The following is a 57,671-nucleotide window of genomic DNA, read 5'->3' on the forward strand; positions in this document are numbered from 1 at the left end:
TAATCTTTTTTTGATGTTTTTTTGTGTGTTTTTCTTAACTCTCTGATAACAAGGATTTAATATAGGAAAGTTTTTTTAGGGGTTGCCGTAAGGAACGCGAAGCAAGCGCGAAGGTCGCGAAGTGGATTGTTTGAATGTTGAATAACGATTAACGAATTTTGAATAGTGAAGTTTTCAAATATTGTGGTTACATCCCCTAGCCCCATTCGAAGGAGGAAATCTTATACATATATAATAGTGGATTCCGTTTTCAGTTGTGGGCTTAACTGCGTTAAGCAAAAGCCTGCTCGCAGGAGATTCCTACTTCGGCGGAATGACACGCTTTGCGGGATTTCTCTTCTACGGAATGACAATTGCTCGCATGGCGAGGAAGGATTGCTCGCAGTCGCGAGGGATTAGTGCTCGCTTTGGGAGCCAGTGGAATAGTTATCTGGAATGCAAAACGTCTTGTTTAGCCCCGATGGGAACGGCATCCCACGCCTTAGCGTGGATATAGTGGACAGCGGGACTAGGAGTTTTATGGAATACTGAAGTGTGCTTCTGAAAATTATTTTGATTCTTCCTTAGTAGCAGCTTTGGCTTTGTTTATCCAAAAAATGTTTAACTTATCATAATCGATAGGTTTTGCCGCTTCTTGTTTAGTGAGTTGTCTTAAATCGAATGCAGCGGTTAGAATACCTTCTATATGGTAGTCTTCTTTGACTTCATAAGGACGGTATTCTGTTTTTAGGTTGATGCTAAATAATCTTGCAGTTGAATTTGCCCAGAAGGCTTTCCAACCGCTTTTGTATTCTTTAATTAGGTTATAGGTTGAAACTCCGGTTTGTCTGTTGATTAATTTGACCAAGATTTGACCGTCTTTGCGAGACAATTTTTTAAGTTTTGGTTCAAACTCTTCTTCTAAATATTTTTCAACTATTTTAAAATATTTCTTTTTCTCTCTATCGGTTTTTAATTTAGCCATTGTTGCATCCATTTGTGTTAACTTATCTGCAGTAAGTTTTGCATACGGATACACTCTAAAAATTCTACGCTTTAAAATTAGTTTTGCTTTTCGGTCTTCGTCATTGATTGAAGTAACTCCATCGGGCGAAACCACAATTTCTCTTAATTCCATAGAATAAATGATTGACGAGTCTTGAGCGGTCATGACTAATGTATCTTTTTCGGTTTGTGAAAAAGTGTTAAGACTAAAGAATAGTATTAAAAAGCCGGCGATTTTTATTTTACACATATTAAAATTACTTGTTTGAAAAATGTAATATCAAAAAGTAAACCAAAATTATTGAATTTATATGAAACTAATTAGACTTATTTATATTTTAGCAAAAAATTATAGTTACTATGAGTACAAAATCGATATTAAAGAAGTCGTCGATGACTTTTTTGGAAAATTATTTGAATAATGCTTCTCCAACAGGATACGAATCGGAAGGGCAAAAACTTTGGATGGACTATTTAAAACCATATGTTGATACCTTTATTACCGATACCTACGGAAGTGCTGTTGGAGTTATTAATCCCGACGCACCTTATAAAGTAATTATTGAAGGTCATGCCGATGAAATTTCGTGGTATGTGAATTACATTACCGATGACGGATTAATTTACGTGATTAGAAACGGAGGTTCGGATCATCAGATTGCGCCATCGAAGCGTGTGAACATTCATACGAAGAAAGGAATTGTGCGTGGTGTTTTTGGTTGGCCAGCGATTCATACTAGAGGAAGAAGCGGAAAAGCAGAAGAAACAGCAAAAATTGAAAACATATTTATCGATTGTGGTTGCTCCACGAAAGCTGAAGTAGAAGCTTTAGGCGTTCATGTGGGTTGTGTGATTACGTATCCAGACAATTTTGAGATTTTGAACCACGATAAATTTGTGTGTAGAGCCATTGATAACCGCATGGGTGGTTTTATGATTGCCGAAGTAGCGCGTTTATTAAAGGAGAACAAAAAGAAATTGCCTTTTGGATTGTACATCGTAAACTCGGTGCAGGAGGAAATTGGTTTGCGTGGTGCCGAAATGATTACCCAACGCATTAAACCGAACGTTGCCATAGTTACCGATGTTTGCCACGACACCACGACTCCAATGATTGACAAAAAAATTGAAGGTGATTTAAAAATGGGACGCGGACCGGTTATTGCGTACGCTCCTGCAACACAAAACGTGTTACGTGAAATGATTGTGGACACAGCGGTAGAAAACAAAATACCTTTCCAACGCCATGCGACTTCTAGAGTTACGGGAACCGATACCGATGCTTTTGCGTATAGCAATGGCGGAGTTGCCTCGGCTTTGATTTCGTTACCGTTGCGTTATATGCACACAACCGTAGAAATGGTACACCGCGACGACGTAGAAAATGTAATTAAATTGATTTACGAAACATTATTGAAAATTGAAAATAACGAAACGTTTAGTTATTTTAAATAATAGTTTTTTCTCATAAAATTTAAAAGTCCTCATTTTGGGGACTTTTTTTTGTAATTTAGCAATCAAAATCCGACAAATTAATTGCAATGGCAAATAAATACGTAGACTTTATTTCAGACGAACATCTTTTAAATTGTGTAGCGAATTTACACAAATCTTATTTGAAAGCCAAAAACAATGTGTCCAAAAAAAGTTTTTATTCAAATAAAGTAGATACAATAAAGTTAACTTTTGACTCCAAATTCAACAATATAGATGAAGAAGATTTAATACAATCAGAAATTCTTAGACAAATAGATAAGTCAATAAATAATTCTATTGGAACTTTCCATGAACAAGTTCTTGGCGGAATTAAAGGTTTTGAAGTAGGTAAACTAAGTGGCTTTGATATTAAAGCTAATGACAATACTCTTTTTGCCGATATTAAAAATAAACACAATACGATGAACAGTAGTTCTTCTGAAGCTTTATTTCAAAAATTAGCTCGTTATGCAGATGACTATAAAAAAGCTAAATGTTATTGGGTACAAATTTTAGCAAAGAATAGTTTCAATGAACATTGGAAAGGTGAAATCAACGGGAAAGAATATAGTCATTCAAGAGTTTTTAAAATTTCTGGCGATCAATTTTATGCATTACTTTCTGGTCAAGAAGATGCTCTTTTCAAGTTATATAAAGCTTTACCAAAAGCTATTGATGACTATTTAAAGTCATCAAAATCAGAAAATATTGAAAAAGAAAATTCTGCTTTAGAAGAAATTAATGCCGAAACGAAAAAATCAAAACGAACTATATTAAATCAAATAACTTTTGAAAATTATAGTTATTATCTTGGATTCAATAAATTGTAATATTCATTTAAAAACTTTATAATAGAATATCCCACTTCTCTTCCCAGATTTACAGGAACAGCATTTCCAATTTGCTTATATTGATGAGCTATTGAACCAGAGAATTCCCAATCATCTGGAAAAGTTTGAATTCTTGCATATTCACGAACTGTAAAGGGACGAGTTTCATCAGGGTGACAGCGTTCTGTTTGTTTTTGTGCTGGACTACAAGTTAATGTCAAACACGGTTCATCCCAACCAATTCGTCTTGCCATTCCTGTTTTTCCACCACCTAAATAAAAACTTGCTCCCATAAAATCTTTTTGAATTTCTAAAGGTAAATCTCTCCAGTAACCTTTCGGAGGAACTAAATCTAATACACTTTTTTTACTTTCAGGGTATTTAGCACCTGCTGATTTAGGAACATTTGAACTAAACAATTCTCCTTTTTTTAAAGCATCAGAAAGGTTATATATTTTCTTGTATGGTTTTGGATATTCATATTTCTGATTAATATCTTTTCTAATTCCTACCAATATTAATCTTTCCCTTTTTTGAGGTACTTTAAAATTAATAGCTTTTAAAACTTTTACAGGCATTACATTATATCCTATTTCATCTAAAATAGAAATCATTCCTTTTAAAGTTTTACCATTATCGTGATTTAAAAGACCTTTTACATTCTCTCCTATACATATTGGAGGGTTGACTTCCTTAACTACACGAGCAAATTCATAAAACAATGTTCCTCTTGCATCTTCAAAACCCAACCTTTTTCCAGCATAACTAAAAGCTTGACAAGGAAAACCACCAGTTACAACATCTACTTGATTGTGATATTCTGTAAAATTGAAATTTTTTATATCACCTTCAAGAACATTCCAATTAGGACGATTTTTTCTCAAAGTTTCACATGCATGCTTATCTATTTCATTTAATGCTACGCATTTCAACCCAGCTTTTTCCATACCAACTGCCAATCCTCCTGCTCCAGCAAAAAGTTCTAAAACATTATACTCGTAATTAGGAATAACAAAATTTGAAACTGTTTCCTTTATATCTGTTTGAAGAAATTCAGCGAATAAAGTTTCAACATCATTTCTGCGATAAACTCTATAATTACTCATAGGTTCTCGAACAGCAGTAAGTTTTCCTTCTTCATCCCATCGACGAAGTGTTTTAGTACTCTTGTTTAGCAATTTTGCTGTTTCTGAAATAGTTAAATATTCACTCATAACCAAATTATACAACATTAGACATTGGTTACAAATATAATGTAAAATATTTTAAATTTCAAAAATTAAAATTGAAAATTAAAACACAAAAAATCCCGCTTTCGCGGGATTTTCTATATCTTATCTATTCTGTAAATAACTCAAAACGTTTTTCTCAATTCGCTCGTTGATATTGGAAATATCCGCTTTTACGAATTTTTCTCCAATGATGTTTTCGAATAACTCAATGTAACGTTCTGAAACCGTTTCAATGTATTCGTCTGACATAAACGGAATTTGTTGTCCTTCTTTTCCTTGGAACCCGTTTTCAATTAACCAACGACGCACGAACTCTTTTGATAATTGTTTTTGTTCTTCGTTGTTGTTTTGTCTTTCTTGGTAGCCTTCTGCGTAGAAATAACGAGAAGAATCAGGTGTGTGGATTTCGTCGATTAATACGATTTGTCCGTCCTTTGTTTTCCCGAATTCGTATTTCGTATCTACTAAGATTAAACCACGAGATGCTGCAATTTCAGTTCCTCTTTGGTATAATGCTCTGGTGTATTTTTCTAAAATTAGGTAATCTTCTTCGGTTACAATTCCGTTGACTAAAATGGCTTCACGAGAAATGTCTTCGTCATGCGAACCGTTATCCGCTTTGGTTGTTGGCGTGATGATTGGTGTTGGGAATTTATCGTTTTCTTTTAAACCTTCTGGCATTTCTACACCGCAAAGGATTCTTCTTCCTGCTGCATATTCACGCGCTGCATGTCCTGATAAATAACCACGAATTACCATTTCTACTTTGAACGGCTCACATAAATGTCCTACCGCCACGTTTGGATCTGGAGTTGCAACTAACCAATTTGGTACAATATCAGACGTTAATTCCATGAACTTGGTAGCAATTTGATTCAGGATTTGTCCTTTGTAAGGAATTCCTTTTGGTAAAACCACATCAAATGCCGAAAGACGGTCGGTAGCAACCATCACTAATAAGTCATCATTGATATTGTAAACTTCTCTAACTTTTCCACGGTAAACCGATTTTTGACCTGGAAAATTGAAATTGGTAGTCGTAATTGTGTTCATTATGTTGTGTTGTTGTTTTATTCCGCTACGCTCCATACAGTTCGGCTCGCCTCGGGTGTGTTGAAGTGCAAAAGTAATTTGTTATGAAGAGATATACAAGAAAATTAGAAAATATAAAACCCATTGATTCAAACTAGTAATCAATGGGTTTTACGTTAAAATGTTTTCCTGTTATTATTTTTGGGCAACTATATTTTTTTCATTGCTTTTGATTGCTAATTGTGTTTCTTTTGCAGGAACTGGACCATAAGGCAAACGCAATCCAACATGTTCAGATGTGATGTTGCCTTGTGCATCTTTGTCGTCTGCTCTGTTGGCAACAATGTGCCAAGAGAATTTTGTGTTGCTTGTTCCGTTGGCTAATTCTTTTACTTTGAAGCCATTTTTAGATTTTTCGGTAACAAAAACGCCGTTGCAATCACCTTCTAATTGGATAAATACTTTCAACGGATGTTTGTCATCAATATATAAAGCTTCTTTTAAAATTTCATCAATTGGAACATAAACTTCCCCATTTACTAATTCGGCTGTTCCATAATCTTCAAATAAAATTTCGGGAGCTTCTGGCGAAAATAGTACACGTGGTTTATTTTCTTTATCCATAATCATGGTAGAATTGGTTCCGTTTCCAATGATTTTATAATTGGTTCCACCTGTACCCGTATTTGTAGCATTGTATTTTATTCCAACATAAGCATACGATTGACCTGCTCCAACACCACCATTAAAATAACCGCCATACAAACTTCTTCTATTGGCCAAAACGCCATTAGGAGAAATATTATCAATTCCAGCTATTTTAGCAAAAGCACTTGAATTTAAAGTCGCTACGTTATTATCGGAATCCAATCCAAAACCACCGGCACAATTGGTATAATAAGTTGCATTATTTGGATCACCAAAACCATTTGAACCATAAACACCCACAAAAGGTCCAGAACCTGCAACTCCAGCACCTGTGCTAGGAAAAATACTTGCCCCAGGACCAGCTCCACCTAAAATAGCCGTTCCGCCATTATTAACATTGGTTCCCCAAAAAGCGTTACCAATATTATCGTTATTAGCGCCATGAACCGCATCGTTTCCGGCTCCAGTAGTTGAAACATATAGTTTTGTAAATGCGTCGCCTGCAGAATTTATGGCAACATTTCCATCTGAGCGAACAACAGCTCGTTGAAGATTATTTGTTCTAAAAATTAAATTTTGATTGTCTGAAGTTCCAAGAAAATTTGTAGCAGGATTAGTTCCTGAATTTCCTAAAAGTGACCAATCTCTTCCACCAGTTCCGTCTAATGCTACCCATTGTGTTCCATCCCAAAAGTAAAAGCCTGGTGCAACATGTAATGGAGCTACTCCATTTGTAGCGGTATTGTAAACAAGTGTTCCATTTGCAAGCGCACCTCCTTGCGGGTTAACAACTGGTAGTGCAACATTTCGAGCAGTTAAAGCTACTCTGGAAACTAAGACACCTTGTGTATTTGAATTAATATCTAAAAATGCTTGTGGGGTTACGGTGCCAATACCCACTTGAGCGTTAATCGTACAGTAGCATAGTAACGCGATTAAGGTTAAGTAATTTTTTTTCATAAAATTGGGGAATTAAGTTCATTTTTTGTTTTTTAAGGTTTAATGAATCAAATTTAACATTTATTTACATTTTATATCGATAAAATAAACATTTTTTATTAATTAGTTTTAATTTTTAAATATTAAAAAATATTTTAACATAATTAATAATTTATTATCAAATCAAAAACAAATAACAACTTAACTTTTACGAAATTGTCATAAAAACAAAAAAAGAGATGATAAATCACCTCTTTTTTACAAAAATATTAACTATTAAATTAAAATCTAATATTGTAAGTAGCGCCAATTCCTACTGTTTGAATATCAAGATCATTTTCTGCAAATGTATTTTGATAAAAAGCAAAAATATTCCAATCGTTGTTATGGTATCCAATTTGAGGATTTACATATAATCCTCCATCATTGTTTTCTACTTTAGTTAAGAATCCGTAACCTAAATCAGCACCAAAAAACAAACCAGTTGGTGTAAAATAGTAACGTAAAAAAACCGCTGCTGGAATAAGTCCAAAATCATCCAACTCATCTTTTGCAAAAAAGTGATTGTACCCAGTAGCTAAACCTACTCCGAAATTAGGATTAATTAAATATTGTCCTCTTAAATCAACACCTAAAGTAAATGATGCAGCATCTCCAGCATCACCAACAGGAATACCTGCAGTTAAGCCTGCTTTTAACCATGAATTGTCTGTAGTAAATTCAACTTCTGTTTCTTGACTAAAAGCAAAGTTTAGTCCCAATAATCCGATAAATAAAAATAATTTTTTCATTTTTTTCTTTTGTTATTAAAATGCAAATTTGAGTCAATTCCTTGCAAAAAGGATTACAGAATTTCAGCAAAGTTTTACATATTTAAAAGAAAAAAGCTTTTCTTGGTAGAAAAGCTTCAATCAAATTATGGGTTAATCGTTATTCTCAATACTCTTATATGCATCGATTGTTTTAAATGTTAATCTAAAAATTGAAATAGATCTTACTTTAGAAATTTTCTACCTTCAACATTTTCCAAAATGCTCATTTGCTGAATTGCAATACGATTAAGTTTGATTAATCGTTCTTTCTGCAGAATATTTTCATCAATCAAAACGGCGTTTAAATTTTCCATATTACTCAAACAAATCAATTCATTAATAGTTGCATAATCACGCATATTCCCTTTTAAATCTGGATTTTGTTCACGCCATTCTTTAGCAGTTATACCAAAAAGTGCCACGTTCAACACATCGGCTTCATTAGCATAAACTAATGCAGTTTGTTGCATTGTTAATTCTTGTGGAATTAAATTTTGTTTAATGGCATCGGTATGAATGCGATAATTAATTTTTGCTAATTCTCTTTTTGCAGACCAACCAATTTGCTTTTGTTCTTCTTCTTTTAGGCGTTGAAACTCTTTAACTAAATAAAGTTCAAATTCAACAGAAATCCAACTTGCAAATTTAAAAGCGATATCTCTTTGTGCGTAAGTTCCGCCATACCTGCCTGATTTTGAAATAAATCCAACTGCATTGGTTGATGTTATCCATTTTTGAGGTGACATTGTAAAAGCGTTTAATCCAGCTTCTTTTTTAAACCCCTCGAATTCGAGGGGTTTAAAATTTGGATTGTGTATAACTTCCCAAAGACCTAAAAATTCAATGGTATTTCTATTTCGCATCCAATTACCGATAGCGGCACTAGGATCATCAGTTTTATATTTTGCAATGTCAGTGATTGAAATATAATCATTTTCACTACTCTTGATGATTGCTACCTGGGTTTCTTTTACGTTTATTTTAGCCATGTCCTTATGGATAAGAGATAATTTTAATCGTTTTGTTTCCTTGGTTTAAATAGCTGAATTATTCTAAAAAATTATTACTAACTATCCCATATTTAATTCCACATGCTTTCATAAAGTCTTTTATCAAATCTAACATTTTCTTTGCTTCTGGTAAGCTAGAAATTGTATTGATATTTATAATTGTTTTATCCATGGGCAATTGAGAAAAATGATGACATTCAAAACAGATCTCAAAATAAGAAACAACTTTATCCTCAGCATCCAAAAATAAAATTGCGTTTCTAGGTTCATAACAACCATATGCATAAAGAGTATAAGTTTCTGGCAACTTATCATATTTTAATTTATAATTAATCAAAATATGACTTAAGCTATCTATTTGATTTTGATTTAATTCAATCTTTTCAATTGCTATATACTTGTACTCTTGCTTAGGTAATTTATATGTTTTCACCACATTCAAACCCCAGCCAACTAAATCAACACTATCCTTTTTAAGCATATCATCTTCTTCATCTTCAAACACCGCATATGGACTAGGAAATGCAACTAAAACAACTTTTTTTGCTTCACTAAATGGAAATGTAGCTCTACGTTCTTCAACAGTTTTTTTTCCATACAAACCCCATTTTATTTTAGAGCTTTGAGAATAACTACTCAATCCTAGAAAAAGAAAAAACAATAATAAATATCGATTTCTAATCATTATTCTCAATACTCTTATATGCATCAATAATTTTCTTCACTAATCTGTGACGCACGATATCTTTATCATCTAAATAGATAATTCCTACGCCTTCTACATCTTTTAAAATCAGAATCGCTTCTTTTAAACCAGAAATCGTTCTTCGGGGTAAATCCACCTGACCTGGGTCGCCTGTAATCATAAATTTGGCATTTTTTCCCATACGCGTTAAGAACATTTTCATTTGGGAATGCGTGGTATTTTGTGCTTCATCCAAAATAACAAAGGCATTATCTAAGGTACGACCACGCATAAAAGCCAAGGGTGCTATTTGAATAATTCCTTTTAAAATATAATCTTCCAAGGTCTGTGGCGGTAACATATCGCGTAATGCATCATATAAAGGTTGCATGTAGGGATCTAGCTTTTCCTTCATATCTCCTGGAAGAAATCCTAAATTTTCACCTGCTTCTACCGCAGGACGCGTTAAAATAATTCGTTTGACTTGTTTCTCTTTCAAAGCTTTCACCGCCATAGCCACACCCGTGTAGGTTTTTCCTGTTCCGGCTGGACCGATAGCAAACACCATATCGTTTTTGTGAATGGTATCCACTAATTTTTGTTGATTAGGCGTCATCGCTTTAATTAGCTTACCTCCTATTCCATGCACTAAAATTTTATCTCTGTCGTGCATGTGTTCGGCGTCATGTTGATGACTTGTTTCTAAAACCCTCAAAATAACATTATCATCAATACTGTTGTAACGCGTAAAGTGATTCATTAATCTTCTGAAGCGATTTTCAAACTCATCCAAGATTTCAGGCTCACCATACGCTTTAAGAGTAGTTCCTCGTGCTACGATTTTAAGTTTTGGATAATACTTCTTAATGGATTCAAGATGAGCATCTTGTGCACCCCAAAACTCTTTTGGAGCGATGTCGGTTAATTCAATTACTCTTTCGTTCAAAGGCTTTCTTTTTTTAATTATTTTTGAAACGCTAAAATTATAGTAGCTTTGCAATCAAATTTAGTAAAAACTACTGTTGGATTTCAAATAAGTTATAAACAAAAAAATGTCAATAATTACGCTAATTACCGATTTTGGACACAAAGACTACTTCGTAGGTGCTTTGAAAGGCAAAATTCTGTCGGAACAAAAAGAGGCTGTTATTGTTGATATTTCGCACGAAATTGACTTATTCAACACATTAGAAGCAAGTTACTGTATTGAAGCCGCTTATTCTAATTTCCCAAAAGGAACTATTCATATTATAGGTGTCGATAGCGAACGCGTGGGCGATACCCAACATATTGCGATGCAATGGGACGACCATTACTTTATTTGTGCCGATAATGGCATCTTGAATACCTTAATTCAGAAAAAAATCCCACAGAAAATTGTTGCTATTACTATTCACGACCGATTGAATACCGATGTAAGTGATATGGATGTTTTTGCAGCCGTGGCTTGTCATATTTCGAGAGGTGGTTTGCTGAATGTAATTGGAAAGGAAATTCAATCCTTGAAATCAGTTAGTGTATTGACTTCATCTGTTTCCGATGATTTAGCCGAAATAAAAGGACAAATCGTGTATATCGATTCGTTTGGAAATTGCGTTACTAATATTTCGCAAAAGCAATTTAACGATACGGTTAGAGGTAGAAAATTTGAAATCATCATTAAAAATAAAAAGATAACCCGTTTACACAAAAGCTATTCCGATTTTCTAGTTTCTGATACGAAGCAACTGAAAGATTTAGAAGGCGACTTCTTGGCTTTGTTCAACGAAAATGGTTATTTAGAAATTGCTATTTACAAGAGTAATCCTAAAACAGTGGGTTCTGCAGCTACGTTATTAGGATTGCATTTTAGAGATAGTATTTCGGTAAAATTTAAATAAAACAAGACTATGTTCATAAGAATTGTAAAAATGCGTTTTCAAGAAGATAAAATCGAAGCTTTTTTAAATAATTTTGAAGAAGTGAAACACCACATACGAAACTTCGATGGAAACCGTTTCTTAGAATTGTATCAAGACAAAAACGACAAACGCATTTTCTTTACCTATAGTTATTGGGAAAACGAAGAAGCTTTAGAAAAGTATAGAAAATCGGCTTTGTTTGATGGCGTTTGGACTTATACCAAAACTTTATTTAGCGACAAACCTGAAGCTTGGAGTGTTGATAGATTAGTTACTTTGAGTTAGGAGTTAGGAGATGGAAGTTGGGAGAAAAACCTGAAACTTGAAACCTGAAACAAAAATAAAAAACAAATGAAAGCATTATTATTACGAGAAATAAAATCCTTTTTTGGTTCGCCGATTGGATATTTAGTCATCGGGATTTTTCTTTTACTCAACGGATTATTTCTTTGGGTTTTTGAAGGCGAATTCAACATATTAAACTCGGGTTTTGCCGATATGAGTCCGTTTTTCAAACTTGCTCCATGGATTTTAATTTTCTTAATTCCTGCCGTAACCATGCGCAGTTTTTCGGATGAGAAAAAACAAGGAACAATTGAGTTGTTGTTTACCAAACCGCTTTCTAATTGGGATATCGTAAATGGAAAATTCTTAGGCGCCTTAGTTTTAATCATTTTAGCGATTGTTCCTACTATTATTTATGTGTTGACAATTTCGCATTTTGGAAATCCGCAAGGCAATATTGACATGGGAAGTACACTTGGTTCGTATTTCGGATTGTTGTTCTTAATTGCAGCTTACACGGCGATTGGAATTTTTGCTTCTACTTTATCAGACAATCAAATTGTGGCATTCATTATTGCGGTTTTTTGTTGTTTCTTTTTCTATTTCGGATTTGATGGAATTGCTTCTTTCCTTGGAAATTACAGTTCAATGTTTGCTGCTTTAGGAATGGATTATCACTTTAAAAGTATGAGTCGCGGTGTATTAGACACGCGCGATATTGTGTACTTTGTGAGTGTGACGTTTTTATTTTTATCGGCAACGGTTTATCAACTTAAATCTTTGAAATGGTAATGAAGGAGAACAAATCAAAAGCTTTAAAGCAATTAGGAATTGTATTTTTAGCAATCATCGTTATCAATTTAATCAGCAACTTCTTTTTCAAGCGTTTCGACTTAACACAAGATAAACGTTATACCTTATCGGAGACCACTTTAAATATTATTGAAAGTGTGGATAGTCCGTTATATATTGAAGTGTATTTGGAAGGGAATTTTCCACCAGAATTCAAACGTTTACAAAACGAAACGAAACAACTTTTAGAAGAATTCACAGCTTATAATTCAAACATCATTTTCAACTTCAAAAATCCGATTGAAAAAGAGGAAACGCGAGTAGAAAAAATGAAAGAATTCTACGCGAAAGGTATGCAACCGTTAAGCATCACGGTAGAAGACAAAGGAAAACAATCGCAAGAAGTAGTTTTCCCTTGGGCACAAGCAACATATGGTGATAGATTCACGAAAGTGGCGTTATTGAAAAACTTAATGGGAGCTTCAACCGAGCAAAAAGTGATTAGTTCGGTGCAGCATTTGGAATTTGGTTTTGCGGAAGCTATCAATAAAATTTCGAAAGAAAAACAAAAGAAAATCGCCGTAATCAAAGGTAACGGAGAAGTGTTAGAACCTTTCATGGCCGATTTCTTAAGAACGGTTAAAGAAAGTTATTACATCGGACCTTTTACATTAGATTCAGTAGCAAAACAACCTACTCAAACTTTAGAAGCGCTTAAAAAATACGATTTAGCCGTAATTGCAAAACCAACAGAAACGTTCACTGAAGAAGAAAAACAAGTGTTAGACCAATTCATCATGAATGGTGGAAAAACCTTGTGGTTAGTTGATGCCGTTTCAGCTGATATGGACAGTTTGTACAACGAAACCGGTACGATTTTAGCATCGCAACGCGAATTGAATTTGACTGATATGTTCTTTAAATATGGTATCAGAATCAATCCGTTATTGGTAAAAGATGAATATGCAACGCCTATTAAATTAGCATCAGGAAATCAAGGAAGCGAAACCCAAATGCAAGAGTATACTTGGAAATTTGCTCCGTTTATCTATCCAACTTCTACCAACCCGATTGTGAAAAACATGGAAGGGATTAAGTTTGAATTTGCTTCTCCAATTGAAATCCTGAAAAACGATATCAAGAAAACGGTTTTATTGAGTTCGTCTGAATATTCGAAAACCATTGGAACACCTACACCTATTTCTTTAGAAATGGTAACTGAAGAAACCACGCCTGAAGAATACGAAGGTAAAGGCTTACTTCCAGTAGCTGTTTTAATGGAAGGAAAATTCAAATCGATGTATCAAAATCGCGTACTTCCTTTCAAAGATAATTCGTTCCAAGCGACTGGAAAAGACAATAAAATGATTGTGATTTCGGATGGAGATGTAATTAAAAACCAGTTAGACAAAGGCGTACCATTAGAATTAGGTTTCGACAAGTGGACGAATCAATTATATGGTAACAAAGAGTTCTTAATGAACTGCGTAAATTACCTTTTAGACGACAACGGACTTATTAACATCCGAAGCAAAGATGTTGATTTACCACTTTTAAACAAGGAAGAAGTGTATAAAAATTATACCATGGCACAAATGGTAACTGTCGGATTACCAATAGTTATTTTAGCTATCTTTGGGTTTTTATTCACTTTCTTACGCAAAAGAAAATACAGCCGTTAGTTGTTGATAATTTGTTTTTGCGTTTGAGTAGAATTAGAATATATTTGTGAAATATAAAATCTAACTAACGATTTTAAAATACAAGATGATGAAGTTTATAGTATCGAGTTCGTATTTATTAAAACAATTACAAGTTTTAGGTAGTGTTATCAACAGTAGCAATACTTTACCAATTCTTGACAATTTCCTTTTTGAATTAGACAATAATTTATTAAAAGTTTCTGCTTCAGATTTAGAAACCACCATGACTGCTACGTTAGAAATTGATTCTACAAGTCAAGGAAGTGTTGCTATTCCAGCTAAACTTTTGTTAGATATCTTAAAAACATTTCCAGAACAACCATTAACTTTTACCGTTGAAGACAATTCGACTGTAGAAATTAGTTCTAACTCTGGAAAATATGCAATTGCTTACGCACCAGGAGAAGAATTCCCTAAAGCCGTAGTTTTAGATGATCCTTCAAAAACATTAGTTCCTGCGGAAGTATTAGCAACTGCAGTAAGCAAAACAATCTTCGCTGCTGGAAACGATGATTTACGCCCTGTAATGAGTGGTGTTTTCTTCCAATTTTCACCAGAAGGATTAATTTTCGTAGCAACAGACGCTCACAAATTAGTAAAATATGCACGCACCGATGTAAAAGCATCTCAAGTAGCAGATTTTATTATGCCAAAGAAACCTTTAAACATTTTAAAAGGAATTTTAGGTGCATCTGATTCAGAAGTTTCAATCGAATATAACGATTCAAACGCGACGTTCTCTTTTGAGAATTATGTATTGACTTGTCGTTTAATCGATGGGAAATATCCAAACTACGAAGCGGTTATTCCAAAAGAAAATCCAAACAAGTTATTAATCAACAGAGTTCAGTTTTTAAACTCGGTTCGTCGTGTGGCTATCTTTGCTAACAAAACTACGCACCAAATTCGTTTAAAAATTGCAGGAACTGAATTGAATATATCAGCAGAAGATATCGATTATTCAAACAAAGCAGACGAGCGTTTAACTTGTGATTACCAAGGAGACGATATGCAAATCGGTTTCAACTCACGTTTCTTAACAGAAATGTTGAATAATTTATCAAGTGATGAAATCCAATTAGAAATGTCGATGCCAAACAGAGCTGGAATTTTAACTCCAGTAGACGGCTTAGATGAAGGCGAAACTGTTACTATGCTAGTAATGCCAGTAATGTTGAGCAACTAATTTACAATATTTGATTTTACAGTATTAAATCTGAAAATCTTATAACCAACCCTAACTAACTTTAAAAACCACTTAGCTTCGGCTTTAGTGGTTTTTTAATTTTTATTTAAACTCAAGGATTAAATTTAAACGCAAAGAGGCAAAGTTTTTTCGCAAAGAACGCAAAAGAAAACTCGGTGTAACTTAGCGCTAAACTTTGTGTGACTTTGTGCTACTAAAAAAACTTCCAACTTCTAACTTCTAACTTCTGACTTTAAATTATCTTTGCAGGATTAAATTTAGAATATGATTCCACAAGAAACCATAGTTGCGTTAGCTACACCGTCTGGAGCGGGTGCGATTGCTATTATTCGATTATCTGGTAGCGAGGCTATTACTATAGCGGCTGACGTGTTTCAATCGGTTTCTGGGAAGGATATTACGAAACAGAAGACGCATACGATTCATTTGGGACATATTGTCGAACCTTCGACTAGCTCAGGTCAGGCTGGAAAAGTGTATGACCAAGTGTTGCTTTCTATTTTCAAAGGGCCGAATTCGTATACGGGTGAACATGTGATTGAAATTTCGTGTCACGGTTCTACTTTTATTCAACAACAAATTATTCAATTATTGCTTCGTAGAGGCGCTAAAATGGCTCAGGCAGGTGAATTTACCTTGCGTGCTTTTTTAAACGGGAAATTGGACTTATCACAAGCTGAAGCGGTTGCTGATTTGATTGCTTCGGATAATGAAGCGAGTCACCAAATTGCGATGCAACAAATGCGTGGTGGTTTTAGTAACGAGATTGCCAAATTGCGTGAAGAATTACTGAATTTCGCTTCTTTAATCGAACTCGAATTAGACTTTGCGGAAGAAGATGTGGAATTTGCCGATAGAACCCAATTTCATGAATTGTTAGAACGTATCGAGTTTGTATTGAAACGCTTGATTGATTCGTTTGCGGTGGGTAACGTAATCAAAAACGGTATTCCTGTTGCGATTGTGGGTGAACCGAATGTTGGGAAATCGACCTTATTGAATGCTTTATTGAATGAAGAACGTGCTATTGTTTCTGACATTGCGGGAACCACTCGAGATACAATTGAAGACGAATTGGTTATCAATGGGATGAGTTTTCGATTTATTGATACGGCAGGGATTCGTGAAACGAAGGATGTGGTGGAAAGTATCGGGATTCAGAAGACGTTTGAAAAGATTGAGCAAGCGCAAGTAGTTCTATTTATTTTGGATGGAAGATGGATGATGGAAGCTGGAAGTTTAGAAGCGGTAAAAATTGAATTTGAAAAAATTAAAAACAAGTTTCCATTAAAACCTATAGTAGTCATTGCTAATAAATCTGATTTGCTTTCAGAGGAACAAAAAAACAATATTCAAGCTACCATTGACGATATACTTTTCCTAAGTGCCAAACAGAAAGTTGGTATTGACGAACTTAAAAATACGTTACTTTCTTTTGTAAATACGGGTGCACTGAGAAATAACGAAACGATTGTGACCAACACGCGCCATTATGACTCTTTATTAAAAGCTTTGGAAGAAATTCAGAAAGTGAAATGGGGATTAAATTCGGGGCTTTCTTCTGATTTGATGGCGATTGATATTCGCTCTGCCCTACACTATTTTGGGGAAATTACGGGGGAAGTTACCAATGATGAATTGCTCGGGAATATTTTTGCGAACTTCTGTATCGGGAAGTAAACACTAATGGATTCTCTCACACAAATCGTCCTAGGAATTGCCACAGCCGAATTGGTTGCTGGTAAAAAACTACAAAACAAAACCTTTTTGTATGGCGCAGTTTTGGGTACGATTCCCGATTTAGACATTTTAGTGGGAAAATTTTTAAGTGATGTTGAAGGAGTTGCCATTCACAGAGGTTTAAGTCATTCTCTACTATTTTTTATGTTTTTATCGCCAGTTTTGGGCTGGTTAATTTCCAAAATAGAAAAAGAAAAAATTAGTTTTAAAAGCGCTTCTTTATTGGCATTTTGGTGTTTGGTTACCCATGTGATTTTAGATTTATTTACCTCTTGGGGAACACAAATCCTTTGGCCTTTAGATTACCGATTTGCCTTAAAAACGATCTTTGTTATTGACCCATTGTACACAATTCCACTTTTGATTAGTTTGATTTTTGTTTGGAGAGACAAAGAGTTTTTAGTCAGAAGAAAATATCTTATTCGAGGTTTAGTGATGAGCTCCTCTTATTTACTTCTAACTTGTCTCTTGAAACTTTTTGCGATGCATCAATTCGAAAACGCCTTAGAAAATCAAAAATTGAATTATCAGGAATTAATTGTAAAACCAACGGCTTTCAATTGTATTCTTTGGAATGCGAATATTGCAACTTCAAAAGGCTATTATCTTGCTGATTATTCCCTATTTGATTCGCAACCTATTCGCTTTACTTTTTATTCAAAAAATAGGAAATTGGAAGAAAAATTGGTAAATTCATATGATTTTCAAAGTCTTAAGAAAATTAGCGAAGGTTGGTATTTAGTCACAGAAAAAAACCATCGCTTGTATTTTAATGATTTACGTTTTGGTTTATTGAATGATTCACCTGAAAATCCGCAATTTGCTTTTAGTTACCGAATGATTCCAATGTCTGATGGAATATATTGGGCTGAGGAAGTTCCAAAAGCCAAAAGAGATGGAAAAGCATTGCTAGAAAAGATTTTTACACGATTAAAAGGAAATTAATATATGGCAAAATATTCGGTAGTTTTTCATCCTTCTGAAACCGTTATTGAAGCGGTTAAAGAGCTCAAGGAACAATTGAGTGCTAAAATTGGATGGTATCCGAGTAAGAATTCTTTAGCGCACGTGACTATTTGTGAATTTGAATACGAACTAGCTACGTACGAAAATATAAAATCCCGAATCACAACGTTTTGTAGTTATCAAAATCCTTTTGATGTTACTTTTAACGCATTTGAAAACTTTACTAACGGTGCCTTTTTTATTGCTCCCGATACCGAAAGTAAAAACAAAATGGCTGAAATAATGAAAGAAATTCCCAAACAAATTCAATTTCCCGTGAGTCATAAAAGTACTGAACCACATATTTCAATTGGAAGACAACTTAGTGCTCAACAGCTTAAAGAAGCATACAATTTGTTTCAAAAAATTAACTTAAATTTTACTTGCGAAGGTATAACGATTCGTGTTTTTAATCCCGAAAGAAAACAATATGATGTGTTAGAAACGATTCCTTTTCTAAGTGAAATGGAACCTGAAAAAGAACAATTGACTCTGTTTTAAACTACTCTTTTGTACTCATTTTTATCTGCAAATGATTCAGTAATACTTGATATTTACTGATTTCTCTCAAAACTACTTCATCTTCAGTAGCATCTATCATATAGTCTAAATCATCACTCACTTCAATTAATTTAATACTGGCTTCCGAAAAATTCTTAATCGCCATGTTATCAATAATCAATTGAATATCTTTTTTTATTTCTGAAAATCTATCTTCCATTTCTATTTTATTTTCCTCTTAACAGATTAATACTTACCGTTGCATAATCGGTTTCGGGATATTTTTTAAAGTAGTTGACATCCGAATGCAATCCTGCTTCAGCAGCTATTTTTTGTAACACCTTAATTTCTAAAATAAATTGATCCGAAAATCCATGCGTTGCATCATAAGCTGTTGCTGCTGTTTTTCCGATATTTTGAGAGGTTAATTCGGTTGCTACCGTATGCAATTCAATAATTAAGAGTCCAAATTTACGAACATACGGACTCCATTTCATAAAATGCTCCAACAAATTATCTTCCACATCATTATTTGAGATTCGAACGCCTCGATGAGCAAAAGCTCCTGTAGAAGTACTTACTCTATTTTTTGTTTTATTTTTCGGGTCTTCCCAAATGCGATTGTGGTCTAAAAATGTTCTCACATTCAACAAATCTTTCAAATCGATGTTGTAATTCTCTTGCAAATCGCTATTCAATAAATCCGGATTTCCGATGTCGCCCCAAATGACTTTTGCCCAAATATCCGCTTTAATCAAATTCGCTCTAGTGACTTTCAAGGCCGCTTGATTGTAATCGGCTCCAACCAAAAACAATGGGTAATCATCTAACATTTTACCTCGCAAAGTTTGACGTTCGATGACCTCAAAAATATGTTGCAAAAAGGCGCCATTTCCGCAACCCATATCTAAAATCCCTTTTGGTTGTTCGGCAATGGGTTTATTAAAAAGTTCGATGATAATGTCGTCAATTACTTTGAAATACGTTGCATGCGCACCACCACTTCCCCAAACGTTCATTTCGCGATTAACGTGAATTTCATCTTCGTTTTTAGCGATATTTCTTAACTCACTCGCATTTCCAAACAACAAACTGTCAATATGTTTGAACATCGGAAGATAGGAAACCGTTACACCATAAGCCGAAGCCCGTTTGGCAAAGAAAAAACCATCTTCGGTAAATTGATAATTGTCGTTCTTTTTGGAAAACCATCCCAAATGCACAAAGAAATCCAGAATTTTAGCAAATGCTTCGGGATGTTTGTGAAATTCATCCGCACGAAACGAACTTTCCATGAAATATTTGTGAAACATGCCCGTCATTCCTAAATTGACAACAATTGGTCCTACCAAATAGCCTTCAATATGAGTTAGCATTTGCTCTTGAATTGCTCTTAAATGTTCGGATTCTTCAAAATGTATGTGATAATTTTCGGTAAATTTCTTTAAAATTGGTTCCAATAACGCAATTGAATCCGAATCCATTTTGTTCGCTGTAAATACCGAAGTTTGAGTCAAAAGTTGGAACGTATCTTCGTAAATAGAAACAAGCGAAAAAGCAAATTCGCTGATTGGCAAAGTTGAAATCGTAACGCTTCCCGATGTATTATCTACTTCGTATTTTAAAAAACCCTGCGATGCCAAAACGCGTAATGCGACATTTAAATAGCCTTCGTTTGCTTTAAATTCTTTTGATAATTGAGAGAAAATCGTGTTTTTTTCTTTTAAAAGATGGGCTAAAATTCCTTTTTTGAGTAAAGAATAAGCGACAGGAACAACAACTAATCCGTCTAAATGTCTGAAAATGGCTTCGCGTAATTGGTTTCGTTTCATCATAAATCGAGTGGTTTATTCTCAAATTTATGAAAATTCTGATTCAATTTACAATAAACTTCTTTTTATCTCGGCAAAAGAAGTGGAAGTTTGGATAAGTTTTAAAATAATTTCTTTTCGAAGTACTTCCAAATCATCAAAATCTAAATATTTCGCCCAAGTATCCGATTCCAAAATTTCTTTTATTTGTCGGATGACTTTTGCGGTTTCGGAAGCATTTCGTAAAACAGCTTTTCCGTCGTAGTTAGGATTGTATTTGTGTTGAAACGTTACTTCTTTAGTATCGAAATTTACATCTACATAAAAAAAGTTTTCAGTTTCATTATTTGGATAAAAATCAGTCCATTTGGCATAACCAATTCGATTTTGACTATTATTGATTTTTGAAGTTGACCTTGAATTTAAACGCCATCTACAATTTGCAGCTCTTCCCCAATGATTCGAAATACGATAAACGCCTTCCTCCGTAAAACAATATCCACTACCCGATTTGCTTTTGTAATGCCAATCGATATTAGGAATCGTAGCTACATCAACTTCTATAAACTCGCAAAAAGTGTTTTTATGGAAATTGGTTTTATTGTATTTTTTTAAGGTCATAAAGCGTAAATTCGATTTCTTTGTAACAAAAGTAACATTTGATTTTTAAAGAATCATCGTATCTTTACAAAAAGGATTACAAATGAGAGATATTTTAAATCAGGCATACAGCTATATTTTTGAGGAAGCTTTATTAGACGAAATTGCGAAAGTAGCGATTTACAAAGAATTTAAAGCCGATGATTACCTAATTGAAATTGGTGATTACATTAAAACTATGCCACTTCTATTAACAGGAGCGATTAAAATATTGAGAGAAGATGAAAATGGTGATGAATTATTATTATATTTCTTAGAACGTGGCGATACTTGTGCCATGACATTAACCTGTTGCATGGGACAATCGAAAAGTCGTATTCGAGCTATTGCCGAAACCGATGGCGCGATGCTAATGATTCCTGTTGAAAAAATGGAAGAATGGTTGACAAAATACAAAACGTGGAGAAACTTCGTTTTTGATAGCTACAATGTCCGTTTGAACGAGATGTTAGAAGCTATTGACACCTTGGCTTTCATGAATTTAGACGAACGTTTATACAAATATTTAACTGATAAAGCGAAAGTAATTGGGGATACCGAAATCAAAAATACGCATCAAGAAATTGCTTACGAAATGCATACTTCTCGAGTAGTAATTTCTAGATTATTGAAAGCGTTAGAATTGAAAGGAAAAATCAAATTACACCGAAATAAAATAGAAATCCTTCAATTCTAATGGAGATTTTAGGCTATGTTGGCGCATTATTTATTGGATTAGTTTTAGGACTAACAGGAGGTGGTGGCTCTATTTTGACAGTACCCATTTTAGTGTATTTAATGAGTATAAGTCCTGTTACAGCAACAGCTTATTCGTTATTTATCGTAGGAACAACTTCAACATTTGGCGCGATTCAAAACTACCGAAAAAACTTAGTTGACATCAAAAACGGATTCATTTTTGCTATTCCGTCTTTCATAGCAGTTTACTTAACTCGAAAATTTATAGTTCCAAGAATTCCTGAAATCATTATTGAATCACCAATTCTCATCACGAAAAACACGTTTTTAATGCTTTTTTTTGCTGTTATTATGATTTTTGGAGCACTTTCGGTATTGAAAAAGAAAAGTCAAGACCCCAATAACGAAGAAAAAAGAAATCTCATTCTAATTGGAATTCAAACCTTCACTATTGGAATTATAATAGGATTAGTAGGAGCTGGTGGCGGATTTTTAATAATCCCATCGTTAATTTTGTTTGCTAAATTACCAATGCGAAAAGCTGTTGGAACTTCATTATTCATCATCACCATGAACTCATTAGTAGGATTTATCGGTGATGTGCAGAACTTGGTAATCGATTGGACATTTTTGTTAACGTTTTCGGCTATTTCGGTAGTTGGAATATTTATTGGAATGTACCTCACAAAATACACGAATGAAAGCCAATTGAAGAAGATTTTTGCTTACTTTGTATTGGTAATGGCTGCCATTATCTTGTTAAAAGAAATGTAAATGTAACTTTGGGTACAGAAGAAATAAAATTTAGAACGTAAATTTGTAAAAAATATAGAGTTATGAAAATCGAACAAATATATACAGGATGCATTGCGCACGCAGCGTATTACATTGAAAGTAATGGTGAAGCTGCAATTGTAGATCCATTAAGAGAAGTACAACCTTATATCGAAAAAGCGGATAAAGACAACGCCAAAATCAAGTACATTTTTGAAACGCATTTTCATGCGGATTTCGTTTCGGGACATTTAGATTTGGCTAAGAAAACTGGAGCTTCAATTGTTTATGGACCAACAGCGAAACCAAATTTTGAATGTATTGTTGCTACAGATAGACAAGAATTTAAAGTGGGTGGTGTTACGATTAAGGCGATTCACACACCTGGACACACTTTAGAAAGTACGTGTTATTTGGTTACCGATGAAGCTGGAAAACAACATGGAATTATCACGGGAGACACTTTGTTTATAGGTGATGTGGGTCGCCCAGATTTAGCACAAGAATTGGTAGAAGATTTGACGCAAGAAATCTTAGCTGGTTATTTATTTGATTCACTTCGCAATAAAATTATGCCGTTGAGCGATGATTTAATTGTGTATCCAAATCACGGTGCAGGAAGTGCTTGTGGAAAAAACATGAGTAAAGAAACAACTGATACATTAGGTAATCAAAAGAAAGTGAATTATGCGTTGAGAGCTGATATGACCAAAGAAGAATTCATTAAAGAATTGTTAGATGGATTAACGCCTCCTCCGGCTTATTTCCCACAGAATGTATTAATGAACATTCAAGGATATGAAAGTTTAGATGCAGTGATGTCAAAAGCAGAAACGCCGTTGCATCCAAAAGAATTTGAAGCGGTTGCCAATCAAACTGATGCTTTGGTTTTAGATGTTAGAAACGAGAATGATTTCGTAAAAGAACATGTTCCAGGTTCCATTTTCATTGGATTACACGGACAATTTGCTCCTTGGGTAGGCGCATTAATTAGAGATACCAAACAACCAATTTTATTAATTACACCTGAAGGAAAAGAAGTAGAAACCATCACTAGATTATCTCGTGTAGGGTTTGATAACACCTTAGGCTTCTTATTAGGCGGAATCGAAGCATGGAAAGCCGCAGGTTACGAAACGGATAGTATTGAATCGATTTCTCCAGAAATTTTCGCAACACAATACGAAACCGCTCCAGTTATCGACTCAAGAAAACCAGGAGAATTTAATGCTGAACATGTAGTAAACGCTAAAAACATACCATTAGATTACGTTAACAAACAATTAGCAGAAGTACCAAAAGACGAGAAATTTTTTATTCATTGTGCTGGTGGCTATCGTTCGGTAATTATGTCGTCTATTTTAAAAGCAAGAGGCTACCACAACATGATTAACGTAGAAAAAGGAATTGCAGGAATTAGAAATACAAATGTACCTCTGACAGCCTTTGTTTGCCCATCTACACTTAAATAATTTCTATAAAACTAAAATAAAAGTCCGACTTCAACAAGTCGGACTTTTATTATTTTTTCTTTATTGGAATCCAAATTTCTTCTTCAGAATCTGGACTATTGTTCTTGTATTTTTCACCTAGAATTTCAAACTGTGGACGATTTTCTAATTCGTAATCAGAATTTGGTAACCATTCGGTATAAATTGAATTAAAGAATGCAGCTATACCGCTTTGATCTCCTTTGTAAATGAAAACAGCATACAAACCTTCTTTAATTACAAATGTTTCCATCCCATCAGGAATAAAATCAAACGATGAAACGGCAACCGCAGCCCATTTTACAAAAGGTGTGTTTGAATGAAAATCAAAATTTTCAGGGTTAATCTGAATGTTGAATAATTCTGATCCAATTGTATTTTGAATTTCTTTTCGTCTTGGCATAAAACTTCTCCACAATTCAAATGCACGATAATCAGCATAAGTAAATGAAAGGTTTTTACCAATGAATTTTGTGGTTGGAAAGATTTTAATTTCTATTTTCATTGAGATATGGTGACACATATGATATTAAACTTCCTGCGTAGGTTGCACCTATATAACCATAACCTTTTAAATAATAAAATTTAAAAATATTATTTGAATACTTTGCCTCCATTACCAAAAGATTAATGTATTTACAAAATGGTGTTTTCAACGTTCCTTCTCTGGTTAAAATCTCATATACTCCTTTCTCATCGCTTGTCCATTTCATCTTCTTTGGATCATATCGCAAAAATTCCGAATTAGAATCTTCATCGTATTGGTATACAATACCATTTTCTTCTCTTAAAAACAAAACATCAATATTGCCATTCTCCCACCTTTGTTCAAACTTTTGATATGTTTTATTTCCAATATAAGCATTGTCCACTTTCTTTTCTGTATAAAAAGTATTTGCCCAATAAATCTTTTTTTCAACTATATTTAAAGGAAAATAGGTGTCATTTTCATTTCCTTGACAAAAACTTTGCCCTTCAACTTGACTATACAATTTGATAAAACCGAAAAAAACAAGAAAAATAATTTTCTTCATAGATTACATATTTCGTCGATACTGACCACCAACCTCAAACAATGCACTTGTAATTTGTCCTAACGAACAAACCTTAGTTGCATCCATTAATTTTTCGAAAATGTTTTGGTTGTTGATGGCTGCATCTTGAATAATATTCAATTGCTCTGCAACTTTTTCTGCACTTGTTTTATGCAAATCAGTTAACATATCTATTTGATATTGTTTTTCTTCCTCAGTAGCACGAATAACCTCAGCTGGAATAACCGTTGGAGAACCTTTAGAACTCAAGAATGTATTTACACCAATAATTGGGAATTCACCTGTGTGTTTCAAGGTTTCGTAATACAATGATTCTTCTTGGATTTTTGAACGTTGGTACATTGTTTCCATTGCACCTAAAACTCCACCACGTTCTGTTATTCTATCAAATTCTTGTAAAACTGCATCTTCCACTAAATCGGTTAATTCTTCAATAATGAACGAACCTTGAATTGGATTTTCGTTTTTCGCTAAACCTAACTCTTTATTAATAATCAACTGAATTGCCATTGCTCTACGCACTGATTCTTCTGTTGGCGTTGTAATTGCTTCATCATAAGCATTCGTATGTAACGAGTTACAGTTGTCGTAAATTGCATATAATGCCTGCAAAGTCGTACGAATATCATTAAAATCAATCTCTTGTGCATGTAATGAACGTCCAGAAGTTTGAATGTGGTATTTCAACATTTGTGCTCTTTCGTTGGCACCATATTTATTTTTCATGGCCTTCGCCCAAATTTTACGCGCCACACGGCCAATTACAGCATATTCTGGGTCAATTCCGTTTGAGAAAAAGAATGATAAGTTTGGACCGAAATCGTTGATGTCCATTCCACGACTTAAATAGTATTCTACATAAGTGAAACCATTTGCTAACGTGAAGGCTAATTGCGTAATTGGATTTGCTCCTGCTTCAGCAATATGATATCCTGAAATAGAAACCGAATAGAAATTACGAACGTTTTGCTTAATGAAATATTCCTGAACATCACCCATTAATCGTAAAGCAAATTCCGTAGAGAAAATACACGTGTTTTGCGCTTGATCTTCTTTTAAAATATCCGCTTGAACCGTTCCACGAACTTGTGCTAAGGTTTTTACTTTGATATCTTGATACACATCTAAAGGTAATACTTGGTCACCGGTAACTCCTAAAAGCATCAAACCTAAACCGTTGTTTCCTTCTGGTAAAGCACCTTGATATCTTGGACGTGCTACTCCTTTTTTCTTATAAATTTCGTTGATTTTAGCTTCAACTTCATCTTGTAAACCATTTTCAACGATGTATTTTTCACAGTTTTGATCGATGGCAGCATTCATGAAGAATCCTAGCAACATTGGTGCTGGACCATTAATTGTCATCGAAACCGAAGTCAACGGATGACTTAAATCGAACCCAGAATATAATTTCTTAGCATCGTCCAAACAACAAATCGAAACTCCTGCATTTCCAATTTTTCCATAAATATCAGGGCGAATATGTGGATCATTTCCGTATAAAGTTACCGAGTCAAAAGCTGTTGACAAACGTTTTGCTGGTAATCCCGCAGATACATAATGGAAACGCTTGTTGGTTCTTTCTGGCCCACCTTCTCCTGCGAACATTCTACTTGGATCTTCACCTTCACGTTTGAATGGATATAATCCTGATGCGAATGGGAATTCTCCTGGTACGTTTTCTTGTAAATTCCATTTTAAAATATCGCCCCAAGCTTGGTATTTTGGTAACGCTACTTTTGGAATTTGAGAATGCGATAACGATTCAGTATGCGTTGCAATTTTGATTTCTTTATCACGAACTTTAAAACTATAAACCGGATTTTTGTATTTGTTTACTTTTTCGTCCCAAGTTAAAATGATTTCCCAGTTGTATGGGTCAAGGTTCATTTTAACTCTATCAAACTCTTTGGTTAATAAGGAAACGAAATCTTTGTTATCAGCAGTAATTTTTAAAGAACTCTCCACAATTCCTGCTTTATCTAATTGCGGCACATTTCCGTTAACAGTTTCAATTGTTTTGAAAATTCCGTATAATTTTTGCGCTACCTCAACTTGAGAAAGTGCTGTTTCGTCGTATTTTCTATTGTTTTCTGCAATTTCAGATAAATAACGCGTTCTGTGAGGAGGAATTACGAAAATCTTCTCGCTCATTTCACGCGTAATTTCAAAAGTCGATTTTAAATCGGCTCCCGTTTTCTCTACAATCTTATCCATGATAGATTTGTACAGCGTGTTCATTCCTGGGTCGTTGAATTGCGAGGCGATTGTTCCAAAAATTGGCATCTTATCGGTATCTACATCCCAAAGATTGTGATTGCGTTGGTATTGTTTTTTTACATCACGAATCGCATCTAAAGCACCGCGTTTGTCGAATTTGTTTAACGCTACTAAATCAGCAAAATCTAACATATCGATTTTTTCTAACTGTGTTGCTGCTCCAAATTCTGGTGTCATAACGTATAACGAAACATCAGAATGTTCTAAAATTTCGGTATCGGATTGACCAATTCCTGAAGTTTCTAAAATAATGATATCGTATTTAGCGGCTTTCAATACTTCAATCGCTTCAGCCACATATTTTGATAAAGCCAAATTAGATTGACGTGTAGCCAACGAACGCATGTAAACACGAGAATTGTTAATCGCATTCATACGAATTCTATCGCCTAACAAAGCTCCACCTGTTTTACGTTTTGATGGGTCAACTGAAATTAATCCGATAGTTTTTTCTGGGAAATCGATTAAGAAACGACGCACTAATTCATCTACTAACGATGATTTTCCAGCACCACCTGTTCCAGTGATTCCTAAAACTGGAATTTTTGAAGTTTCATTCTTTTGGTGAATTTGGTCAAAAACTGATTTTGCAATTTCAGGAAAATTCTCAGCTGCCGAAATCAATCTTGCAATTGCGGTTGGGTTTTTCTCTTCGATATGCGATAATTCTCCCGTTAATTTATCACCAATTGGATAATCTGAACGTTGAACTAAATCGTTAATCATACCTTGTAATCCCATAGCACGACCATCATCTGGCGAATAAATTCTTTCGATTCCGTATTCGTGTAATTCTGAGATTTCAGATGGTAAGATTACTCCTCCACCTCCACCAAATATTTTGATGTGACCTGCTCCTTTTTCTTTAAGCAAATCGTACATGTATTTGAAATATTCGTTATGCCCTCCTTGGTAAGACGTCATTGCAATTGCATTAGCATCTTCTTGGATAGCCGTATTTACTACTTCTTCCACACTTCTATCATGTCCAAGGTGAATAACCTCAACACCAGTAGCTTGAATAATTCTACGCATGATATTAATGGCTGCATCGTGTCCATCAAAAAGTGACGCTGCGGTCACAATTCTTACTTTATTTTTAGGAATATAAGGAGTTTGTAGTTCCATGTGTAATTTTTGTTCGTTTTAAAGGGTGCAATTTACGAATTTAATAATTTTATTTCATTCAAATTTTAGAATAAATTCGAATGAAAAATGGCACTATCTTTGTAAATACATAAACAAAATATAAAACCATGAAAAAAATAGTACTTAGTTTATTTGCCTTTAGTTTATTTGGCTGTGCCGAAATGCAACAAGTTTTAGATCAATTACCACAAGGAACTGGCGTTTTGAGTCAGGCAGAAATCGGTAGCGGATTAAAAGAAGCTTTGAATAATGGCATTACCAAGCAAGTTTCAAAATTAACAGCTACAGATGGCTTTTTTAAGAATGAAGCCGTAAAAATTTTATTACCCGAAGAACTTCAAACCGTTGATAAAAAGCTTCGTCAAATAGGAATGAGTAAATTAGCCGATGAAGGTTTAAAAGTCATCAATCGTGCTGCGGAAGATGCAGTTAAAGAAGCTACTCCTATTTTTGTAGATGCCGTAAAGCAAATGACTTTCAACGATGCCAAAAACATTTTAATGGGTAATGAAAGTTCGGCAACAACATATTTACAAAACACAACTTCAACTGCTTTGTATGCAAAATTTAATCCTGTGATTAAAAGTTCGTACACGAAAGTTGGAGCTGATAAAGTTTGGAGTCAAATTATTACCAAATACAATTCGATTCCACTAGTTAAAAAAGTGAATCCTGATTTAACAGATTACACTACAAACAAAGCAATGGAAGGTGTTTTCAAAATGATTGCTGTAGAAGAAAAAGACATCAGAACTAATTTATCTTCAAGAAGTTCTGATTTATTAAAGAAAGTTTTTGCATTACAAGACAAAAAATAATTGTTTTGTAATTCAATATTTACAGAAAAAACGTTTTCGTAAAAATTTAATAATCAATAACATAAGTATAACATAACCTTAACATTACAAGTCAAAAATTCATCGGATATTTGCATTCTAATAAATAAGAGATTTTCTCATTTGGTTAGGGTTAGTTTAAAAAATCACCACGCTTTCGGGCGTGGTTTTTTGTTTTATGGTTTTAAACTTGTTGCTTCAAATACCCAATCACAGTCTCATTGAAAATTACGGGTTGTTCTACGTTTACAACATGACCGCAGTTTTGAATGATGAAAAGTTCAGCCGTTTTTACATGATTAGCAACTACTTGCTTAACAGAAGGTAAAAACATATAATCTTCTTCGCCCATTACGTAAAGCGTAGGAATATTCAGTTCTTTTTGACGGAACCAACGTAAAACTGGGTTGATTTCGGCAGTAAGTTTGAACCATTTGATGAATTCTTTTTGGTACAATTTCTTCGCTTCGTTAATGAATAATAAGCGTGATTGTTTGTGGTTTTTTTTAGGCATAATCACAAAGGCAAAAAACTTGTACAAAACCAAATAAGGCAATATATATTTAAACATGTTTCCTAATTTCATTAAGATTTGCGAACGAAAGTTCATCTTTAAAATCGCACCGCCTAAAATCATACTCTTTACTCGTTCGGGATGCATTTCTGCCAATTGACGAATGACTATTGAACCTAACGATATTCCCACAAAATGAGAACTTTCAATCTTTAAATGTTCAATGACTTCTACTACATCTGTTGCGATTGATTTAAACGTGTATTTTTGTTTAAAAGCTGTTTTAATTGATTCGTTTGAGTTGCCGTGACCTCTTAAATCGAGCAACAATACATTAAAATGTTTCTGAAAATCGCGAATTTGCTTAAACCAAATAGAAGAGCTGCCTCCTGCTCCATGAACAAAAGTAACCCATTCGGTGCTTGACTCGTTTTTATAAATTGTATAGGAAATCAAATTCTAATTTTGTTCAAATGTACCACTTTTCAAAAGACTAAAAGGTTGAACAAATTTTAAATTTTAGAATGTAGTAATTTGAAATAATCAAAAGCTTTTAACAACCGACTTCCGTACCAAGAAAACATTTCACCATCTACGAAAACGGTTTTGGCATGATGCGTGAATCTTCCAATTTCAAAAGCATGTTCATCATTAAATGGAAAAGGTTCGGAAGACAAAAACACATAATCTGGATCGCCTTCTAAACGGATTTTTTTTAATTCGATTTCAGGATAACGTCCTTCTTTTGTTTCATAAATATTCTCGAAATGATTCAATTTCAATAATTCATTGATAAACGTATGATTTCCCGCGACCATATGAGGTTTAGCCCAAATAAAATAAGCCGCTTTCTTAATCGGTTTATCTTCGATGAATTGCTGAAAATCTTGATACGCAAAGTTAATTTTATCAATCCATTTTTGTGCTTCGGTGCGTTTATTGAAGAGTTTTCCGAAATCTTGAATCATTTGTAAATTATCGTCAATCGTTAAAATATCGGTTACCCAAACTGGACAAATTTGGGATAATTCTTCAACAATTACTTTGGTATTTTCTTCTTTGTTACAAATGATAATATCGGGCTGAAGTGCTTTTATTTTATCAAATTTTACAGTTTTTGTTCCGCCAACAATGGTTTTTGTAGCTTTTAGATGAACAGGATGCACGCAAAACTTCGTAATTCCGACAAGGGAATCTTCCAAACCCAAATCGTACAACAACTCGGTTTGTGAAGGCACTAAAGAAATAATTCGTTTTGGAGCCGTTATAAACAAATGCTCGGTTCCTAATTGGTCAATCATGATTCATAAACACTGTGGAGAAGATGGGGCTCGAACCCACGACCTCTTGACTGCCAGTCAAGCACTCTAGCCAACTGAGCTACATCCCCAAAATTTTTACGAATATAGTTTTTTTTAAACATATAACTTTCTATTTGATTCAATAAAAAATTGAAGTAGTTTTACATTTCTAAAATAAAACCATGCACGCAGATTATATTACCGACCAAAATTTTTCTGATATTACCTATGCCGAAAACGATGTAAAGTACAAAGAATACGAAAATTGCACGTTTACAAATTGCGATTTTAGATCGTGTTCGTTTATTGCGGTTACGTTTATTGATTGTAACTTTTTGGATTGTAATTTTAAAGGCACCAAGATTAACCATGTGTCTTTGCGTGATGTTTGGTTTACGAAATGCGATTTTACTTCGGTGAATTTTGCTATGACAGACCAAATTTTATACGAGTTTCATTTTAAAGACAGCTTACTCGATTATGCGCAGTTTTATAGTTTGAAACTCAAGAAAATGCAGTTTATCAATTGCAGTATGATCGCCGTGGATTTTATGGAAAGTGATTTATCTGAAGCCATGTTTGACAATTGCAATTTAAGACATGCTGTTTTCATAGGCACAACCGCTCACAAAACCGATTTTTCTACTAGCTATGATTTTACGATTGATCCTGAAAAAAACAAACTAAAACGTGCTATTTTTTCTACTGAGAATTTGAAAGGTTTGTTGCAGAAATATGATTTGGTGATTAAATAAGCGTTGCTCCTAATTAGCACGCAGATTCTACAGATTTTCAAGCACAGATTTTGCTGATTTATTCGTATGAGATTAAAAATAAAATAGTTTAAAACCTGAAAACTATTTCCTACATTTGGGTAACATTAAACCTTATATCATGGAAACCCGAAATTATTCTAAAGTCTACCGTATTCTACATTGGTTGATTGCTTTTACTTTTCTTTTGTTGTTGCTGACTATTTTTTTACGCAAGACCTGGATGGAAAAAAATCATGTGGCTGGAATAATTCAGGCGTTTTTAGCGGATAATGGTTATGCGGCTTTATCGGAAGATGATGCTATTGTATTGGCTAAAAAAATTAGAAAACCCATGTGGAACTGGCATATTTATTTTGGTTATGTTTTAACTGGATTGTATTGCATACGTTTAGCAGTGCCATTTTTTGGCGAAATGAAATTTGCTTCGCCTTTTAAAGCGGGTTTAGATATGAAAACAAAATTTCAATATTGGGTATATCTTGTGTTTTATCTGTGCACTGCGATTTCGTTAGTAACAGGTTTGTTTATTGAATTTGGTCCTAAAAACCTTAAAGACCCAATGGAAGAAATACACGTTCTTTCGTTATATTATTTACTTGGGTTTATGGTATTGCATTTTGGTGGTGTTCTACTTGCCGAATGTACCACACAAAAAGGATTGATTTCAAGAGTAATTAGTGGCAATAAAAAAGAGTAAATTATAGTGGCAAGCGCTAAATGTTAAAGCCACACCCCCGTAAAAATACCTGATTACCCCCGTAAAAATACCTGGTTTGAAAATCAGGTATTTTTACGGGGGTATTTGTGGATTTTTCTTCCTATAATTGTAGCGTAAGATTCTTACAAAAGTATTTTACATTTTACAAAACCAAAACCCCAGCAAACACTGGAAAAAATAATTAAAAATGTACAGAAAATCTGGAATTGGGTTTGGAATAATATTTCTATATTTAAAATAAATAAGAATCGAAAAATGAAAATATTAAATTTAATTTAATGGCAATAAGAAATTACTATAATGATATTAATAAAAGTGCTCAAGAAATTTTTTTAAATACTATTGAAGAAAAAGATAAATTAGGTTATTGTCACCATATTTCAGCATTTTTTTTCGAATTTTCAGAATGTATACAAGATAAAAACGAAAAAAACATGATGCGAACAGTTTCTATACAATTAGATACAGCAACAATAAACGTAACATATGGATTGTATAGACAAGCAATATCCTCATTAAGATTAGCCTTTGAACTTGCATTAGGCGTAATTCATTTTTCTGTAAACAAACTTGAACATGCTGAATGGATATTAGGAAAAAATGATATCAAATGGTCTAAATTGATTGATGAAGAAAACGGTGTTTTATCTGTGAGGTTCTGTAATGCCTTTTTTCATGAATTAAATATTCATTCGCATAGCTATAATTCACAAGCAAAAGAACTTTATAGAGAAATGTCTGAGTATGTACATGGAAATAATGACACATGGTCAAAAAGTGGGTTATCTTTGAAATTTAATGAGACTTTACTTAACGAATACTTTAGCCTTTTCAAAAAAATTACAGAAATAATGATTTTTTTAATATGCTGTAGATATTTAAAATCATTTGAAAGAAAACAACTGGATCAATTATCAACATTTTTGTTAGAAGAAATGAATCATATATCAGCTATTAGAGAAATTTTAGGAGGAGTTAAAGAATAAATATTATGTCAGATTTTAAATTAAGAACGGAAAGCATTAAAGATGATGAAATCATCAATTTAGCAGTAAAAAATGCTAACGATAAAAAAATAATAAAAGCATTAAAATCACCAGAACCATGTCTAATTGAAGGCTCAAGAGGCACTGGGAAATCATTTTTAATGAAAATTGCTCAAATAGATATTGATAATAAAGACGATAAATTATTATCAGTTTTTATTTCATTTAATATTAGTTCATTAATTAATACAAGTGATAGTCTTCAATTTTATCATTGGATGTTAGCAAAAACACTGAGAGCACTTTTGAATAAACTAAGAAAGAAAGGTCTTTATATATCAGATTATTCAAAATCACTATTAAGTAATGATAGTTCAGAAGATGAGCAGACAATTGAAAATAATTTAAAATCAATTGTAGAATTATTTGAAAATTCATACAAAAATAATAAATCAATTAATATAAGTACATTACCAGATATTGAAGATGTTAAAGAAGCAATAAAAGAAATATGTGAAGTTAATAAATTAGAAAGAGTTTATTTTTTCTTTGACGAAGCCGCACATGTATTTAGACCAGAACAACAAAGACAATTTTTCAATTTATTTAAAGATTTAAGATCACCTTTTATAACTTGTAATGCTGCCATTTATCCTGGCGTGACTCATTTTGGCGATTCATTCGAACCAATTCATGATTGTATTTATGAAGTTTTAGATAGAAATATTTCTGAGAGTGACTATCTGGATTACTTCAAAAAAATGGTTTTTAAGCAAGCCGATTTAGGACTGAAGAAAAACATTAATGAACAAATCAACTTATTTAATACACTTGCATTGTCTTGTGGAGGTAATCCAAGAATATTATTAAAAACTTTGCAAGACATGTCAAAATTCAATACCTCTGAGGCAAACAAAGTAATTAAGGATTTTTATCGTATTAAAATTTGGTCTGAACATACAGAATTGGGTGAAAAATACAAAGGTCATCAAATATTGATTGATTGGGGTAGAGATTTTTTAGAGAAAACTGTAATACCTACAATAGTTTTAAATGAGAAATCAAGTATTTATTTCTGGGTAAACAAAGATGTTCCTGAAGCAGTAAAAGAATCTTTAAGATTACTTACATATACTGGAATTATAAAAAAAATAGACTCAAGTGTGAGATCACATGGAAGTCTTGGTGTGAGATATGAAGTAAAATATGGTTGCATTATTTCTTTAGATGCAAATCCTCACAATATATCAAATGAATTATTTAAAATTAGGTCTATTCGACAATTTACAGCGTTCGGCAAAAACCATTCTGAATATGAAAAAATACAAAATCTTTCAGCCTCAATTTTAGAAGACGATCAATATAAAGCTTCTTTAGAGAGTATGTTAAATAAAACAATTGATGTCCTCTCTTTAACAAATTTTCAAAAAGAAAGACTATTTAGCGCAAATATTAATACAATAGGTGATTTATATGGCTTAAAAGAAAGTGATTTAATTGAGAAAATCTATAATGTTGGTCCATCAAGGGCTAGAATAATGATGAATGCTGCAAACTCAGAACTACTTGAATATATTTCAGGATAATAAATTTGAAAACTCCCACTTACCACGGGAGTTTTTTTATTCCCAAAACCCCAATAAACACAACCCTTCTTAATGAATTTATCTAAAATAACTAAATTTTTATTGTTTTTCAATAAATTTTTATTGACATTTGTAATGTAATTTTAAACTTTGTAGTTATGTCAAAAACAAACAACTTCGTATTTTGGGGCTTATATGTTATAGCTTGGCTAATTTTTGTGGGCTTGTCTATTGAAGCAGGAGGCTTAATCGTTAATTTCTTTTTTAGTCTCTATAACCCTGAATTTATTCAAAATCTGTATCAAAAGTTAGACTTGATGGAAATGTATCAAAACAGTAAATTAGCTTTTTTTGGTGTTTATAGTTTTATACTTATCATTTCTATTTTAAAAGCGGTGCTATTTTATGCCGTAATTCATCTCATGCACAAAATGGATTTATCAAAACCGTTCAACACATTTGTGGCAAAACAAATTTTACTTATTAGTTATTTTACCCTATCGATTGGAGTATTAAGTCACATTGCCAGACAAATAGTTAAAAGTTTAATGCATCATGGTTTTGTACCGGATAACTTAAACCAATTTTGGGCAGACAGCGGTGCTTTTATTTTAATGGGAGGTGTTATCTATATTATCGCGATTATCTTTAAAAAAGGAATCGATATTCAAAACGAAAACGACTTAACTGTTTAAGCTATGCCAATAATTGTAAACTTAGATGTGATGATGGCAAAACGCAAAATGTCGCTCAACGAACTTTCGGAAAAAGTAGACATTACCTTAGCGAATTTGTCCATTTTAAAAACTGGAAAGGCAAAAGCGGTTCGTTTTAGTACACTTGAAGCCATTTGCAAAGCCTTGGATTGTCAGCCTGGTGATATTTTAGAATTTGTGGAACACTAAAGCATGGATTATTGATGGTTCAATTTTCATTTAATTTCATTTGCTTTATATATCTTTACATCCCATTTGAAACCGTGTTTAGAAGGTTGCTATAAAACCCATCAATACCGATTCAGAATATAAAAACAACAATTTATGACAGTTCAAATTTGTTCGTGTGAAGGTTTAGATCCAAAATGTAAAAAGTGTTTTGGAAGTGGTTATATGAATACGCAATTTGCAGAAAAAACTATAAAAGCTTCTGCTAAAAAAGAAAGTGCAAAACAAGAATCTTTTCTTCCCGATACTATAGAATCATTATCCAGAAAAGAAATTGAAAATTTTGTACCTAAAATTATAGATACTTTAGATTTAAAATCGAAGAAGCAAATGCAAATTCTTCACGCAATTCCATTTAACACGACCACTTTTAGAAGAGATTTTAAAGCTAAATTTGAACTTTTAGGAAAAATAGAAGAAGAAAAACAATCGTTAAGAAATGAACTTGATGTAATTTCTAATGCGTTATCATCTTCAAAATATAGTGTAGCATTCAAATATGGCCATTTTTTATCTGATAAAGTTATTGATGTAACTTCTAACCGAGAGCTTAAAACTTTAATTAGAGCATACAAAAAGCTTAAAAAATAAAAATAAAAAAATCCCGAGCTCACACTCGGGACTTTTTTATTTCAACTAATACTTTTTATTCATTAACCAAAACCCATTCACCAGAAGCTAACATGCTCTCTGCTTTTTTGTATTTCATGGTTTCGCTTTTTCCACTCATTACATGTTTAATGGTAACTGTGTCATTACGATTAATTTTTGGCATTTCTCTTGTAATCGTTTCTGTTACTTGAGGTCTTTGACTAGCCATTTCACCTGCTCTTCTTGCTTCACTTGCAGCATCATCACTATCTAAATCTTCTTTTGTTTCAGTATAGTTTTCTTTTTGACGCACTTGCTTAGCTTCTTGAATGTCTGATGGACTTTGAGATGGTAAATCGCCTTTAAATAAGAACGAAATTACTTCTTTATTTACATCATCAATCATTTTTTTGAATAAGTTAAAAGCTTCAAATTTATAAATCAATAATGGATCTTTTTGTTCGTGAACAGCTAATTGAACCGATTGTTTCAACTCGTCCATTTTACGTAAATGTTTTTTCCAAGCTTCATCTACAATAGCTAACGTGATGTTTTTCTCAAAATCAGCAACTAATGATTTACCTTCTGAAGTATAAGCTTTTTCTAAATCAGTTACCACATTCAACGATTTTATTCCGTCTGTAAAAGGAACAATTATTCGTAAATATTGGCCATTGTTGTTTTCATATACATTTTTGATAATTGGGAAAGCCTCCGCAGCATTTCTCGCAATTTTATCATTATAATGTTCTAAAACAGCTTTATATGTTTTTCCTGTGATTTCTCTGTCTGAAAGCTTTGAAAATTCAGCTTGAGAAACTGGTGAACTAATTGAAAAATAGCGAATTAATTCGAACTCATAGTTTTTAAAATCACCCGATAATTTGTTTTGTTCCACTACTAATTCACAAGTGTCATACATCATGTTTGCGATGTCAACTTTCAAACGCTCTCCATGTAATGCGTGACGTCTTCTTTTGTAAACTACTTCTCTTTGTGCATTCATTACGTCATCATATTCTAACAAACGTTTACGAACTCCAAAGTTATTTTCTTCTACTTTTTTCTGTGCTCTTTCGATAGATTTTGTCATCATAGAATGTTGAATTACTTCACCTTCTTTTAGACCAATTCTATCCATAACTTTCGCTACTCTTTCTGAACCGAATAAACGCATTAAGTTATCTTCCAAAGACACGTAGAATTGAGAACTACCAACATCTCCTTGACGACCAGCACGACCTCTTAACTGACGGTCAACACGACGTGAATCATGACGTTCTGTTCCGATAATTGCCAAACCACCTGCTTTTTTAACTTCGTCAGATAATTTAATATCGGTTCCACGACCTGCCATATTGGTTGCGATTGTAACTACTCCAGGTTTTCCAGCTTCTGCTACAATTTCTGCTTCACTTTTGTGCATTTTAGCATTCAATACATTGTGTTGAATGTTTCTAATTTTTAACATTCGGCTTAATAATTCCGAAATTTCTACCGATGTTGTACCAATCAATACAGGTCTTCCTGCATTTGATAATTGTACTACATCTTCGATAACTGCGTTGAATTTTTCACGAACGGTTCTGTAAATTAAATCGTCTTTATCTTTACGAGCCATCGGACGGTTTGTAGGGATTTCCACAACATCTAATTTGTAAATTTCCCAAAACTCTCCAGCTTCTGTTGATGCAGTTCCTGTCATTCCACCTAATTTGCTGTACATACGGAAATAATTCTGTAATGTAACCGTTGCAAATGTTTGAGTAGCAGCTTCAATTTTTACGTTCTCTTTTGCTTCAATTGCTTGGTGTAAACCATCTGAGTAACGACGACCGTCCATAATACGACCAGTTTGCTCATCAACAATCATTACTTTATTGTCCATGATAACGTATTCAGTATCTTTTTCAAATAAAGTATATGCTTTTAATAATTGCGTTAAAGTATGAATACGTTCTGATTTTATAGAAAAATCTTTGAATAATTCTTCTTTACGTTCAGCTTCTTCCTCAGTTGAAAGATTTGATTTTTCGATTTGAGCAATTTCAGTTCCAATATCTGGTAGTACGAAAAATTGCGCATCGGTATCTTGTGACAAGTATTGAATCCCGTTATCAGTTAATTCAACTTGATTGTTTTTTTCTTCGATAACAAAGTATAACGCCTCATCAATTTTTGGCATTTCTCTGTTGTTATCTTGCATGTATTGGTTTTCGGTCTTTTGCAATAATTGTTTTACACCTTCTTCCGATAAAAATTTTATTAATGCTTTACTCTTTGGTAATGCTCTGTGAGATCGTAATAAGTAAAATCCTGCTTCTTTATTGTTTCCTTCTTTGAACAAACGTTTTGCTTCAGTTAAACAATCTGTAGCTAATTTTCGCTGTAAGGTTACTAAGTTTTCAACTTTTGGTTTTAACTCGTTGAATTCATGACGGTCACCTTGTGGAACTGGTCCAGAAATAATTAATGGTGTTCTTGCATCATCCACTAAAACCGAATCGACCTCATCGACAATGGCATAATTGTGTTTACGTTGAACCAAATCTTCTGGAGCATGCGCCATATTATCTCTCAAATAATCGAAACCAAATTCGTTATTTGTTCCATAAGTAATATCGGCTTCGTACGCTTTTCTTCTTTCTGGAGAATTTGGCTGATGATTGTCAATACAATCCACAGTTAAGCCATGGAACTCGAATAAAGGCGCTTTCCAAGTGCTATCACGTTTTGCTAAATAGTCATTCACTGTTACTAAATGCACACCGTTTCCTGTTAAGGCATTTAAGTATAATGGTAATGTTGCAACTAATGTTTTTCCTTCACCTGTTTGCATTTCGGCAATTTTACCTTGATGCAACACCACTCCACCAATCAACTGAACATCGTAGTGAATCATGTCCCAAGTGATAGCTTTACCAGCTGCATTCCAAGAATTGGCCCAAGTAGCGTTATCACCTTCAATAGTAATGTACGATTTAGTTGCTGACAACTCTCTGTCTTTTGGAGTAGCAGTCACAGTTAAAGAAGTGTTTTCTTTAAAACGACGAGCCGTTTCTTTTACAACTGCAAAAGCTTCAGGAAGAATTTCATTTAATACTTTCTCAGAAATTTCATAAGCTTCTTTTTCGATTTTATCGATTTCAGCATAAATATCTTCACGAGCATCAATATCTTGTGTTTGCTCTGCTTCTTGCCTTAGCGAAACAATTTTGTTGTCTTTCTCGGCACGAGCTTGTTGAATTTTAGCTTTAAATTCGGCTGTTTTAGCACGCAATTCGTCATGGGATAATGCTTTTAAGGCACTTTCAAACGATTTTACTTTTGTGATTATAGGTTGAATCGCTTTTACATCTTTCTCCGATTTATCACCCACAAAAGCCTTCAATATGGAATTTATGATACTCATAATTTTAATTTTCTTTTTAATTGCTTGTAAAACCACAAAAAAAGTCTCAGTAAAGAGACTTTGTTTCTGTTGTGTTTATTTATTTTCTAATATTCATCCTCATTCCAAAGATAATCTTCGTCTGTAGGATAATCTGGCCAAATCTCTTCCATCATTTCATAGATTTCACCTTCGTCTTCTATAGACTGTAAGTTTTCCACTACTTCTAATGGTGCTCCAGTTCTGATAGCATAGTCGATAAGTTCGTCTTTGGTCGCTGGCCAAGGGGCATCACTCAAATATGACGCTAATTCTAATGTCCAATACATCTTTTTATCGATTTAAGTTTATGCAAAAATAAATTTATTACTCAAAAAATCAAGTTTTTTTTTACTTTTTTTAATAATTTTTAAGAACGTTTATTTTTTAGTGGTCAACGATACTTTTTCTTCAATAAATAAAAGCATTGAGCTTCTTATTTAATTACATCAAAATATTACTTTAACCTACTGTTTAAAATACAGAGGATTACTTACGAGGAATCCATTGTACTTCATCAGCGTTCAAATCATGAGACAACTTTCGTGCCAACACAAAAAGATAGTCAGAAAGTCGGTTTAGGTACTTAATTACGCGTTCATCTGTCGGTTCTATGTCATTCAAATGTACTGCTAAACGCTCGGCTCTACGGCATACACAGCGTGCTATATGACAATATGACACCGTTGTATGACCACCTGGCAAAACAAAATGTGTCATTGGCGGTAAAGCTTCTTCCATGGTATCAATTTCATTTTCCAAAAACTCAATATCTGACTCAATAATACCAAGATTTTGCAAACGTGGCTGACCATTTTTCAAAGTTTCTTTTTCTGGTGGAGTTGCTAAAATAGCGCCGACAGTAAATAATCTGTCTTGTATTTCAATTAATACATTTTTGTACAAATCGCTCATGTCTTGGTCGCGAATTAATCCAATGTGTGAATTTAATTCATCAACAGTTCCATAACTTTCGATTCTGATATGGTGTTTTGGTACACGCGTTCCACCAAATAATGCTGTGGTTCCGGTGTCGCCTGTTTTGGTATAAACTTTCATTTTTAGTGTTTATAGTTTTTGGTTTGTTGTTTATTGTTTATTGTTCTTGAAGTTATTTCTTCAATTGTGTTCTATATTCTTCAATGTTTGCTTTGACTTTTGGATCCAATTCTGGTTCGGCAATATCGGTTAGCTTTTCCATTTCTTCCCAAATAATTTTTGCTACAATATATCGTGCAACACCTTTATCATCAGCAGGAATTATGTACCAAGGCGCAAAATCGGTTGATGTTTTGTTGATTGCTTCTTCGTAATATTTCATATAATCATCCCAAAGTGCGCGCTCTTTTAAATCACCAGTACTGAATTTCCAATTATCTTCTAGGTTTTCTAATCGTTTCAATAAACGTTCACGTTGTTCATCTTTACTCATGTGAAAGTAAAATTTCAACACTTTGGTTCCGTTTAACGAAATATGTTTTTCAAAATTTACCATTTGTTCCATGCGATTTTCCCAAAATTGAGGTGTAATATCCTCCACTTTTTCAATTCCTGGCAAGTTTTCAAACAAAATATATTCGGGATGTACTCGCGTTACTAATACATTTTCATAATGCGTACGATTGAAGACAGCGAATTTCCCTTTTTCGGGCAAAGCTAAATAATGACGCCATAAATAATCGTGTTCTAATTCGGTTGAATTAGGCGTTTTGAAACTATGTACCACTACTCCACGCGGATTAAATTCTTTAAAAACCTCACGAATTAAGCTATCTTTTCCACTGGTATCCATTCCTTGTAAACAAATCAAAAATGCATGACGATTGTGCGCGTACATGGCATCTTGCTTTTTAGAAAGCTTTTGTTGAATTTTATCTAAGGCTAATTCTTCTTGATCTTTATCGGTATCTATGTTTAATTTCGTAGCAAAATCGGCTAATTTAATAGTTGTTTTTACTTTAAAATCTTCAATATTTATGTTTTCCATTTTATATCGCTTTTTAATAAATGTAAAAATAGTACTTTTATGAGCAATTTCTGACTTAAAAACTTCATAAAGTTATTGGTAAAAATATGGAAAATTTCAAACTTACAAATCTCTTCACTATAAAAGGTATTGCAGCTCCGTCTGGTTTGTTGTACACACAAAATGTTTTATTTCTTATTTCAGATTCGAGTAATTTTTTGTACCAATATGACATTGATAAAAAACTTTTATTAAAATTTCCATTGATAAAAGAGGCAAAAGAAAACATAGAAAAAGCTGAAAAACCTGATTTAGAAAGCATCACGCAACATGGAAATCAGTTAATAATGTTGGGTTCTGGTTCTACCAAAAAAAGAAATTCGATGTTTACTTTAGATTTAGGTTCGGATGCTTTGCAATCACAAGATTTATCAGCTCTATACCAGAAATTAAAAGATGTTGGTTCGTTTACCGATGACCAATTGAATATTGAAGGTGCTATTTATGCGCATCAAACCATGTTACTTTTTCAAAGAGGCAATTCAAAAAATAGTCAAAATGGTATTTTTATTATCCCAAATAACCAAGAAGATGGTATTCGATTTGTGCCGATTTCGCTTCCAACATTAGATGATGTAGAAACTACTTTTACCGATGCAATTTTGGTTGGTGATAAAATTTATTTCTTGGCTTGCGCTGAAAACACCGAATCTACTTATGAAGATGGCGAAGTCTTAGGAACCATTTTAGGCATAATGCACGCGCCAACATTTGAAATTATAGATGTTCAATTATTATCGGAACATCAGAAATTTGAAGGCATTACGCTTTACAAGGAATCAGAAACCGAATTAGAATTTTTATTGTGCGAAGACAATGATACGGAAACTATAGAAGCTGAAATTTATAAATTAACGTTGAAGAAATAATTTTTTATTTACTAACCAACCATTTGAAGAAAATCTGCATCTATGTAATAAAAAGATTCCATGAAAAAACAATTAGCTATAATTATCATTTTTCAATTTCAATTTTTACTTGGTCAAAACCTTGAAAAATTTGATTCGATAGTTTTCAGATATAACTACTCATCTTCAGCCTCAAGAAAACATATATACGAAACTGAAATCACAAAAATAATTCGAATAGATGATTCATATAATATTTCAAATAAAAATATAGATTCGTCATTGATTACTAATTTATGGACTGAATTAAACACAAAAAGAGACAATTTTACTTATGACTATTTTTTATCAAAAAAATTAAATGTAAAAAAGAGCAAAATAAAAAAACATATAAACTTTTATAACCCAATACTAACGATTAAAAATAAAAAGATTACTCAAAAAATAAAAAATCAGTTAATTATTGATATTAAAAATTTGAAGAGTTTTTCAGAATTTATTGCGCATGAAAAACCAAAAAAGGAGTCACTTTATGGTAGTGTAGATGGTAGTAAAAATATTTCAATTCATTTTTTTTATAATGGTAAAAGTTCGCTTTTTCAATTTGAAACTTTTCATAATTGTGGGCAGCCTTTTTATTTGGGAGAAAAACTTATTGAAAATAAAACGGTAAATTTAGATGTTAATCAATTAATACTGGATATAATTCCAAACAAATCAAAATTCAGAAAAGAATTCAGTTATAATAATATTCTAGATAAGTACATAAATTGGTATATTTTAAAAGAATTTGAAAAAATTTAATTCCTTTCCCAACCTTTTCCCCACTTTTCTACTCTATATAAAAAAGCGAAGTCAATAACAAGTTCAATGTCAAGTTCAAGTACAAAAAGCTAAAACAAATTGAAAATTGAATTTGCACTTGAACTTGATTTTTGAAAATAAAAACATTTTATGGATGTAAAACACATACAAGGCTGCCGAAAACAACACCGCGAAGCGCAACGCTTGGTGTATGAAACTATGGCGCCAAAACTCTATCGTTTGTGTAAACGGTATTTAAAAAAGGAGGAAGAAATAGAAGAAGTATTGGCCGATGCTTTTTTTACAATATTTACAAAAATAGAACAACTAAAAGAAGACTTGGCTTTTGAAGCATGGGCACGAAAAATAACGGTGAACAACTGTCTTTTACAAATTAAAAAGAACATTAACTTTAATTTGTATTTGGAAGATGTGAGCTACAATTCGCAACCCTTAGCCGATGAAGTCACCGATTTAGAGGAAGAAGATTTGCTCAATTTACTACAATACATTCCGGATGGATGCCAAACGATTTTTAATTTGTTTGTGATTGAAGGTTATTCACACAAAGAAATTGCAGAGCAACTTGGCATTAGCGAAGGAACATCCAAATCGCAATTGAATGCGGCGAAAAGTAAATTAAAAGAATTGGTAAGAACTTTTTATTATCAAAAAGCAAAATAATCATGGGAACAGAAGAAAAATTATATAAAAAAATACAACAAGCTGCAGAAAACGCAGAGCAAAAAGACTTTCCAGGTATGGAGAAGATTTGGGCACGCGTTGAAGATAAGCTAGAAACACAAACCCTTCAAAAAGAGAAACATTTGTGGAAAAAATTAGCGGTAGCAGCATCAGTTGTTTTAGTGGGAACATTAACTTTTTTCTTACTGCAAGAAAAAGAAAATGTAATAATTCCAAAAAACACAATTACTACGATTGATTCATCGAAAAACAACATTCCAACACCTGAATCGGCAAATGGTTTAGTGAATACATCTCCAGAAATTAAAAAAGATGCGGAGCAGATTTTGCAACAACAAATCGTAATTCAAAACAACATTGTGATTAACGATACTATCAATTACAAATCGAAAAAAGAAGTTGCACTACCAACTATTGCAATGGAAGAAGTTCAAGAAGTGGCTAAAACAAGTTTGGCTCCGAGTTACAATAATAGTATGTCTAATTCAGCTTCAACGAATAATTCAGGTTATTTGGCTAAAGGAAAACGTTATGATATTACAATGAATTCGGCTGAAACTACTCAAGAAAAAGATAAAAACGCTGCTAATGATGATTTAGTAGTTATTGATGGAAAATTAACCAAAAAATCACCAAAAAATATTTCAAATGCAGATTATGAATCTGTTATTGAACTTAAAAATCCATTATACTATATCAATGGAGTCGCTTATACAGAAGAAGAATTATATGGAGAAAATCCAACTAGCCCATATGCACCATTGAGCAAACAAAATATTGACACCATTGTTGTTTTACAACCTGAAAGAGCTATTTCGATTTATGGTGATAAAGGAAAAAATGGGGTTATTATAATTACGATTAAGAAGTAAGAAATTCAATATCAAATTCAAATTATGAAAGTTATTAATTTATATATATTATTATTTATAAGTGTAAACTTAGCATTTACACAAGAAGAAAACCCAAAAACTGGTTGGAAAATTAGTGATAGAGCTATTATAAGAAATAATCAGGAAGCCATTTTTGTCATAAATGGAAATATTGTCCATAAAGAAATTATGGAAGTTATAAACCCAAAAAACATAGCATCACTGAATGTTTTAAAAAATGAAAATGCCATAAATACATATGGCGAAATTGCAAAAAGCGGCGCATTAATAGTTACCACTAAAAATATTTCTGAAAAAGAATTAAATAACCTTTACGAATTATATCCTTTTATTACAAAAGAAAATCTTCAGGAAAAAGCTTATACTATTTCAGGGGCTATTTACGATTGTGAAAAACTTGAAATTCCAGGTGCAACAATTTTAAATTTGAACACAAACAAGTCAACAACCTCAGATTTTTTTGGAAAATTTACTTTGGAAGTTCGAAAAGGAGATATATTAAAAATCGAATTAAATGGTTATAAATCAGAAAGAATAAAATTGATTCTAAAAATGACTTAGTAATTCAACTTTCAGAAAACCCAAACAATCCTAAAATTATGGTCGCAAAACCCGTAATTTATCTTTATCCAACAGAAAAAACTGAAATTGATTTACAACTGAATTTCAAAGGAAAATTACTAACTACATTTCCTAAATACGATAAAAATTGGGATGTAATAGCTGAACCAAACGGACAAATTTTTGACAAGAAAACTAATCGTTATTATAGTTCTTTATTTTGGGATGGAACCATTGACTTTTCAGATGAGCATTACAAATATGATGATGGTTTTATAGTTCCAAAGGAAAAGTTAGCTGAATTTTTAATCGAAAAATTAGAACACATTGGTTTAAACAATCAAGAAACAAATGATTTTATTCAGTATTGGTTACCCATTTTAGAACGAAATAAATACAATTTTATTCATTTCTTGATAAACGAAGAATGCGACGAAATTGCTACTTTAAACGTCAATCCAAAACCAGAAACTACTATTAGAATTTACATGGAATTTTATGGTTTAGAGAATAGAACTATAATCAAAGAACAACAACTTTCAAAAACCGAAAGAAAAGGTTTTACACTTGTAGAATGGGGTGGTGCTGATTTTAGTGGAGAAATATCTAAAGAAGATTTCTTTACAATTAATAAACTTCCTGAATATATAACTACATCACACAAAAGAAAAGATCCAAAAAACATCCAACCCTTGTATGTAATAGATAATAAAATTTCAACTAAAAAAGAATTTGACAAACTGTATCCATTTCAAATTAAAAAAATTAAAACTTTTAGTGGCAAAGAAGGAGCAGGATTATATGGGCAAGATGGTATTAATGGAGTTTTTGAAATCACCACTAAAAACCCTGAAAAATGAAAAAGTTACAATTGATTTTAACAATCTTTCTTATCTCTTTTACACTTCAAGCGCAAGAGAAAAAACAAAACGACACTATTAAAATCGAAATCAATTCAAACACTAAAACCATTTATGTTTTAGGCGGAATTGCATCAGTAATTACCAAAGAAGATTTGGCTTTTGCTAAAAAATACAATGTGCATTTTCATGATTTTGGTTGCATTGCACCCACAAATTTTGAAGAATACGAAGCTAAAAATGAATTGATTTTTGATTTTTTGAATAAAACCTATGGAATGCAATGGCAAAAAGAAATTAACCCAAGTGTTTTAGGTTTTGAAAAGTGGAAAAAGAAAGAAATATAAAAAAAGCTCCAACAGGAGCTTTTTTTATTTCTCAATCTCTTTCAAAGAATCCATTTTCTTGTGTGCTAAGAATCCTTTGATATCTTCGAAATGTTCTTTTACACGTTTGTTACCGAATTCAAAAACTTTTTCTGCCAATCCGTCAAGGAAATCACGGTCGTGAGATACCAAGATTAAAGTTCCATCAAAATCACGTAAAGCATCTTTGATGATGTCTTTTGTTTTCATATCTAAATGGTTTGAAGGCTCATCTAAAATCAGAAGATTTACGGGTTCTAACAATAATTTAATCATGGCTAAACGTGTTTTTTCTCCTCCAGAAAGTACTTTTACTTTCTTTTGAATATCATCACCTTGAAACATGAATGCTCCCAAAATATTTTTTATTTGTGTACGAACATCTCCAACGGCAATTCTATCAATCGTTTCAAAAATAGTAGCATTTTCGTCTAATTGAGCGGCTTGATTTTGAGCAAAATACCCAATTTGAGCATTGTGACCAATTTCTACAGAACCTCCATTGATTTCAATTTCTTTCATAATGGCTTTAATCATGGTTGATTTACCTTCACCATTTTTCCCCACGAAAGCTACTTTTTGTCCACGTTCGATAACTAAATTCGCATCTTTAAAAATTAGTTTATCTCCATACGATTTTTCTAAATCTTTAACAATTACAGGATATTGACCAGAACGAGCTGATGGTGGAAATTTCAATTTTAAAGCCGATGTATCAATTTCATCCACTTCAATAGGAACAATCTTTTCTAACATTCTAACACGCGATTGCACTTGTTCGGTTTTAGAAAAAGTTCCTCTAAAACGTTCAATAAACGCTTGATTATCGGCAATGAATTTTTGCTGTTCTTCATACGCTTTTTGTTGGTGAACACGTCTGTCTTTTCGCAATTCTAAATAATGAGAATATTTAGCTTTGTAATCGTAAATTCTTCCCATTGTAACTTCGATAGTACGATTGGTGATATTATCAACAAATGCTCTATCGTGCGAAATTACCATAACTGCTTTGGCTTGCGTAATCAAAAATTCTTCCAACCATTCGATACTATCCATATCTAAGTGATTCGTTGGCTCATCCAAAAGAATTAAATCGGGTTTTGTTAAAAGGATTTTTGCTAATTCAATACGCATTCTCCAACCACCAGAAAACTCTTTTGTAGGGCGATTGAAATCTTCTCTTTCAAATCCTAAACCTTTTAATATTTTTTCAACTTCAGCTTCATAGTTTACTTCTTCAATTGAATAATATTTTTCAGATAATTCCGAAACTTTTTCAATCAATTTCATGTACTCATCACTTTCATAATCAGTACGAACAGTCAATTGCTCATTGATTTCGTCGATTTCTTTTTTCATATTCAACACCGATGCAAATGCTTTTGATGTTTCTTCCATTACAGTACAATTATCTTCGGTTAATAAATGCTGTGGTAAATAAGCTATAACAGCATCGCTTGGCGCCGAAATAACACCGCGAGTTGGTTTATTTGCCCCAGCAACAATTTTTAAAAGCGTAGACTTTCCTGCTCCATTTTTACCCATTAGGGCAATTTTATCGGTTTCATTAATGGCAAAAGTTACTTCGCTAAAAAGAGTGGTTCCGCCAAATTCTACGGCGATGTCGTTTACTGTAATCATTTTTTAAAGTAAAAAGTTAGAAGTAAAAAGTAAAAAGTCTTTTTACTAAAATTTTTGAAGGTGCAAAGATAGGTTAATTAGTGAATTTGACAATTAAGAATTTATCATCAAAATAAAAAAAGCTCCTGTAAAACAGTAGCTTTATAATTATTATTGCTCTTGAATTATAAACTCATTCTAAATTCTTCTAAAACTGGACTAATTTTTCCGTAATAGCGTTCGTCTACAAATAATTCTACTGCTAAATCTGTATTACCAAAACCTGCCAATCGAGCTGATTGTAAATTGTCTTTTTTTAGAACATCAACACCAACTGCTTCAATTTTTTGCTTTAATGTTTCGGCTAAAATCTCACTTCCCGAAAAAACTTTCATCATTCCCATAACTATCTATAATTTATTCTTCTGATTCGAAGAAAAGTGGTTCAATCATTATTCTGTCTGCTAAAACTTCTACTCTTTCGGTAATTTGAGAACAGAAAAACAAACGTTGTGTTTTTTCAGCACTCATAGAAAGTCGTTGAATAATAGAATCCTCGCGTTTGCGCAACATTTCTTCTACATCATCAACCACAAACATTTTAATGGTATTCATATTAAATCCCGCAGAAGAAAACATTTCATTGATTCGAATTGGCGTTCCAATTAAAACATCCATTCCTAATGAAATTTGGTTTTTATCGTAATCCATATCGCCTTTTTCATGCACTCCAAAAACACGTAAATTTGTGTAATGATTTAGTTTTTTGAATTGCTCAACTGCTTCCAAAACTTTTTCTTTGTCCTGAACCAAAACCAAAGCACGTGTACTTTCACCCACTGGTTTTTCCATTCTTTGGATGACATTCAATAAAATAGTAGTAGTTTTTCCAGAACCATTTGGCGATTGAATAACCGCATCAACACCACTTTTAATGGTTGAAAATGTTTCTTGTTGTAACTCATTCGCTTCAATAAAATCGTTTTCAATTAACGCTTTCTGAAGGTTGGGGTTTATTTTTTTTAATTGCATTTTTATTTAGTAATTAGTGAAGAGTGATTATTAATTAGCAAACTATTCACTAATTACTAATCATTTTTCACTTGGTATTATTTACTCGCAAATAATTGCACGTCTTGTTCCGAAATTTCGTTGCCACCTAAAATAATTAGACGTTCTACAACATTTCGTAACTCACGGATATTTCCGGTCCAATCGTATTCTTGTAATAATTTTATCGCTGATTTGGAAAAGCTTTTTACTGCATTTCCTTGTTCTGAAGCTATTTTTGCAGCAAAGTGTTCAATTAATTCTGGAATATCATCTCTTCTATCGTTTAAAGCCGGAACTTTGATTAAAATTACCGCTAAACGATGATACAAATCTTCTCTAAATCTCCCTTCCTCTATTTCTTTTTTTAAATCTTTATTGGTAGCTGCAACCACACGAACATTGACTTTAATGTCTTTGTCTGCTCCTACTCTTTGAATTAAATTTTCTTGTAACGCACGTAAAACTTTAGCCTGAGCTGATAAACTCATATCGCCAATCTCATCTAAGAAAATGGTTCCGCCATCAGCCGCTTCAAATTTTCCAGCTCTGTCTTTTACAGCTGAAGTAAAAGCACCTTTTACATGACCAAATAATTCACTTTCAATCAATTCAGACGGAATAGCGGCACAGTTTACTTCGATTATAGGAGCAGATGAACGCTCGCTTCTTTCATGTAATTGATGCGCTACTAATTCTTTTCCAGTTCCGTTTGGACCTGTTATTAAAACTCGGGCATCGGTAGGAGCAACTTTCTCAATCATAGTTTTAATATGATTGATAGCTTCACTGTTTCCTATCATTTCGTAGTTTTTAGAAACTTTCTTTTTCAAGATTTTGTTCTCTACTACCAATTGTTTTTTATCTAATGCATTACGAACCGTATTCAACAAACGATTCAAATCAGGTGGTTTTGAAATGTAATCAAAAGCACCTAATCGCATGGTATTTATTGCTGTTTCCAAATCTCCATGACCAGAAATCATGACCATTGGAATTTCAGGCTTGATTTTTTTTACAGCTTCTAATACCTCAACACCGTCCATTTTTGGCATTTTGATATCACAAAGAATTAAGTCATAATCTTCATTTTTGACTTTTTCTATTCCTTGCAAACCATCTTCCGCTTCTTCAACTTTATACGAATCATTTTCTTCGGAAAGTATTTTAGTTAATACTCTTCGAATTGCTGCTTCGTCTTCTATGATAAGGATTTTACTCATTATTATGTTGTTGGTTTAATATTTCAACCATTTATATAATTCTTTCCAAGTTGGTTTTTTTCCGTACATTAAAATACCTACTCGGTAGATTTTTGCCGCAAACCAGACTACAAAGATAAACGTTCCGTACAATAAACCTATAGAAAGTAGTAATTGCCATAACGGAACTCCAAATGGAATACGCATGAGCATCACAATTGGCGATGTTAATGGAATTATAGAAAATACAGTTGCTATTGTGCCATGAGGATCATTTATAACCGTGAAAAATCCGATGTAAACACCCAAAATTAAAGGCATTATTATGGGTAATAAAAACTGTTGCGAATCGGTTTCTGAATCTACTGCTGCTCCAATTGCTGCATAAAACGAACTGTACAAAAAGTAACCTCCAATAAAATAAATAATGAATGAAATAATTAATGTAACTAAAGGTAAATTGGTAATTTCATTAAAATACATTTGTAGTTTAGCCACTTTATCAACATTACCTGCTGCTTCCATCATTTCTGGCGACATAGTTGAGGAAGCGCCCATTTGCAATCCTAAAAATGTGGAAGCAATAAAAAACAATAATGTTCCAACAATTGCCCAGATTAAAAATTGTAAAATTCCAGCTAAAGAATTTCCAATAATTTTTCCCATCATTAATTGGTATGGTTTTACCGAAGAAATAATGATTTCAATAATTCTTGACGTTTTTTCTTCGATAACACTTCGCATTACAAAATTGCCGTAAATAACTATAAACATCATAATTAAGTAACCAAACAATCCTCCAATAGCTACTTTAATTTCGTTTAAGCCTTTTAAACTTTCTTCACCCGAAAATTTTGAAAGTTTTAAGGAAGAATCAGCTTTGGCTTTATCAATTTTTTCTGCATCAAAACCCAATACTTTTAAATTTTCTTGTGTAATTACAGAATCAATAACTTCTTCAACATCTGAAATAAAATCTAAACTTGGACTATCTTCTGAAATATATTCTACTTTTTCCTTTAAATCCTGAACCGAAGTTACTTTTGGAATGTAAAGCAATCCTTCATAGCTTTTACTTGCAGTATCTTTTGCAATTTTGAATGGCATTGCTGACAAATCGGTATAATTAGTATACTTGTCGTTTTTGAATTCTTTTTTGAGCAATCCTGCTTCGTCATGAATAGCTATTTGTGTCACCGAATCTTTATTCATAGTAGATAAATAACCCACAAGAACAGCCATACCAACAAATAAAAGCGGACTTAAAAAAGTCATTACGATGAACGATTTATTACGCACTTTGGCAATAAATTCTCTTTTTATAATTAAGGATAATATGCTCATGATTATTTGCTTACAGTTTGAATGAATATATCGTTTACACTTGGGATTTTTTCTACAAAATGGGTAACTTGACCAAATTGAGACAAAATAGAAAGTAATTCGTTTGAATTGTGTTGACCTAAATGTACTTCTAATTTTAAATCATCATTTAATGATTTGAAATTGGTTTGACTTATCGTAAATTTTTGTGTCAAATGCACCATCAATCCTTCGATATTATTGGTTAACACGCCCACTTGAAACGTATTAGAACGGTATTGACGTTTTACATCTTCTAACTTTCCTTCAATTAATTTATTTGATTTGTGAATTAAAGCAATGTAATCACACATTTCTTCAACCGATTCCATTCGGTGGGTTGAAAATATGATAGAAGTTCCTTTTTTATTTAATTCAATAATTTCGTCTTTAATTAAATTGGCATTTACTGGATCAAATCCTGAAAAAGGTTCATCTAAAATTAACAATTTTGGTTGATGTAAAATCGTAACAATAAACTGAATTTTTTGTGCCATTCCTTTTGAAAGCTCTTGGATTTTTTTATTCCACCAACCTTCAATTTCAAACTTTTCAAACCAATATTTTAATTGCTTTTTTGCTTCTTCATAAGGCATTCCTTTTAACTGAGCCAAATACAAACACTGCTCTCCTACTTTCATAGTTTTATACAAACCACGTTCTTCGGGCATATAACCTATATATTGAACATGTTCGGGCTTGAGTTTTTCTCCATCTAACAAAACCACACCGCTATCTGGCATTGTGATTTGGTTAATGATACGAATTAAAGTTGTTTTTCCTGCTCCATTTGGCCCAAGAAGTCCATAAATACTTCCTTTTGGAACTTGCAACGAAACATTGTTTAGGGCTGTATAATCGCCATATTGCTTGACTACATTTTGTACTTCGAGAATATTGCTCATAAAAAGTGATTTTGTTTGTTTAATTAGTAGCGAAAAACTGCATTTTGTTACAAAAAAAACCCACCCTTTATTGCTAAAGGATGGGAAAAATTGCTATGAAAAAGAAAAACTCACTCTCCTAAGAAAGTGAGTTTCAAATGTATTAATATTTATTTAATTATGAAAACATATCTTTAACTTTTTCAAAAAAAGATTTGTCTGACTTTTCTGGTTTCGGAATAAAGTTTTCATCTGTAAGCATTTTCTCAAAAAATTGCTTTTGTTCTTTGTTTAATGTTTTTGGTGTCCAAACGTTTACATGAACTAGTAAATCTCCGTTTCCATAGGCGTTTATACTTGGAACCCCTTTACCTTTTAATCTCAATATTTTACCCGATTGAATTCCTTCTTCCAACTTGATACGTACTTTTCCTGAAACAGTATCAATTTCTTTGGAAAATCCTAGAGCGGCTTCTGCAACACTGATATATAAATCGTAATGTAAATTTTCGCCTTCACGTTTTAAAAATTCGTGTTCGATTTCTTCGATAGCAACAATTAAATCCCCTGGAATACTATTGCTCCCTGGTGCTTCATTACCTTTTCCGGCAACTTTTAATTGCATTCCATCAACTACTCCTGCCGGAATTTTGATTGAAACGGTATCTTCTTCTAACAACATTCCTTGCGCATCTGCACCAGCAGGTTTTTGATCCAAAATTTGACCAGAACCACTACAAGTATGACAAGTAGTTGCCGTTTGCATTCTACCTAAAATCGTATTAGCAACTTTCATAATTTGTCCTGAACCATTACAAGTTGGACAAGTTCTATAAGTTACACCTTTAGCCTGAACTTTACGTTTTACTTTGACTTTCTTTTCAACTCCGTTAGCAATTTCTTCCAAAGTTAATTTCACTTTGATGCGAAGGTTACTACCTTTTACTCTACGTTGACCACCGCCACCGCCAAATCCAGAAAATCCGCCACCACCAAAAGCACCACCAAAAATATCACCAAACTGGCTGAAAATATCATCCATGTTCATGTGCTGACCACCACCAAATCCGCCACCATCAAAAGCTTGATGACCATATTGATCATATTTAGCTTTTTTATTAGCATCGCTTAAAACTTCATAAGCTTCTGCAGCTTCTTTGAATTTTTCTTCCGCCTCTTTATTGCCTGGGTTTTTGTCAGGGTGAAATTCGATTGCTTTCTTACGATATGCTTTCTTAATTTCTTCTGGTGTAGCATTTTTTGAAATGCCTAATATTTCGTAAAAATCTTTTTTCATTACATCTTGTATTATAATATGTAGAAAAAGACAAGTCATAACTTGTCTCTACGGTAAAAATTATTGTCCGATTACAACTTTAGGGAAACGAATAATTTTGTCACCTAACTTGTACCCTTTTTCAATTACGTCAACAATTTTACCTTTTAATTTATCATTTGGCGCTGGAATTTGTGTAATAGCTTCTGCAAAATCAGCATTAAAAGCGTCTCCTGCTCTCACTTCTACTTCTTCCAAACCTTTTGAAACTAAAGTACTTCTTAATTTATCATGAATCAATTGTACACCTGTTACTAATGCTTCATCATCAGACTTAGAAACTTGTGCCCAGGCTCTGTCAAAATCGTCTAAAACTGGCAACATGGCTTGTAAAACTTCTTGATTTGCTGTTTTAAACAAATCGATACGTTCTTTGGCAGTTCTTCTTTTATAATTTTCAAATTCAGCAAAAAGACGTAAAAATTTATCTTTTTCATTGCTTAATTCTTCTTGCAATTGCTCTTCTACCGATAATTCTGGTGTTGGAATTCCTTGAGTTTCTGAAACATTTTCTTCATTAATGTTCTCCTTTTCGATGTTTTCAGTACTTTCTTGATTCATATTTTTGAATATTTTTTTAAACATTTTTACTTTAGTAAATGGGATTGCAAATGTATTGCCAAATGTTTAAAAATGTCAAATTGTCAGCCAAATTTATTTGAATTAAAATTTTAGCAAGCTTTTAAGACAATTTAAAAATTCGATTTATTAAGTTTGTGAGAACTAAAAAAAATTAAAACATGAAAAAAAGCATCTTAAGTTTATTTGTTTTGGCTACTATTTCTATGAATGTAGCTTGTAAAGGAGAAAAAGAAAATGGTGAAGCTGGCGAAGTAGCAACTGCATCTGCAGAAAGTACAACTTATGTGGTTGACACAAAAGCATCATCAATTGAATGGATTGGTTCTAAACCAGCTGGAAAACACAATGGAACTATTAATTTAAAATCGGGTGAAGTTGCCGTTAAGAATGACAGAATTCAAAGCGGAAAATTTGTAATCGATATGAATTCGATTGTAGTTACTGATTTAAAAGCAGGTGACGGAAAAGAAGATTTAGAAGCACATTTAAAAGGAACCGGCGATAAAGAGGGAGAAGATCATTTCTTTAACGTAGGTAAATTTCCAGAAGGAATGTTTGAAATTACTTCTATCACTTCTGAAAATGGAAAAGCTACTGTAAACGGAAATTTAACTTTAAAAGGAGTTACAAAACCTGTAACATTTCCTGCAACTGTTGCGTATGAAGGAAACAACATGACTTTAACTTCTGATTCTTTCCAAATTAACAGAACTCAATGGAATGTTAACTACGCTTCAAAATCAATCTTTGATGATTTAAAAGATAAGTTTGTAAACGATGAAATTGAATTGGTTGTAAAATTAAAAGCAACAAAACAATAAAAACAAAAACCGCCAATTGGCGGTTTTTTTATTTCAATAAATCATTCAAAGCTTTATCTAAGGATGCGAATTTGAATTGGAAATTTTCATCTAAAAGCTTACGACAACTTACATGTTGACTCGAAAATAAGATTTGATGCATTTCGCCAAGAATAAGTTTCATTACAAATTTTGGAATATTAGGTAAAAACAATGGTTTTCCTAAAGTTTTAGCAATTGCTTTTGTTAACTCTGAATTGGTAACAGGATAAGGCGCGACTCCATTATAAACACCTGCTAATTGGTTTTCCATTACAAATTGGAAAATGGCTACTAAATCTTGAACATGAATCCAAGATTGATATTGTTCGCCTGAACCAAATGCTGCTCCTACTCCATATTGAATTGGTTTTGCCATTTCCTGCAAAGCACCACCGTTCTTAGCAAGTACAATTCCGATTCTAATTTTAGAGACGATTATTTCTAATTTTTCAAACTGACTAACTTCATTTTCCCATTGTTTCACAACATTACCTAGGAAGGAAACATCAATATCTAAATCTGTTTCATGGTAGATATCGGTTAAACTATCTGGATAAATTCCAACAGCTGAAGCCGAAATGATTTGTTTTACTTGATGAGAATTCTTTTGTAAAGTTTGATACAATAATTGAGTTGAAAGTACGCGACTTTCAATAATTTCTTCCTTATAAGCGGTTGTCCATTTTTTTGCCACATTAGCTCCAGCCAAATGGATAATTACCTCAACACCTGTTAAAGCGTTAGTATCAATTTCTGCTTTTTTTGGATTCCAAAAGAATCCTTTGTAGTTATTTTGTGAGACTAATTTAGATTTGGATGTAGATAAATAATGAATTGTATATCCGTTTTGAAGCAACAAATTCACCAATTCTTGTCCAACCAACCCAGTAGCTCCTGTAATTAAAACTGTCATTTTCTTTTTCCTTTTTCTCAAATTTACTATCAATAAATAAGGTATGAAAGTAAATTAACTTATGTTTAGGATTAGTTTTAAGTTGGGAGATCGAAGTTGGGAGTTGGAAGTTGGGAGTTGAGATATGAAAAAAAAATTATACTTGTAATCAAAAAACAAACCTCCTTACTCTAAACTCAAAACTCATAATTATTAACTCTAAAATCATAACTCTAACCCCTAACTTTAATTGTCCATTCGAATTGCATTTCAGAAACTTGTTCTCCTTTTTCGTTTTTACCAATTGAAGTTAACCAAATAGTTTGTCCTTCATTAGTATCCACTGCTTTTTGAATGGTTTCTTTAATTGCTGTTCCTTGATTACAAGTAAAAGTAATTCTTCCTGTAGCTTTTTTTGTGAATACACTTTTATTTTGAGCCACTAACATTGAGATGTTTTTCTTGCTTTCTTTTATCT

At 32.9% G+C, this 57,671-nt stretch carries 59 protein-coding genes and 1 tRNA gene (1 of these 60 running past the window's edge); 29 read left to right on the plus strand and 31 right to left on the minus strand.

Annotation, left to right across the window (positions count from 1 at the left end; translation table 11 throughout):
* Positions 1-547: 547 nt before the first annotated feature.
* On the minus strand, positions 548-1,234 hold the full coding sequence (locus tag M9Q43_RS05840; protein ID WP_262318027.1) for a DUF4294 domain-containing protein: 687 nt from the start codon (positions 1,232-1,234) through the stop codon (positions 548-550).
* Between the two features lie 110 nt (positions 1,235-1,344).
* On the opposite strand from M9Q43_RS05840, the gene M9Q43_RS05845 reads away from it, so the two are divergent.
* Together M9Q43_RS05845 and M9Q43_RS05850 are read left to right on the plus strand one after the other, a co-directional pair.
* Complete coding sequence (locus tag M9Q43_RS05845) at positions 1,345-2,439, plus strand: M42 family metallopeptidase (protein ID WP_262318028.1); 1,095 nt, start codon at positions 1,345-1,347, stop codon at positions 2,437-2,439.
* A gap of 86 nt (positions 2,440-2,525) precedes the next feature.
* Positions 2,526-3,290, plus strand: a complete 765-nt coding sequence (locus M9Q43_RS05850; RefSeq protein ID WP_262318029.1) for an Eco47II family restriction endonuclease — start codon at positions 2,526-2,528, stop codon at positions 3,288-3,290.
* Here the strand turns inward: M9Q43_RS05850 and dcm are convergent.
* The 7 genes from dcm to M9Q43_RS05885 form a co-directional block, all read right to left on the minus strand.
* On the minus strand, positions 3,266-4,504 hold the full coding sequence (dcm, locus tag M9Q43_RS05855) for a DNA (cytosine-5-)-methyltransferase (protein WP_408611244.1): 1,239 nt from the start codon (positions 4,502-4,504) through the stop codon (positions 3,266-3,268). The two genes, M9Q43_RS05850 and dcm, sit on opposite strands and share 25 nt — an antisense overlap.
* 120 nt (positions 4,505-4,624) lie before the next feature.
* Entirely contained in the window at positions 4,625-5,575 is a 951-nt protein-coding gene (locus M9Q43_RS05860; protein WP_262318030.1) for a phosphoribosylaminoimidazolesuccinocarboxamide synthase, read from the minus strand.
* A gap of 174 nt (positions 5,576-5,749) precedes the next feature.
* Positions 5,750-7,162 (minus strand): hypothetical protein, encoded by a 1,413-nt coding sequence (locus M9Q43_RS05865; RefSeq protein WP_262318031.1) that lies wholly within the window; start codon positions 7,160-7,162, stop codon positions 5,750-5,752.
* Positions 7,163-7,422: 260 nt separating this feature from the next.
* Entirely contained in the window at positions 7,423-7,932 is a 510-nt protein-coding gene (locus M9Q43_RS05870) for a hypothetical protein (RefSeq protein ID WP_262318032.1), read from the minus strand.
* Positions 7,933-8,135: 203 nt separating this feature from the next.
* Positions 8,136-8,942: a KilA-N domain-containing protein gene (locus M9Q43_RS05875; RefSeq protein WP_262318033.1), complete on the minus strand. Its 807-nt coding sequence runs from the start codon at positions 8,940-8,942 to the stop codon at positions 8,136-8,138.
* Positions 8,943-9,000: 58 nt separating this feature from the next.
* Entirely contained in the window at positions 9,001-9,564 is a 564-nt protein-coding gene (locus M9Q43_RS05880; RefSeq protein ID WP_262318034.1) for a hypothetical protein, read from the minus strand.
* A 76-nt stretch (positions 9,565-9,640) separates the two neighbouring features.
* On the minus strand, positions 9,641-10,594 hold the full coding sequence (locus tag M9Q43_RS05885; protein WP_262318035.1) for a PhoH family protein: 954 nt from the start codon (positions 10,592-10,594) through the stop codon (positions 9,641-9,643).
* A gap of 106 nt (positions 10,595-10,700) precedes the next feature.
* Here M9Q43_RS05885 and M9Q43_RS05890 point away from each other — a divergent pair, with 106 nt between their 5' ends.
* The 8 genes from M9Q43_RS05890 (at position 10,701) to M9Q43_RS05925 (ending at position 18,782) form a co-directional block, all read left to right on the plus strand.
* Positions 10,701-11,528, plus strand: coding sequence for an SAM hydrolase/SAM-dependent halogenase family protein (locus M9Q43_RS05890; protein WP_262318036.1), 828 nt, complete (start codon positions 10,701-10,703; stop codon positions 11,526-11,528).
* A gap of 9 nt (positions 11,529-11,537) precedes the next feature.
* Complete coding sequence (locus M9Q43_RS05895; RefSeq protein ID WP_262318037.1) at positions 11,538-11,834, plus strand: putative quinol monooxygenase; 297 nt, start codon at positions 11,538-11,540, stop codon at positions 11,832-11,834.
* Positions 11,835-11,900: 66 nt separating this feature from the next.
* Entirely contained in the window at positions 11,901-12,626 is a 726-nt protein-coding gene (gldF, locus tag M9Q43_RS05900; RefSeq protein WP_133610940.1) for a gliding motility-associated ABC transporter permease subunit GldF, read from the plus strand.
* Complete coding sequence (gene gldG, locus M9Q43_RS05905) at positions 12,626-14,308, plus strand: gliding motility-associated ABC transporter substrate-binding protein GldG (RefSeq protein ID WP_408611245.1); 1,683 nt, start codon at positions 12,626-12,628, stop codon at positions 14,306-14,308. The genes gldF and gldG overlap by 1 nt, the downstream gene beginning before the upstream one ends.
* A gap of 88 nt (positions 14,309-14,396) precedes the next feature.
* A complete protein-coding gene (gene dnaN, locus M9Q43_RS05910; protein WP_262318039.1) occupies positions 14,397-15,515 on the plus strand; it encodes a DNA polymerase III subunit beta in 1,119 nt (372 codons plus the stop codon).
* Between the two features lie 285 nt (positions 15,516-15,800).
* A complete protein-coding gene (gene mnmE, locus M9Q43_RS05915; RefSeq protein WP_262318040.1) occupies positions 15,801-17,216 on the plus strand; it encodes a tRNA uridine-5-carboxymethylaminomethyl(34) synthesis GTPase MnmE in 1,416 nt (471 codons plus the stop codon).
* Positions 17,217-17,222: 6 nt separating this feature from the next.
* A complete protein-coding gene (locus M9Q43_RS05920; RefSeq protein WP_262318041.1) occupies positions 17,223-18,221 on the plus strand; it encodes a metal-dependent hydrolase in 999 nt (332 codons plus the stop codon).
* 3 nt (positions 18,222-18,224) lie between these two features.
* Positions 18,225-18,782 (plus strand): 2'-5' RNA ligase family protein, encoded by a 558-nt coding sequence (locus tag M9Q43_RS05925; protein ID WP_262318042.1) that lies wholly within the window; start codon positions 18,225-18,227, stop codon positions 18,780-18,782.
* Position 18,783: 1 nt separating this feature from the next.
* On the opposite strand, the gene M9Q43_RS05930 is transcribed toward M9Q43_RS05925, so the two are convergent.
* From M9Q43_RS05930 to M9Q43_RS05940, 3 genes are read right to left on the minus strand one after another with little or no spacing between them, the layout of a single operon-like run.
* Entirely contained in the window at positions 18,784-19,002 is a 219-nt protein-coding gene (locus M9Q43_RS05930) for a hypothetical protein (RefSeq protein ID WP_262318043.1), read from the minus strand.
* A gap of 7 nt (positions 19,003-19,009) precedes the next feature.
* Entirely contained in the window at positions 19,010-20,617 is a 1,608-nt protein-coding gene (locus tag M9Q43_RS05935) for a class I SAM-dependent methyltransferase (RefSeq protein WP_262318044.1), read from the minus strand.
* Positions 20,618-20,662: 45 nt separating this feature from the next.
* Positions 20,663-21,214, minus strand: coding sequence for a hypothetical protein (locus M9Q43_RS05940; protein ID WP_262318045.1), 552 nt, complete (start codon positions 21,212-21,214; stop codon positions 20,663-20,665).
* Positions 21,215-21,296: 82 nt separating this feature from the next.
* Between M9Q43_RS05940 and M9Q43_RS05945 the strand changes: the two genes are divergently transcribed.
* The 3 genes from M9Q43_RS05945 (at position 21,297) to M9Q43_RS05955 (ending at position 24,177) form a co-directional block, all read left to right on the plus strand.
* The gene (locus M9Q43_RS05945; RefSeq protein ID WP_262318046.1) at positions 21,297-21,929 is read left to right on the plus strand and encodes a Crp/Fnr family transcriptional regulator; all 633 of its coding nucleotides are present in this window, start codon (positions 21,297-21,299) and stop codon (positions 21,927-21,929) included.
* Entirely contained in the window at positions 21,929-22,705 is a 777-nt protein-coding gene (locus M9Q43_RS05950) for a sulfite exporter TauE/SafE family protein (RefSeq protein WP_262318047.1), read from the plus strand. The genes M9Q43_RS05945 and M9Q43_RS05950 overlap by 1 nt, the downstream gene beginning before the upstream one ends.
* 62 nt (positions 22,706-22,767) lie before the next feature.
* Positions 22,768-24,177 (plus strand): MBL fold metallo-hydrolase, encoded by a 1,410-nt coding sequence (locus M9Q43_RS05955; protein WP_262318048.1) that lies wholly within the window; start codon positions 22,768-22,770, stop codon positions 24,175-24,177.
* Between the two features lie 49 nt (positions 24,178-24,226).
* On the opposite strand, the gene M9Q43_RS05960 is transcribed toward M9Q43_RS05955, so the two are convergent.
* From M9Q43_RS05960 to M9Q43_RS05970, 3 genes are read right to left on the minus strand one after another with little or no spacing between them, the layout of a single operon-like run.
* Positions 24,227-24,700, minus strand: coding sequence for a GyrI-like domain-containing protein (locus M9Q43_RS05960; protein WP_262318049.1), 474 nt, complete (start codon positions 24,698-24,700; stop codon positions 24,227-24,229).
* Complete coding sequence (locus M9Q43_RS05965; RefSeq protein WP_262318050.1) at positions 24,684-25,229, minus strand: hypothetical protein; 546 nt, start codon at positions 25,227-25,229, stop codon at positions 24,684-24,686. Before M9Q43_RS05965 ends, M9Q43_RS05960 begins: the two co-directional genes overlap by 17 nt.
* A 3-nt stretch (positions 25,230-25,232) precedes the next feature.
* Complete coding sequence (locus tag M9Q43_RS05970; RefSeq protein WP_262318051.1) at positions 25,233-28,658, minus strand: methylmalonyl-CoA mutase family protein; 3,426 nt, start codon at positions 28,656-28,658, stop codon at positions 25,233-25,235.
* Between the two features lie 128 nt (positions 28,659-28,786).
* Between M9Q43_RS05970 and M9Q43_RS05975 the strand changes: the two genes are divergently transcribed.
* A complete protein-coding gene (locus M9Q43_RS05975; RefSeq protein WP_262318052.1) occupies positions 28,787-29,497 on the plus strand; it encodes a DUF4197 domain-containing protein in 711 nt (236 codons plus the stop codon).
* A gap of 202 nt (positions 29,498-29,699) precedes the next feature.
* Here the strand turns inward: M9Q43_RS05975 and M9Q43_RS05980 are convergent, their stop codons facing one another.
* The 3 genes from M9Q43_RS05980 to M9Q43_RS05990 all read right to left on the minus strand — a co-directional run bounded on the left by M9Q43_RS05980 (position 29,700) and on the right by M9Q43_RS05990 (position 31,419).
* The gene (locus tag M9Q43_RS05980; RefSeq protein WP_262318053.1) at positions 29,700-30,485 is read right to left on the minus strand and encodes an alpha/beta fold hydrolase; all 786 of its coding nucleotides are present in this window, start codon (positions 30,483-30,485) and stop codon (positions 29,700-29,702) included.
* Positions 30,486-30,541: 56 nt separating this feature from the next.
* Positions 30,542-31,330, minus strand: coding sequence for an ABC transporter substrate-binding protein (locus M9Q43_RS05985; RefSeq protein WP_262318054.1), 789 nt, complete (start codon positions 31,328-31,330; stop codon positions 30,542-30,544).
* Between the two features lie 15 nt (positions 31,331-31,345).
* Positions 31,346-31,419 (minus strand) — tRNA-Ala (locus M9Q43_RS05990).
* A gap of 93 nt (positions 31,420-31,512) precedes the next feature.
* Here M9Q43_RS05990 and M9Q43_RS05995 point away from each other — a divergent pair.
* The 7 genes from M9Q43_RS05995 to M9Q43_RS06025 all read left to right on the plus strand — a co-directional run bounded on the left by M9Q43_RS05995 (position 31,513) and on the right by M9Q43_RS06025 (position 36,931).
* Positions 31,513-32,085: a pentapeptide repeat-containing protein gene (locus M9Q43_RS05995; protein WP_262318055.1), complete on the plus strand. Its 573-nt coding sequence runs from the start codon at positions 31,513-31,515 to the stop codon at positions 32,083-32,085.
* Positions 32,086-32,224: 139 nt separating this feature from the next.
* Positions 32,225-32,803 (plus strand): cytochrome b/b6 domain-containing protein, encoded by a 579-nt coding sequence (locus tag M9Q43_RS06000; protein ID WP_262318056.1) that lies wholly within the window; start codon positions 32,225-32,227, stop codon positions 32,801-32,803.
* A gap of 299 nt (positions 32,804-33,102) precedes the next feature.
* A complete protein-coding gene (locus tag M9Q43_RS06005; protein WP_262318057.1) occupies positions 33,103-33,810 on the plus strand; it encodes a hypothetical protein in 708 nt (235 codons plus the stop codon).
* A 5-nt stretch (positions 33,811-33,815) separates the two neighbouring features.
* On the plus strand, positions 33,816-35,396 hold the full coding sequence (locus M9Q43_RS06010; protein WP_262318058.1) for a hypothetical protein: 1,581 nt from the start codon (positions 33,816-33,818) through the stop codon (positions 35,394-35,396).
* Positions 35,397-35,554: 158 nt separating this feature from the next.
* Positions 35,555-36,091, plus strand: coding sequence for a DUF2975 domain-containing protein (locus M9Q43_RS06015; RefSeq protein ID WP_262318059.1), 537 nt, complete (start codon positions 35,555-35,557; stop codon positions 36,089-36,091).
* 3 nt (positions 36,092-36,094) lie between these two features.
* Positions 36,095-36,301, plus strand: coding sequence for a helix-turn-helix domain-containing protein (locus M9Q43_RS06020; RefSeq protein ID WP_262318060.1), 207 nt, complete (start codon positions 36,095-36,097; stop codon positions 36,299-36,301).
* 135 nt (positions 36,302-36,436) lie between these two features.
* On the plus strand, positions 36,437-36,931 hold the full coding sequence (locus M9Q43_RS06025; RefSeq protein WP_262318061.1) for a hypothetical protein: 495 nt from the start codon (positions 36,437-36,439) through the stop codon (positions 36,929-36,931).
* Positions 36,932-36,986: 55 nt separating this feature from the next.
* Here M9Q43_RS06025 and secA read toward each other — a convergent pair whose 3' ends face one another.
* The 4 genes from secA to M9Q43_RS06045 all read right to left on the minus strand — a co-directional run bounded on the left by secA (position 36,987) and on the right by M9Q43_RS06045 (position 42,348).
* On the minus strand, positions 36,987-40,343 hold the full coding sequence (secA, locus tag M9Q43_RS06030) for a preprotein translocase subunit SecA (protein WP_262318062.1): 3,357 nt from the start codon (positions 40,341-40,343) through the stop codon (positions 36,987-36,989).
* An 86-nt stretch (positions 40,344-40,429) separates the two neighbouring features.
* On the minus strand, positions 40,430-40,651 hold the full coding sequence (locus M9Q43_RS06035; protein ID WP_073580416.1) for a DUF2795 domain-containing protein: 222 nt from the start codon (positions 40,649-40,651) through the stop codon (positions 40,430-40,432).
* A gap of 199 nt (positions 40,652-40,850) precedes the next feature.
* A complete protein-coding gene (locus M9Q43_RS06040; RefSeq protein ID WP_262318063.1) occupies positions 40,851-41,420 on the minus strand; it encodes a cob(I)yrinic acid a,c-diamide adenosyltransferase in 570 nt (189 codons plus the stop codon).
* 52 nt (positions 41,421-41,472) lie between these two features.
* Complete coding sequence (locus M9Q43_RS06045; RefSeq protein WP_262318064.1) at positions 41,473-42,348, minus strand: PPK2 family polyphosphate kinase; 876 nt, start codon at positions 42,346-42,348, stop codon at positions 41,473-41,475.
* 86 nt (positions 42,349-42,434) lie between these two features.
* Here M9Q43_RS06045 and M9Q43_RS06050 point away from each other — a divergent pair, with 86 nt between their 5' ends.
* From M9Q43_RS06050 to M9Q43_RS06080, 7 genes are all read left to right on the plus strand, one after another.
* The gene (locus M9Q43_RS06050) at positions 42,435-43,256 is read left to right on the plus strand and encodes a DUF6929 family protein (protein ID WP_262318065.1); all 822 of its coding nucleotides are present in this window, start codon (positions 42,435-42,437) and stop codon (positions 43,254-43,256) included.
* 60 nt (positions 43,257-43,316) lie between these two features.
* The gene (locus M9Q43_RS06055) at positions 43,317-44,039 is read left to right on the plus strand and encodes a hypothetical protein (protein ID WP_262318066.1); all 723 of its coding nucleotides are present in this window, start codon (positions 43,317-43,319) and stop codon (positions 44,037-44,039) included.
* Between the two features lie 150 nt (positions 44,040-44,189).
* Positions 44,190-44,723: an RNA polymerase sigma factor gene (locus M9Q43_RS06060; RefSeq protein WP_153200905.1), complete on the plus strand. Its 534-nt coding sequence runs from the start codon at positions 44,190-44,192 to the stop codon at positions 44,721-44,723.
* A gap of 2 nt (positions 44,724-44,725) precedes the next feature.
* Positions 44,726-45,616 carry a hypothetical protein gene (locus tag M9Q43_RS06065; protein ID WP_262318067.1) on the plus strand — a complete coding sequence of 297 codons (891 nt, stop codon included), beginning with the start codon at positions 44,726-44,728 and terminating at the stop codon, positions 45,614-45,616.
* Between the two features lie 24 nt (positions 45,617-45,640).
* Positions 45,641-46,198: a carboxypeptidase-like regulatory domain-containing protein gene (locus M9Q43_RS06070; RefSeq protein ID WP_262318068.1), complete on the plus strand. Its 558-nt coding sequence runs from the start codon at positions 45,641-45,643 to the stop codon at positions 46,196-46,198.
* 38 nt (positions 46,199-46,236) lie between these two features.
* On the plus strand, positions 46,237-47,058 hold the full coding sequence (locus M9Q43_RS06075) for a hypothetical protein (protein ID WP_262318069.1): 822 nt from the start codon (positions 46,237-46,239) through the stop codon (positions 47,056-47,058).
* Entirely contained in the window at positions 47,055-47,405 is a 351-nt protein-coding gene (locus M9Q43_RS06080) for an FEKKY domain-containing protein (protein ID WP_262318070.1), read from the plus strand. Before M9Q43_RS06075 ends, M9Q43_RS06080 begins: the two co-directional genes overlap by 4 nt.
* A gap of 24 nt (positions 47,406-47,429) precedes the next feature.
* Here the strand turns inward: M9Q43_RS06080 and M9Q43_RS06085 are convergent, their stop codons facing one another.
* From M9Q43_RS06085 to M9Q43_RS06120, 8 genes are all read right to left on the minus strand, one after another.
* A complete protein-coding gene (locus M9Q43_RS06085) occupies positions 47,430-49,064 on the minus strand; it encodes an ABC-F family ATP-binding cassette domain-containing protein (RefSeq protein ID WP_262318071.1) in 1,635 nt (544 codons plus the stop codon).
* Positions 49,065-49,228: 164 nt separating this feature from the next.
* Positions 49,229-49,447, minus strand: a complete 219-nt coding sequence (locus tag M9Q43_RS06090; RefSeq protein ID WP_153200897.1) for a DUF2007 domain-containing protein — start codon at positions 49,445-49,447, stop codon at positions 49,229-49,231.
* A gap of 13 nt (positions 49,448-49,460) precedes the next feature.
* Positions 49,461-50,075: a DEAD/DEAH box helicase gene (locus tag M9Q43_RS06095; RefSeq protein WP_262318072.1), complete on the minus strand. Its 615-nt coding sequence runs from the start codon at positions 50,073-50,075 to the stop codon at positions 49,461-49,463.
* Between the two features lie 77 nt (positions 50,076-50,152).
* On the minus strand, positions 50,153-51,316 hold the full coding sequence (locus M9Q43_RS06100) for a sigma-54-dependent transcriptional regulator (protein WP_262318073.1): 1,164 nt from the start codon (positions 51,314-51,316) through the stop codon (positions 50,153-50,155).
* 15 nt (positions 51,317-51,331) lie between these two features.
* Positions 51,332-52,639: an ABC transporter permease gene (locus tag M9Q43_RS06105; RefSeq protein ID WP_262318074.1), complete on the minus strand. Its 1,308-nt coding sequence runs from the start codon at positions 52,637-52,639 to the stop codon at positions 51,332-51,334.
* Between the two features lie 2 nt (positions 52,640-52,641).
* Complete coding sequence (locus M9Q43_RS06110; protein ID WP_262318075.1) at positions 52,642-53,562, minus strand: ABC transporter ATP-binding protein; 921 nt, start codon at positions 53,560-53,562, stop codon at positions 52,642-52,644.
* A gap of 157 nt (positions 53,563-53,719) precedes the next feature.
* A complete protein-coding gene (gene dnaJ, locus M9Q43_RS06115; RefSeq protein WP_262318076.1) occupies positions 53,720-54,838 on the minus strand; it encodes a molecular chaperone DnaJ in 1,119 nt (372 codons plus the stop codon).
* A 60-nt stretch (positions 54,839-54,898) separates the two neighbouring features.
* The gene (locus tag M9Q43_RS06120; protein ID WP_262318077.1) at positions 54,899-55,462 is read right to left on the minus strand and encodes a nucleotide exchange factor GrpE; all 564 of its coding nucleotides are present in this window, start codon (positions 55,460-55,462) and stop codon (positions 54,899-54,901) included.
* 155 nt (positions 55,463-55,617) lie between these two features.
* On the opposite strand from M9Q43_RS06120, the gene M9Q43_RS06125 reads away from it, so the two are divergent.
* Positions 55,618-56,280: a YceI family protein gene (locus M9Q43_RS06125; protein ID WP_262318078.1), complete on the plus strand. Its 663-nt coding sequence runs from the start codon at positions 55,618-55,620 to the stop codon at positions 56,278-56,280.
* 28 nt (positions 56,281-56,308) lie between these two features.
* Here the strand turns inward: M9Q43_RS06125 and M9Q43_RS06130 are convergent, their stop codons facing one another.
* Together M9Q43_RS06130 and M9Q43_RS06135 are read right to left on the minus strand one after the other, a co-directional pair.
* Positions 56,309-57,214: a TIGR01777 family oxidoreductase gene (locus M9Q43_RS06130; RefSeq protein WP_262318079.1), complete on the minus strand. Its 906-nt coding sequence runs from the start codon at positions 57,212-57,214 to the stop codon at positions 56,309-56,311.
* 212 nt (positions 57,215-57,426) lie between these two features.
* A protein-coding gene (locus M9Q43_RS06135) for a DUF4442 domain-containing protein (RefSeq protein ID WP_262318080.1) crosses the window boundary here: on the minus strand, positions 57,427-57,671 show its 3' portion. 211 nt of this gene lie beyond the right edge of the window; only the last 245 of its 456 coding nucleotides appear in the window; its start codon lies off the right edge, out of view; it ends in the stop codon at positions 57,427-57,429.

It is taken from the genome of Flavobacterium odoriferum (assembly GCF_025499515.1).
GTDB classification, from domain to species: Bacteria; Bacteroidota; Bacteroidia; order Flavobacteriales; family Flavobacteriaceae; genus Flavobacterium; species Flavobacterium odoriferum.

Bases quoted from the DNA above. Each gene is read 5' to 3' on its own strand.
- M9Q43_RS05840 (WP_262318027.1), bottom strand. From the start codon at position 1,234: ATGTGTAAAATAAAAATCGCCGGCTTTTTAATACTATTCTTTAGTCTT.
- M9Q43_RS05845 (WP_262318028.1), top strand. From the start codon at position 1,345: ATGAGTACAAAATCGATATTAAAGAAGTCGTCGATGACTTTTTTGGAA.
- M9Q43_RS05850 (WP_262318029.1), top strand. From the start codon at position 2,526: ATGGCAAATAAATACGTAGACTTTATTTCAGACGAACATCTTTTAAAT.
- dcm (WP_408611244.1), bottom strand. From the start codon at position 4,504: ATGAGTGAATATTTAACTATTTCAGAAACAGCAAAATTGCTAAACAAG.
- M9Q43_RS05860 (WP_262318030.1), bottom strand. From the start codon at position 5,575: ATGAACACAATTACGACTACCAATTTCAATTTTCCAGGTCAAAAATCG.
- M9Q43_RS05865 (WP_262318031.1), bottom strand. From the start codon at position 7,162: ATGAAAAAAAATTACTTAACCTTAATCGCGTTACTATGCTACTGTACG.
- M9Q43_RS05870 (WP_262318032.1), bottom strand. From the start codon at position 7,932: ATGAAAAAATTATTTTTATTTATCGGATTATTGGGACTAAACTTTGCT.
- M9Q43_RS05875 (WP_262318033.1), bottom strand. From the start codon at position 8,942: ATGGCTAAAATAAACGTAAAAGAAACCCAGGTAGCAATCATCAAGAGT.
- M9Q43_RS05890 (WP_262318036.1), top strand. From the start codon at position 10,701: ATGTCAATAATTACGCTAATTACCGATTTTGGACACAAAGACTACTTC.
- M9Q43_RS05895 (WP_262318037.1), top strand. From the start codon at position 11,538: ATGTTCATAAGAATTGTAAAAATGCGTTTTCAAGAAGATAAAATCGAA.
- gldF (WP_133610940.1), top strand. From the start codon at position 11,901: ATGAAAGCATTATTATTACGAGAAATAAAATCCTTTTTTGGTTCGCCG.
- gldG (WP_408611245.1), top strand. From the start codon at position 12,626: ATGAAGGAGAACAAATCAAAAGCTTTAAAGCAATTAGGAATTGTATTT.
- dnaN (WP_262318039.1), top strand. From the start codon at position 14,397: ATGAAGTTTATAGTATCGAGTTCGTATTTATTAAAACAATTACAAGTT.
- mnmE (WP_262318040.1), top strand. From the start codon at position 15,801: ATGATTCCACAAGAAACCATAGTTGCGTTAGCTACACCGTCTGGAGCG.
- M9Q43_RS05920 (WP_262318041.1), top strand. From the start codon at position 17,223: ATGGATTCTCTCACACAAATCGTCCTAGGAATTGCCACAGCCGAATTG.
- M9Q43_RS05925 (WP_262318042.1), top strand. From the start codon at position 18,225: ATGGCAAAATATTCGGTAGTTTTTCATCCTTCTGAAACCGTTATTGAA.
- M9Q43_RS05930 (WP_262318043.1), bottom strand. From the start codon at position 19,002: ATGGAAGATAGATTTTCAGAAATAAAAAAAGATATTCAATTGATTATT.
- M9Q43_RS05935 (WP_262318044.1), bottom strand. From the start codon at position 20,617: ATGATGAAACGAAACCAATTACGCGAAGCCATTTTCAGACATTTAGAC.
- M9Q43_RS05940 (WP_262318045.1), bottom strand. From the start codon at position 21,214: ATGACCTTAAAAAAATACAATAAAACCAATTTCCATAAAAACACTTTT.
- M9Q43_RS05945 (WP_262318046.1), top strand. From the start codon at position 21,297: ATGAGAGATATTTTAAATCAGGCATACAGCTATATTTTTGAGGAAGCT.
- M9Q43_RS05950 (WP_262318047.1), top strand. From the start codon at position 21,929: ATGGAGATTTTAGGCTATGTTGGCGCATTATTTATTGGATTAGTTTTA.
- M9Q43_RS05955 (WP_262318048.1), top strand. From the start codon at position 22,768: ATGAAAATCGAACAAATATATACAGGATGCATTGCGCACGCAGCGTAT.
- M9Q43_RS05960 (WP_262318049.1), bottom strand. From the start codon at position 24,700: ATGAAAATAGAAATTAAAATCTTTCCAACCACAAAATTCATTGGTAAA.
- M9Q43_RS05965 (WP_262318050.1), bottom strand. From the start codon at position 25,229: ATGAAGAAAATTATTTTTCTTGTTTTTTTCGGTTTTATCAAATTGTAT.
- M9Q43_RS05970 (WP_262318051.1), bottom strand. From the start codon at position 28,658: ATGGAACTACAAACTCCTTATATTCCTAAAAATAAAGTAAGAATTGTG.
- M9Q43_RS05975 (WP_262318052.1), top strand. From the start codon at position 28,787: ATGAAAAAAATAGTACTTAGTTTATTTGCCTTTAGTTTATTTGGCTGT.
- M9Q43_RS05985 (WP_262318054.1), bottom strand. From the start codon at position 31,330: ATGATTGACCAATTAGGAACCGAGCATTTGTTTATAACGGCTCCAAAA.
- M9Q43_RS05995 (WP_262318055.1), top strand. From the start codon at position 31,513: ATGCACGCAGATTATATTACCGACCAAAATTTTTCTGATATTACCTAT.
- M9Q43_RS06000 (WP_262318056.1), top strand. From the start codon at position 32,225: ATGGAAACCCGAAATTATTCTAAAGTCTACCGTATTCTACATTGGTTG.
- M9Q43_RS06005 (WP_262318057.1), top strand. From the start codon at position 33,103: ATGGCAATAAGAAATTACTATAATGATATTAATAAAAGTGCTCAAGAA.
- M9Q43_RS06010 (WP_262318058.1), top strand. From the start codon at position 33,816: ATGTCAGATTTTAAATTAAGAACGGAAAGCATTAAAGATGATGAAATC.
- M9Q43_RS06015 (WP_262318059.1), top strand. From the start codon at position 35,555: ATGTCAAAAACAAACAACTTCGTATTTTGGGGCTTATATGTTATAGCT.
- M9Q43_RS06020 (WP_262318060.1), top strand. From the start codon at position 36,095: ATGCCAATAATTGTAAACTTAGATGTGATGATGGCAAAACGCAAAATG.
- M9Q43_RS06025 (WP_262318061.1), top strand. From the start codon at position 36,437: ATGACAGTTCAAATTTGTTCGTGTGAAGGTTTAGATCCAAAATGTAAA.
- secA (WP_262318062.1), bottom strand. From the start codon at position 40,343: ATGAGTATCATAAATTCCATATTGAAGGCTTTTGTGGGTGATAAATCG.
- M9Q43_RS06035 (WP_073580416.1), bottom strand. From the start codon at position 40,651: ATGTATTGGACATTAGAATTAGCGTCATATTTGAGTGATGCCCCTTGG.
- M9Q43_RS06040 (WP_262318063.1), bottom strand. From the start codon at position 41,420: ATGAAAGTTTATACCAAAACAGGCGACACCGGAACCACAGCATTATTT.
- M9Q43_RS06045 (WP_262318064.1), bottom strand. From the start codon at position 42,348: ATGGAAAACATAAATATTGAAGATTTTAAAGTAAAAACAACTATTAAA.
- M9Q43_RS06050 (WP_262318065.1), top strand. From the start codon at position 42,435: ATGGAAAATTTCAAACTTACAAATCTCTTCACTATAAAAGGTATTGCA.
- M9Q43_RS06055 (WP_262318066.1), top strand. From the start codon at position 43,317: ATGAAAAAACAATTAGCTATAATTATCATTTTTCAATTTCAATTTTTA.
- M9Q43_RS06060 (WP_153200905.1), top strand. From the start codon at position 44,190: ATGGATGTAAAACACATACAAGGCTGCCGAAAACAACACCGCGAAGCG.
- M9Q43_RS06065 (WP_262318067.1), top strand. From the start codon at position 44,726: ATGGGAACAGAAGAAAAATTATATAAAAAAATACAACAAGCTGCAGAA.
- M9Q43_RS06070 (WP_262318068.1), top strand. From the start codon at position 45,641: ATGAAAGTTATTAATTTATATATATTATTATTTATAAGTGTAAACTTA.
- M9Q43_RS06075 (WP_262318069.1), top strand. From the start codon at position 46,237: ATGGTCGCAAAACCCGTAATTTATCTTTATCCAACAGAAAAAACTGAA.
- M9Q43_RS06080 (WP_262318070.1), top strand. From the start codon at position 47,055: ATGAAAAAGTTACAATTGATTTTAACAATCTTTCTTATCTCTTTTACA.
- M9Q43_RS06085 (WP_262318071.1), bottom strand. From the start codon at position 49,064: ATGATTACAGTAAACGACATCGCCGTAGAATTTGGCGGAACCACTCTT.
- M9Q43_RS06090 (WP_153200897.1), bottom strand. From the start codon at position 49,447: ATGGGAATGATGAAAGTTTTTTCGGGAAGTGAGATTTTAGCCGAAACA.
- M9Q43_RS06095 (WP_262318072.1), bottom strand. From the start codon at position 50,075: ATGCAATTAAAAAAAATAAACCCCAACCTTCAGAAAGCGTTAATTGAA.
- M9Q43_RS06100 (WP_262318073.1), bottom strand. From the start codon at position 51,316: ATGAGTAAAATCCTTATCATAGAAGACGAAGCAGCAATTCGAAGAGTA.
- M9Q43_RS06105 (WP_262318074.1), bottom strand. From the start codon at position 52,639: ATGAGCATATTATCCTTAATTATAAAAAGAGAATTTATTGCCAAAGTG.
- M9Q43_RS06110 (WP_262318075.1), bottom strand. From the start codon at position 53,562: ATGAGCAATATTCTCGAAGTACAAAATGTAGTCAAGCAATATGGCGAT.
- dnaJ (WP_262318076.1), bottom strand. From the start codon at position 54,838: ATGAAAAAAGATTTTTACGAAATATTAGGCATTTCAAAAAATGCTACA.
- M9Q43_RS06120 (WP_262318077.1), bottom strand. From the start codon at position 55,462: ATGTTTAAAAAAATATTCAAAAATATGAATCAAGAAAGTACTGAAAAC.
- M9Q43_RS06125 (WP_262318078.1), top strand. From the start codon at position 55,618: ATGAAAAAAAGCATCTTAAGTTTATTTGTTTTGGCTACTATTTCTATG.
- M9Q43_RS06130 (WP_262318079.1), bottom strand. From the start codon at position 57,214: ATGACAGTTTTAATTACAGGAGCTACTGGGTTGGTTGGACAAGAATTG.